39 protein-coding genes (1 of these 39 running past the window's edge) are annotated in these 41,328 nt (G+C 67.7%); 17 read left to right on the forward strand and 22 right to left on the reverse strand.

The genetic code is table 11. From position 1 onward, the window contains the following. From LGM42_RS18165 to LGM42_RS18180, 4 genes are all read right to left on the reverse strand, one after another. Positions 1 to 465 carry the 5' portion of a DHA2 family efflux MFS transporter permease subunit gene (locus tag LGM42_RS18165; protein ID WP_226232810.1) on the reverse strand. The gene continues 1,128 nt to the left of window position 1, outside the view, so 465 of the gene's 1,593 nt are visible here — the first part of the coding sequence; the start codon lies at positions 463 to 465; its stop codon lies beyond the left edge, outside the window. Next, entirely contained in the window at positions 462 to 1,745 is a 1,284-nt protein-coding gene (locus tag LGM42_RS18170) for a glycosyltransferase (RefSeq protein ID WP_226232811.1), read from the reverse strand. The genes LGM42_RS18165 and LGM42_RS18170 overlap by 4 nt, the downstream gene beginning before the upstream one ends. Before the next feature lie 16 nt (positions 1,746 to 1,761). Continuing rightward, complete coding sequence (locus LGM42_RS18175; protein WP_060011980.1) at positions 1,762 to 2,331, reverse strand: methyltransferase family protein; 570 nt, start codon at positions 2,329 to 2,331, stop codon at positions 1,762 to 1,764. A gap of 67 nt (positions 2,332 to 2,398) precedes the next feature. Continuing rightward, entirely contained in the window at positions 2,399 to 3,301 is a 903-nt protein-coding gene (locus LGM42_RS18180) for an alpha/beta fold hydrolase (protein WP_059642388.1), read from the reverse strand. Between the two features lie 656 nt (positions 3,302 to 3,957). Here LGM42_RS18180 and betI point away from each other — a divergent pair. From betI to betA, 3 genes are read left to right on the forward strand one after another with little or no spacing between them, the layout of a single operon-like run. Next, the gene (gene betI / locus LGM42_RS18185) at positions 3,958 to 4,542 is read left to right on the forward strand and encodes a transcriptional regulator BetI (protein WP_059583223.1); all 585 of its coding nucleotides are present in this window, start codon (positions 3,958 to 3,960) and stop codon (positions 4,540 to 4,542) included. 32 nt (positions 4,543 to 4,574) lie between these two features. Next, complete coding sequence (gene betB / locus LGM42_RS18190; RefSeq protein WP_226232812.1) at positions 4,575 to 6,044, forward strand: betaine-aldehyde dehydrogenase; 1,470 nt, start codon at positions 4,575 to 4,577, stop codon at positions 6,042 to 6,044. A gap of 16 nt (positions 6,045 to 6,060) precedes the next feature. Then, the gene (gene betA / locus LGM42_RS18195; protein ID WP_226232813.1) at positions 6,061 to 7,761 is read left to right on the forward strand and encodes a choline dehydrogenase; all 1,701 of its coding nucleotides are present in this window, start codon (positions 6,061 to 6,063) and stop codon (positions 7,759 to 7,761) included. A 74-nt stretch (positions 7,762 to 7,835) separates the two neighbouring features. Here the strand turns inward: betA and LGM42_RS18200 are convergent, their stop codons facing one another. The 6 genes from LGM42_RS18200 to LGM42_RS18225 form a co-directional block, all read right to left on the reverse strand. Beyond that, on the reverse strand, positions 7,836 to 8,951 hold the full coding sequence (locus LGM42_RS18200; RefSeq protein ID WP_226232814.1) for a hypothetical protein: 1,116 nt from the start codon (positions 8,949 to 8,951) through the stop codon (positions 7,836 to 7,838). A gap of 238 nt (positions 8,952 to 9,189) precedes the next feature. Then, positions 9,190 to 9,693: a hypothetical protein gene (locus LGM42_RS18205; RefSeq protein ID WP_060316957.1), complete on the reverse strand. Its 504-nt coding sequence runs from the start codon at positions 9,691 to 9,693 to the stop codon at positions 9,190 to 9,192. Positions 9,694 to 9,814: 121 nt separating this feature from the next. Next, on the reverse strand, positions 9,815 to 10,639 hold the full coding sequence (locus tag LGM42_RS18210) for an OmpW/AlkL family protein (protein WP_059583231.1): 825 nt from the start codon (positions 10,637 to 10,639) through the stop codon (positions 9,815 to 9,817). A gap of 73 nt (positions 10,640 to 10,712) precedes the next feature. Next, entirely contained in the window at positions 10,713 to 11,966 is a 1,254-nt protein-coding gene (locus LGM42_RS18215) for a DUF2957 domain-containing protein (RefSeq protein ID WP_226232815.1), read from the reverse strand. Positions 11,967 to 12,037: 71 nt separating this feature from the next. Continuing rightward, entirely contained in the window at positions 12,038 to 13,648 is a 1,611-nt protein-coding gene (locus LGM42_RS18220; protein ID WP_226232816.1) for a DUF2957 domain-containing protein, read from the reverse strand. A 630-nt stretch (positions 13,649 to 14,278) separates the two neighbouring features. Beyond that, positions 14,279 to 14,575 carry a cupin domain-containing protein gene (locus LGM42_RS18225; protein ID WP_059583237.1) on the reverse strand — a complete coding sequence of 99 codons (297 nt, stop codon included), beginning with the start codon at positions 14,573 to 14,575 and terminating at the stop codon, positions 14,279 to 14,281. Positions 14,576 to 14,998: 423 nt separating this feature from the next. On the opposite strand from LGM42_RS18225, the gene LGM42_RS18230 reads away from it, so the two are divergent. The 3 genes from LGM42_RS18230 (at position 14,999) to LGM42_RS18240 (ending at position 18,293) form a co-directional block, all read left to right on the forward strand. Then, entirely contained in the window at positions 14,999 to 15,943 is a 945-nt protein-coding gene (locus tag LGM42_RS18230; protein WP_059583239.1) for an ABC transporter ATP-binding protein, read from the forward strand. Between the two features lie 3 nt (positions 15,944 to 15,946). Beyond that, on the forward strand, positions 15,947 to 16,708 hold the full coding sequence (locus LGM42_RS18235) for an ABC transporter permease (protein WP_059583240.1): 762 nt from the start codon (positions 15,947 to 15,949) through the stop codon (positions 16,706 to 16,708). Positions 16,709 to 16,868: 160 nt separating this feature from the next. Continuing rightward, a complete protein-coding gene (locus tag LGM42_RS18240; RefSeq protein WP_060316949.1) occupies positions 16,869 to 18,293 on the forward strand; it encodes an MFS transporter in 1,425 nt (474 codons plus the stop codon). A gap of 67 nt (positions 18,294 to 18,360) precedes the next feature. Here the strand turns inward: LGM42_RS18240 and LGM42_RS18245 are convergent, their stop codons facing one another. The 3 genes from LGM42_RS18245 to LGM42_RS18255 form a co-directional block, all read right to left on the reverse strand. After that, a complete protein-coding gene (locus LGM42_RS18245) occupies positions 18,361 to 18,591 on the reverse strand; it encodes a hypothetical protein (RefSeq protein WP_059583243.1) in 231 nt (76 codons plus the stop codon). Positions 18,592 to 18,863: 272 nt separating this feature from the next. Further along, a complete protein-coding gene (locus LGM42_RS18250) occupies positions 18,864 to 19,295 on the reverse strand; it encodes a TA system VapC family ribonuclease toxin (RefSeq protein WP_060316945.1) in 432 nt (143 codons plus the stop codon). Next, complete coding sequence (locus LGM42_RS18255) at positions 19,295 to 19,522, reverse strand: hypothetical protein (protein ID WP_060968405.1); 228 nt, start codon at positions 19,520 to 19,522, stop codon at positions 19,295 to 19,297. The genes LGM42_RS18250 and LGM42_RS18255 overlap by 1 nt, the downstream gene beginning before the upstream one ends. 316 nt (positions 19,523 to 19,838) lie before the next feature. On the opposite strand from LGM42_RS18255, the gene LGM42_RS18260 reads away from it, so the two are divergent. The 4 genes from LGM42_RS18260 to LGM42_RS18275 all read left to right on the forward strand — a co-directional run bounded on the left by LGM42_RS18260 (position 19,839) and on the right by LGM42_RS18275 (position 22,967). Then, on the forward strand, positions 19,839 to 20,228 hold the full coding sequence (locus LGM42_RS18260; RefSeq protein ID WP_059642334.1) for a YciI family protein: 390 nt from the start codon (positions 19,839 to 19,841) through the stop codon (positions 20,226 to 20,228). Between the two features lie 151 nt (positions 20,229 to 20,379). Continuing rightward, complete coding sequence (locus LGM42_RS18265; RefSeq protein WP_060316939.1) at positions 20,380 to 21,186, forward strand: DinB family protein; 807 nt, start codon at positions 20,380 to 20,382, stop codon at positions 21,184 to 21,186. After that, positions 21,183 to 21,923 carry an alpha/beta fold hydrolase gene (locus LGM42_RS18270; protein ID WP_060316935.1) on the forward strand — a complete coding sequence of 247 codons (741 nt, stop codon included), beginning with the start codon at positions 21,183 to 21,185 and terminating at the stop codon, positions 21,921 to 21,923. Before LGM42_RS18265 ends, LGM42_RS18270 begins: the two co-directional genes overlap by 4 nt. A 108-nt stretch (positions 21,924 to 22,031) precedes the next feature. Next, a complete protein-coding gene (locus LGM42_RS18275; RefSeq protein ID WP_226232817.1) occupies positions 22,032 to 22,967 on the forward strand; it encodes an alpha/beta hydrolase in 936 nt (311 codons plus the stop codon). A gap of 106 nt (positions 22,968 to 23,073) precedes the next feature. On the opposite strand, the gene LGM42_RS18280 is transcribed toward LGM42_RS18275, so the two are convergent. Then, the gene (locus tag LGM42_RS18280; RefSeq protein WP_059583251.1) at positions 23,074 to 23,304 is read right to left on the reverse strand and encodes a hypothetical protein; all 231 of its coding nucleotides are present in this window, start codon (positions 23,302 to 23,304) and stop codon (positions 23,074 to 23,076) included. 207 nt (positions 23,305 to 23,511) lie between these two features. Then, positions 23,512 to 24,411 carry a hypothetical protein gene (locus LGM42_RS18285; protein WP_060011993.1) on the reverse strand — a complete coding sequence of 300 codons (900 nt, stop codon included), beginning with the start codon at positions 24,409 to 24,411 and terminating at the stop codon, positions 23,512 to 23,514. Between the two features lie 78 nt (positions 24,412 to 24,489). On the opposite strand from LGM42_RS18285, the gene LGM42_RS18290 reads away from it, so the two are divergent. Next, positions 24,490 to 24,828 (forward strand): helix-turn-helix domain-containing protein, encoded by a 339-nt coding sequence (locus tag LGM42_RS18290; RefSeq protein ID WP_012339501.1) that lies wholly within the window; start codon positions 24,490 to 24,492, stop codon positions 24,826 to 24,828. Positions 24,829 to 24,981: 153 nt separating this feature from the next. On the opposite strand, the gene pqqE is transcribed toward LGM42_RS18290, so the two are convergent. From pqqE to LGM42_RS18320, 6 genes are all read right to left on the reverse strand, one after another. Continuing rightward, a complete protein-coding gene (pqqE, locus tag LGM42_RS18295) occupies positions 24,982 to 26,121 on the reverse strand; it encodes a pyrroloquinoline quinone biosynthesis protein PqqE (RefSeq protein WP_060316929.1) in 1,140 nt (379 codons plus the stop codon). Between the two features lies 1 nt (position 26,122). Next, a complete protein-coding gene (pqqD, locus tag LGM42_RS18300) occupies positions 26,123 to 26,404 on the reverse strand; it encodes a pyrroloquinoline quinone biosynthesis peptide chaperone PqqD (RefSeq protein WP_006480620.1) in 282 nt (93 codons plus the stop codon). After that, positions 26,401 to 27,120 carry a pyrroloquinoline-quinone synthase PqqC gene (gene pqqC, locus LGM42_RS18305; RefSeq protein ID WP_059583257.1) on the reverse strand — a complete coding sequence of 240 codons (720 nt, stop codon included), beginning with the start codon at positions 27,118 to 27,120 and terminating at the stop codon, positions 26,401 to 26,403. Before pqqC ends, pqqD begins: the two co-directional genes overlap by 4 nt. A gap of 2 nt (positions 27,121 to 27,122) precedes the next feature. Beyond that, complete coding sequence (gene pqqB / locus LGM42_RS18310; RefSeq protein ID WP_226232818.1) at positions 27,123 to 28,046, reverse strand: pyrroloquinoline quinone biosynthesis protein PqqB; 924 nt, start codon at positions 28,044 to 28,046, stop codon at positions 27,123 to 27,125. 61 nt (positions 28,047 to 28,107) lie between these two features. Then, positions 28,108 to 28,182 carry a pyrroloquinoline quinone precursor peptide PqqA gene (pqqA, locus tag LGM42_RS18315; protein ID WP_006485436.1) on the reverse strand — a complete coding sequence of 25 codons (75 nt, stop codon included), beginning with the start codon at positions 28,180 to 28,182 and terminating at the stop codon, positions 28,108 to 28,110. Positions 28,183 to 28,522: 340 nt separating this feature from the next. Then, on the reverse strand, positions 28,523 to 30,580 hold the full coding sequence (locus LGM42_RS18320) for a sigma-54-dependent Fis family transcriptional regulator (protein ID WP_226232819.1): 2,058 nt from the start codon (positions 30,578 to 30,580) through the stop codon (positions 28,523 to 28,525). A gap of 347 nt (positions 30,581 to 30,927) precedes the next feature. On the opposite strand from LGM42_RS18320, the gene LGM42_RS18325 reads away from it, so the two are divergent. Next, positions 30,928 to 31,905, forward strand: coding sequence for an alpha/beta fold hydrolase (locus LGM42_RS18325; RefSeq protein ID WP_226232820.1), 978 nt, complete (start codon positions 30,928 to 30,930; stop codon positions 31,903 to 31,905). Positions 31,906 to 31,943: 38 nt separating this feature from the next. On the opposite strand, the gene LGM42_RS18330 is transcribed toward LGM42_RS18325, so the two are convergent. Further along, positions 31,944 to 34,265, reverse strand: a complete 2,322-nt coding sequence (locus LGM42_RS18330) for a TonB-dependent receptor (protein ID WP_226232821.1) — start codon at positions 34,263 to 34,265, stop codon at positions 31,944 to 31,946. 432 nt (positions 34,266 to 34,697) lie between these two features. Between LGM42_RS18330 and LGM42_RS18335 the strand changes: the two genes are divergently transcribed. The 5 genes from LGM42_RS18335 to LGM42_RS18355 form a co-directional block, all read left to right on the forward strand. Then, positions 34,698 to 36,419: a methanol/ethanol family PQQ-dependent dehydrogenase gene (locus tag LGM42_RS18335; protein WP_059583265.1), complete on the forward strand. Its 1,722-nt coding sequence runs from the start codon at positions 34,698 to 34,700 to the stop codon at positions 36,417 to 36,419. Positions 36,420 to 36,499: 80 nt separating this feature from the next. Next, positions 36,500 to 37,702 carry a c-type cytochrome gene (locus LGM42_RS18340; RefSeq protein ID WP_060968396.1) on the forward strand — a complete coding sequence of 401 codons (1,203 nt, stop codon included), beginning with the start codon at positions 36,500 to 36,502 and terminating at the stop codon, positions 37,700 to 37,702. A gap of 98 nt (positions 37,703 to 37,800) precedes the next feature. Beyond that, entirely contained in the window at positions 37,801 to 38,115 is a 315-nt protein-coding gene (locus LGM42_RS18345) for a high-potential iron-sulfur protein (RefSeq protein WP_059583268.1), read from the forward strand. Beyond that, entirely contained in the window at positions 38,099 to 39,979 is a 1,881-nt protein-coding gene (locus LGM42_RS18350; protein WP_226232822.1) for a sigma-70 family RNA polymerase sigma factor, read from the forward strand. Before LGM42_RS18345 ends, LGM42_RS18350 begins: the two co-directional genes overlap by 17 nt. A gap of 250 nt (positions 39,980 to 40,229) precedes the next feature. Continuing rightward, a partial coding sequence (locus LGM42_RS18355; RefSeq protein WP_226232823.1) for an AMP-binding protein occupies positions 40,230 to 41,328 on the forward strand: 1,099 nt, incomplete at its 3' end.

A 41,328-nucleotide genomic window follows, 5' to 3' on the forward strand; every position in this document is an offset into this window, starting at 1 on the left:
GGTCGGAGGAAACGTGCGCAGCAGGATCGTCTGCGACAGCGGCACCATCGGCCCCGAACACAGCCCCTGCAGCGCGCGGCAGATCACGAGCACGTGCAGGTCGCGCGCGAGCCCGCACATCAGCGACGTCAGCGTGAACAGCAGCACCGCGCCGACGAACAGCCGCAGTTCGCCAACGCGGCGTGCGAGCCAGCCGGTGAGCGGCACGGCGATCGCGGCCGCGACCGAATACGAGCTGATCACCCACGTGCCCTGGCTGTTCGATACGCCGAGACTGCCGGAGATCGCCGGCACCGCGACGTTCGTCACGGTCGAGTCGAGCACTTCGATGAACGTCGCGAGCGACAGCGCGAACGTCAGCAGCGCGAGCCGGATGCCGCGCACCGGCTGCGCGGCCGGCGCGGGCGGCACGTCGAACGCCGGCGGCGCGGCGGCCCCGTCGTGAAGCGGCGACGCGGCGCTCATGCGCCGGCCACCGCGACATCGGCCCGCGCGGCCGCTCGTCCGCGCTTCGGCACGAACCGTTCGATGAAATCGGCGGCCGCGCCGCAGCCGTCCGGCGCGGCCGCGAGCAGCGCACGCGTGCGCTCCGCATGCACCGCGAACGCGGGTTCGTCGAGCACGCGCGCGAGCGCCGCGCCGAGCCGCGCGCCGTCGAGCGGGCCGTCGACACGCACGCCGCAGCCGTTCGCGACGACGCGTTGCGCGTTGTCGAACTGATCGTGCGCGAACGGCGTGACGACCTGCACGATGCCGGCTTCGCACGCGAGCGCCGCCGTGCCGATCCCGCCGTGATGCACGAGCGCGCGGCAACGCGGCAGCAGCGTGCGCATCGGCACGAAGCGGCGCACGAGCAGCCGGTCGCCGTCCTGCGCCGCATCGTGCGGTGTCAGCAGGATCCCGCGCGCGCCGGTCGCGCGCAGCGCCTGCGCCACCGCGCGCGCATAGGCCGCATGATCGACGAGCGTCGAACCGGCCGTGAACACGACCGGGGCTTCGCCGGCCGCGAGAAACGCATCGAGTGCCACATCGTCGTCGGGTGTCGCGATATCGTTGAACAGCGGAAAACCGCTTTGCAGATGATTCGACGGCCAGTCGGGCTGCGGCGGCGCGAACCAGCCGGGAAACAGACACAGCACGCCGTCGGTCGAATGCAGCCAGCGGCCGAGCACGCGCCGCGCGGGCGCAAGCCCGAGCCCGCGGCGCACCGCGTCGAGCGCCGGGCCGCACACGCGGTCCAGCACCTGGCGCTCGATCAGCGTCATCAGCGCCGATTTCACCGGCAACGGCCAGCGCGCGGGTATCGTCAGGCGCGGGTGGGTCGGCGGTGCATGCGCGGACAGCAGCGTCGACGGCGACACCTGCACCGACACGTACGGCGTGCCGTGCAGCTCCTGCATGAAGCGCGCGGAGAACGCCCACAGCGTGCCGACCAGTACCGTGTCGGCATCGGTCAGCGCGCGCAGCGTGTCGTAATGCGGGCGCAGCGTCGGCGCGATCACCTGCCACAGCGTGCGGAACGACGTCCGCGGATCCCACAGCGCCGGGTTCGCCATCGCCGCGTCGTAGTCGGCCGCGGTGCCGACCGGCACGAACGCGAAGCCGCAGCGGCGCACGGCCGCCTCGAACGGCGCATGCGTGCAGAACACGACCTCGTGGCCGCGCGCGGCGAGCGTGCGCGCGATGCCGAGCAGCGGATGCACGTCGCCCGCCGAACCGATCGCGGTCACGATCATCTTGGCCATCGCGCGCCTCGCGGGGTCAGTAGAAGCCGGGGATCAGCGCCGCGACCTCGCGGCGGTACTGCGTATAGGCCGGCCCGAAATGCCCGGTCAGCCAGCTCTCCTCGACGCGCACCTTGTACGCGAGCGACGCGAACACCAGCAGCACGCCGATCGCGCCGCGCCATTCGCCGCCGATCAACGCGGCGCCGACCAGCGCGATCAGGCAGCCGGTGTAGATCGGGTGACGCACGAGCGCATACGGCCCCGTACGGACGAGTTCGTGGTTTTCCTTCAGCGTGACCGACACGCTCCAGTTCGTGCCGAGGTGCAGCCGCGCCCACACCGAGAACAGCAGGCCGGCCACCAGCACCGCGAGCCCGCACTGCGCCTGCAGCCCGAAGCGCTGCCAGTCGGGCGTGAGCGCCTGCCACGACGGATCGGGCAGGATGATCAACGCGCCGCCGACGATCAGCGGAATCGACTGCAGCGTGCGCGAGCGCGACGCCTCCTTGCGCACGGTCGTCTTGACGCCCTGCGACGTGGCGATCCAGTACGCGAGCCACGCGGCCCACGGAACGACGATGGCGATGGTCTGAACGATATTCACGGCTGGCCTGCCTCGTTGGGATGGGAATTCGGATGCGCGGGACGCGCCCGCTGCACGACGGATGGCGTCACGACGAAAGCGCATGCATCGGCGCGGGCACGCACGCGTGCGCGGCGGCACGTGCGACGCCGGCCGCGGCAGATGCCTCGCCGCAGAAGAACTCGAGCAGCGCGGTACGGGTGGATTCGCGCTGCGCCCGGCCTTCGATGTCGAGGAAGTGGCCCGCGTCCGGCACCGTCGCGAACCGCGCGCGCGCCACGTGCGCGCCGAGTTGCCGCACGTCGGCCGGCGTCGTGTATTCGTCGCGCTCGCCATTCAGGAACAGCAGCTCGCAGCCGATGTTCGCGAACTCGCTGAAATAGCGCTCGGGCTGCAGCGACAGGATCTGGTCGACGTGGAACGCGACCTGGTCCTGCTCGTCGCGCGGCAGGCGCGTGAGATACCGGTAGTTGTACAGCTTCATGATGCGCGGCAGATAGCGGCCGACGGTGTCGTTCAGCAACTGCGCGGCCTTCAGGTTCTCGCCCGCCGCGATGTGGTCGCGGGCGCGCGTCACGTAGTCCACCATCGCGTCGTTCAGGAACGGCGAGAACGAACAGATCGCCGCGCGCCGCACGCTCGGGCAGCCGCGCGCGAGCGCGAACAGCGACGCGACGCCGCCCCACGACACCGACACGAGGAACGCCGGCGCGAAGCGCTCGACCAGGTACTGGAGGATCGCGGCTTCGTCGTCCTTGGTCAGGATGGAGCAGCCGGGGTTGTGCTGCCGCGACTGCCCCGCATACGGCAAATCGAAGCAGATCGTGTTCATCCGCTCGCCGAGATACTGGACGGTCTGGCCGAACGACGCGGTCGTCGCGAGCGCGCCGTTGACGAGCATCGCCGTGTCGAAGGCCGGGTCGAACACGTTCCGTTCGACGTAGACCTTCAGACCATTCGGCAGCGGGACCACGTGTTTTTCGGTCGGCATCGTCGTTCTCCGGTGAGTGCGGCGTCTCGACGTCGCGGCATGCTGCAGGTGCACAATGGTCGGCGCCATTCATTCCTCGTGGTGCGGCGCCATACTAATACGGTCGACATTGCCCACTCAAGTCATTCCAAAAATCCCTCTACTCGACCATGAAATACGCCGAATTCAAATTGATTTATCGATTTCTATGGTATGCGGAATCCATCCGAGGACGATCGCAATCGTTTGCGGGTAACGCTCCCTAGCGCCGACAAATTGATATTTGTACTTATTTTTCAATTACTTATTTAGTTTAAATCGCCGAATTAAAACGGCTTTCACAAAACCGCGCGCATTCACAATCCGATTTGGCAATTTCACATCGTGAATAATATTACAGACCTCGACATTCTTTCGTCTTGTAATGAAATCGAGCGCAGAAACGGTCCTCCGCATTGCATCATTTTTTCACGGCGCGTTTTAAACAGATTCAAATTTAATTAACCTTCTTTCAATTCGTTTTTCCGCATCCGCACATGGCTCCGGGCGTGACGAGTCGTTCCGTTTGGAACAGGGCCCGCCGTTCAGCCCCGATTTTTTGTTGATTGAACAATCAATAAAAAACCGCTAAGCTCTCGACTTCCATCAACGGCCCGTCCGGGCGAAGGGGAGTCGCGATGCCGAAAGTCGGAATGCGGGAGATACGCCGCGCCCAGTTGATCGATGCCACGCTGCGCTCGATCGACGAAGCGGGCCTGCCCGGCACGACGCTCGCATCGGTCGCGCAACGCGCGAACATCTCGACGGGCATCGTCAGCCATTACTTCGGCGACAAGGACGGCCTGCTCGAAGCGACGATGCGGCACGTGCTGCGCGACCTGTGGTCGGCCACCACGCGCCGCCGCGCCGCCGCACGCAAGGACCCGCGTTCTCGGTTGCGTGCCGTCGTCGCCGCGAACTTCGACGACACGCAGGTCAGCGCGCCGGTGATGAAGACATGGCTCGCGTTCTGGTCGCAGAGCATGCACGACCCGATGCTCAAGCGGCTGCAGCACGTCAACACGCGGCGCCTCCATTCGAACCTGTGCGCCGAATTCGCCAAGGCATTGCCGCGCACGAAAGCGCGCGAAGCCGCCAGCGGCCTCGCCGCGCTGATCGACGGCCTGTGGCTGCGCGGCGCGCTTGCCGGCGGCCCGATCGACACCCGAGCCACGTTGAAGCTCGCCCACGATTACATCGACCTGCTGCTCGCGTCCGACTGACGCGCCACGCAGTCGCCTACCAGGAGATCCTCATGTCCGTATACGGTTTGCAGCGCCTCTACATCGGCGGCGGTTACGTCGACGCCACCAGCGGCAAGACTTTCGACACCTTCGACCCGGCCACCGGCGAGCTGCTCGCGCAGGTGCAGCAGGCGAGCGCGGCCGACGTCGACCGCGCCGTTGCGTCCGCGCGGGAAGGCCAGCGCGAATGGGCGGCGATGACCGCGATGCAGCGCTCGCGCATCCTGCGCCGCGCGGTCGACCTGCTGCGCGAGCGCAACGACGAGCTCGCGGCCATCGAAACGCGCGACACCGGCAAGCCGATCGGCGAGACGCTCGCGGTCGACATCGTCACCGGCGCCGACGTGATCGAGTACTACGCGGGCCTCGCGACCGCGATCGAAGGGCTGCAGGTGCCGCTGCGCGCCGAGTCGTTCGTGTACACGCGCCGCGAACCGCTCGGCGTGTGCGCGGGCATCGGCGCATGGAACTACCCGATCCAGATCGCCTGCTGGAAGACGGCGCCCGCGCTCGCGGCCGGCAACGCGATGGTGTTCAAGCCCAGCGAAGTCACGCCGCTGACCGCGCTGAAGCTCGCGGAAATCTATACGGAAGCCGGCGTGCCGGCCGGCGTGTTCAACGTCGTGCAGGGCGACGGCTCGGTCGGCGCGCTGCTCACCGGCCATCCGGACATCGCGAAGGTGTCGTTCACCGGCGGCGTCGAAACCGGCAAGAAGGTGATGTCGCTCGCCGGCGCATCGTCGCTGAAGGAAGTGACGATGGAGCTCGGCGGCAAGTCGCCGCTGATCGTGTTCGACGATGCGGACCTCGACCGCGCGGCCGACATCGCGGTAACCGCCAACTTCTTCAGCTCGGGCCAGGTCTGCACGAACGGCACGCGCGTGTTCGTGCACCGCTCGGTGAAGGACGCGTTCACGCAGAAGGTGCTCGAACGCGTGAAGCGCATCCGCGTCGGCAAGCCGACCGACGCCGACACCAACTTCGGCCCGCTCGTGTCGGCCGCGCAGCTCGACAAGGTGCTCGGCTTCATCGAAAGCGGCAAGGCAGAAGGCGCGAAGCTGCTCGCGGGCGGCACGCGGCTGACCGACGGCCACTTCGCGAACGGCCAGTACGTCGCGCCGACCGTGTTCGGCGATTGCCGCGACGACATGAAGATCGTGCGCGAAGAGATTTTCGGGCCGGTGATGAGCATCCTCGATTTCGAATCGGAGGACGAAGTGATCGCCCGTGCCAACGACACGCACTATGGCCTCGCGGCCGGTGTCGTGACCGAGAACCTGTCGCGCGCGCACCGCACGATCCATCGCCTCGAAGCGGGCATCTGCTGGATCAACACGTGGGGCGAATCGCCGGCCGAGATGCCGGTTGGCGGATACAAGCAATCCGGTGTCGGACGCGAGAACGGCATCACGACGCTCGAGCACTACACTCGAATCAAGTCGGTGCAGGTCGAGCTCGGCCGCTACAACCCGGTGTTCTAATACAAGGAGAGCCGTCATGACGACACGCGAATACGACTACATCATCTGCGGCGCAGGTTCCGCGGGCAACGTGCTCGCGACGCGCCTGACGGAAGATCCGGACGTCACGGTGCTGCTGCTCGAAGCGGGCGGCCCCGACTACCGCTTCGACTTCCGCACGCAGATGCCGGCCGCCCTCGCCTACCCGCTGCAGGGCCGCCGCTACAACTGGGCATACGAGACCGATCCCGAGCCGCACATGGACAACCGCCGGATGGAATGCGGCCGCGGGAAGGGGCTCGGCGGCTCGTCGCTGATCAACGGGATGTGCTACATCCGCGGCAACGCGCTCGACTACGACAACTGGTCGACGCACAAGGGCCTCGAGAACTGGACGTATCTCGACTGCCTGCCGTACTTCAAGAAAGCCGAGACGCGCGACGTCGGCCCGAACGACTATCACGGCGGCAGCGGCCCCGTGTCGGTCACGACCAGCAAGCCGGGCGTAAACCCGCTGTTCGAAGCGATGGTCGACGCGGGCGTTCAGGCCGGCTATCCGCGCACCGACGACCTGAACGGCTATCAGCAGGAAGGCTTCGGGCCGATGGACCGCACCGTCACGCCGAAGGGCCGCCGCGCGAGCACCGCGCGCGGCTACCTCGACCAGGCGAAGATGCGGCCGAACCTCGAGATCGTCACGCATGCGCTCGCCGACCGCATCCTGTTCGACGGCAAGCGCGCGTCGGGCGTCACGTACCTGCGCGGCACCGAGCGCGCGACCGTGCATGCGCGCCGCGAAGTGCTCGTGTGCAGCGGCGCGATCGCGTCGCCGCAACTGCTGCAGCGCTCGGGCGTCGGCCCCGGCGCATGGCTGAAGGAACTCGACATTCCCGTCGTGCTCGATCTGCCCGGCGTCGGCCAGAATCTGCAGGACCACCTGGAGATGTACATCCAGTACGAGTGCAAGGAGCCGGTCTCGCTGTACCCGGCGCTCAAGTGGTGGAACCAGCCGAAGATCGGCCTCGAATGGATGCTGAACGGCACGGGCCTCGGCGCGAGCAACCACTTCGAGGCGGGCGGCTTCATCCGCACGCGCGACGACGACCCGTGGCCGAACATCCAGTATCACTTCCTGCCGGTGGCGATCAACTACAACGGCTCGAACGCGATCGAGATGCACGGCTTCCAGGCGCACGTCGGCTCGATGCGCTCGCCGAGCCGCGGCCGCGTGAAGCTGCGCTCGCGCGACCCGAACGATCACCCGAGCATCCTGTTCAACTACATGGCCGAAGCGCTCGACTGGCGCGAGTTCCGCGATGCGATCCGCGCGACGCGCGAGATCATGCGGCAGCCCGCGCTCGACCGCTATCGCGGCCGCGAGCTGAACCCGGGCGCCGACTGCAAGAGCGACAAGGAACTCGACGCATTCGTGCGCGCCCGCGCGGAAACCGCGTTCCATCCGTCGTGCTCGTGCAAGATGGGTTACGACGACATGGCGGTGGTCGATGAAGAAGGCCGCGTGCACGGGCTCGACGGGCTGCGCGTCGTCGATGCGTCGATCATGCCGATCATCACGACCGGCAACCTGAACGCCCCGACGATCATGATCGCCGAGAAGATCGCCGACAAGATCCGCGGCCGCACGCCGCTCGCGCGGGTCGACGTGCCGTACTTCGTCGCGAACGGCGCACCGGCGCGCAATGTCGCGAAGGCCGTGCGGCAACCCGAGACCGTCTGATCGATCCAGCGCCCGCACCGGGCGCCGCGATACCCTCCCCCGCGGCTCGCGGCGTTCTCGCCCCGAGCCGCGTTTCATTGCGTCTTCCCGATTGCGCCGCCTGCCCGGGTTACGGAAACGCCTCGCATCCGTTTCGCACGCACGATCGGGTTCCTGCGCGACGTCAGGCTCATCGCGTCGCGCAGGCGCTCGAATGCCGCATCGTCCTTCGGCCAGAAGCGGCTGACCGCCGGCCACGCGAGCACGTGATCAAGCCATTCCCGCCATGCGTCGCCATGGAAGCCGCGGCCGATTTCCCGCACCGTATCCGGCGCGGCGATCATGACGCCCGCCAGCAGGTAGTAGGCCCAGAAACTGCCGGCGCCTGTCAGTCGATCGAGCCGGCACACGGATAGCGCGGCGAACAGCCCGTCCACCGACGCAAGATCGGCGCGGTGCGTGCGGATCGCCCGCGCGACGAGGTTGTGCCGGCCGCCGTACGCCTGAACCGAAACGCCGTTGCCTGCGGCTAGTTCTGCCGAAAACATCGCGAATGCGGCCATCTCGTCGATGCGCGCCGCGTCGTCGCGCGGGCCGCATGCGCGCAGCACGATCGCGTCGATGACGGCGCCGGGACGAGTCGGTGCTTCCGTGCTCGTTGCCACGACCGCGGCGAGCCTGTCTCTCAGGTTCTTCGCATTGGGTGTCTCGCGCTGCCCGTCGGGTTCGCTCGCGAGGCGTGCGCCCGCGTCTTCGCCGCTGCATTCGACGCCATCGGCAATCCGTTCGAGCGCGGCCCAGCCGACGTCCGGATCGTCGAATGCGCAGGCATCGATCAGGCCGTGCGCGGTGTCGAATACGGCACGCGAGCCCGGGCAGCGACGTTCGGCTTCGGCGAGTTGCCGGACGGAAGGCACGTGCGAGCACGCGCCGAACGGATCGGCCGGGTCGCATGCGCAGCCGCCGCCATCGGTCGCGATCCACGGGACGAGCCGGTGCAGGACCGCGGTCGCTTCGCGGGAGAGGCTCGCGCCAGTTCCCGCACGTCGCGCGTGCGACGCGACGACGGCCGGGTCGCCGGCGTCGCTCGCGGTCATCGCGCAGGCCGCCGTGTCGAGATGGTCGATCAGGTACTGCAGCCACGCGGCCGTGCGCAGCCGGTCGGGCGTCGCGCCGTGGGCATCGCCATACTTTGCTGGATCGGTAAGCATGGTTCCGGCCAATTGGAATAGTCTCGTTTCAATCGAATCGGGAGGCGCGATGCGTCACGCCTGCCCTGCAGGTCCGCCCGTGCCGGATCTCGACACGGGCGGCCAACCGGTCGTCACGCGGATAAGCGCGACGACGCGAACACATCGAGGAAGCGAAAGCGACAACCCGCGTGCGAACCGCCCGATCCTCACGCACGGCCCTCCCGCGCGGCGGGTCCCCGCTTCGATCGCGCGCCGCTTACTGCACGTGGAACTTCGGCGACGTCAGGATCGTGCCGCCCACCGTGCAGTCCGGCGTCAGCGTGGCGTTGTTGAACGTCAGCGACGAGTTCGCGTCGCTCCACGCCATCACGACCTTGCTCGGCCCGCACGTGCCGAGCAGCGTGACGTTCACCTTCACGTTGTTGATCGACAGTTGCGTCGTGCTGTCGGCCTGCCCCGTCCACGGCGACGTGCTGCTCGCGCTGCCGCTGATCAGGCCGCACGTCGCGCCGCCCGTGAACGTCGTCGAGGTGATGTTGACGATACCGGTCGACGTGATGGTGCCGTTGAACGTCGCATTGCAGGATGCGGTAATCGATCCCTTGCTGAGGTTCGTGAGCCCCGTCGCCGAGAACGGCTCGCCGTTCGGATTCATCGGTTGGCCGTCGGCGCGCGACACGGCGACGGCGAAAGCAGGCGCGGCCGAAACCGCGGTGAAAGCCACTGCAGCAACAAGCGATACGATTTTGCGAATGCTCATTTGAACTGCCCCCTCTCTTCACAAATGGCGGCACGCCGCCAGGAACGCGACCTTCCGGCCGGAACGATCCGGCCGGTTGGTCACAGGAAGCCGCCGGCACGCGTCATGCGCGCCGCTCGGCTCAGAACTTGTAGGAAATCCCGACGAACGTGATCAACGGGTCGGCCTTCAACCGCGTGCGCGTGGTCGCGAGCGTCGAGCCGTCGGCCGCCTTGATCACGAGCGACGAGTAGGTCTTCAGCGGCATGTACGTCAGCGTCGCCGTGAGTCCCCAGTGCTTGTCGATCGCGTAGCTCGCGCCGACGTTGTAGACCGGCGTGAACGACGACGACGCCTTGCCCTCCACCGACGTCGCGCCCGGCTTGCCGGCGCCGGCCGCGAGCACGCTGCCGAGGTTCTCGTTGATGTCCTTCGCGAAGTTGCCGTTCAGTTCGATGTTGCTGAACCAGCTGTAGGCCACGCCGATCCCGACGAACGGGCGAAACCTCGCCGTCGGCGAATTGAAGTAGTACTGCAGGATGATCGTCGGGCTCCACTGCCGCGCATTCTTCACGGCCGGCTGGTTCGCCGACTTGTCCATGTCGACGTTGCCGAGCGCGCCGGCCGGGCCCGGCGGCTTGATCACGCCGTGGCCCGTCAGCGTGAACTCGGGCGGCACGCCGAGCACCGACGTCACCGCGATGTGGTCGGTGAAGAAGTGCGTGAGCGTGAGGCCGACCGTATCGGCGTTGTTGACCGTCAGGCTCGTCCCCGGCGACGTGAACGAACCGGGCAGACGCAGCGGCCCGTTGATCGGCATGTTCGCGAGATTCGTCGTGAGCCCGTTGGTCGAATCCTGCGGCATGATGTGCAGCCAGCCCAGCGTCGCGACGTTGTCGCCCGCCTGCTGGGCCGATGCGAGCGTCGACGCGCCTGCGACGACACCCGCGACAATCAGCTTCTTCATGAACTCTCCCCCTCGTTCCGTCGGGGCGCCGCGTAGTCGCGCGCGGCGCCGCCATGTCTCCATCCACACGCGGTCACTGCACGAACGCGCCGACCGTGAAGTACGGGTTGCGCGTATCGGCCATGTCGAGGAACCCGAACACGCCGCCGGTGAACACGAACTTGCCGGTCGCCGGCCCCGACGCCGCGTCCGCATGCACGGTCGTCACGACGCCCGGCACCTTCTGCGTGTAGTCGAGGTTCAGCGCGCGCGTGAGCGCGGCCTGCGACGCGTTGAACGGATCGAGCAGCGTCGCCTGCGCACCGACGAGCGCGGTCGCGCGGTAGTTGAACGCGCTGTCCACGCCCGTGTACTCGCCGTCCTGCGAACCCTGCGCGATCGCCGTCCGCGGGCTCAGGAACGAGATGCCCGATTCGTCGTCCGCGCTCGGCGGGCCCTGCGTGAGGTCCGCGTTCGCGGCGCCGGTGCGGATGAAGATCGGCACGAGCTGGTTGCGCAGCTTGCCGACGATCAGGATCCCCTTGCCGGCCTTCGCCGGATCGAGCGCGGCGAGCGTCGGCGGAATCTGCGGCTGGTAGTTCAACGACTGGAACGCCGGCGCATCGGGGCGCAGCGTGAACGGCTGGTTCACGGTCGCGCTCGACGCAAGCGGCTGCCCGCCGTTCTTCTTGCCGAAGTTGTCGGTTTCCGTATAGCTGCCGTCCGCGTCGATCGTCACCGTCTGGTCGAGCGCGACCGGCTGGAAGTTCTGCGACGGCACCTGGTGATAGCCGAGCTGGTTGTACGTGCCGGCGATCTTCGTCAGATCGGTTTCCAGCGACGAGAAGCTGATGAACGGGTAGTACGGGAACGTCGTCTTCGGAATCTTGCCGACGCCGATCACGCCGTCGAACTGGATCGTCGCGCCGGGGATCGCGCCGCCCAGCACGCCTTCGCCGAGGAACAGCCGCGCGGGCCGGCTCGGGTCGAGGCTCGCGTTCTGCATCCGGAACGTGCACTGGTTCAGCTTCACCGTCGGCAGCCCCGTCTCGTCGGCCAGCGTGCCGTCGACCACGTTCGCCGGTGCGGTGTCCCGCGTCGGCTGCACGGTACCCGCGGCGGTCGGCACCGGCGATGCGAGGTAGGTCATCCGGTACGTCATCTTCGTCGTGTCGAGCTGTACTTTCACGAGCTCGCCCGACCCGGAGCCGCCGACGAACACCGTGTTGTAATCGATCGTCTGCGGGCACAGCCGGACCACCGGCGCGGGCGGCGGGTCGCCGTCGCCGCCGCATGCGGCCAGCACGGGCGCGAGCGACGCCGCGGCCATCCACTGTTTCACATTCATAGGAATCCTCTTGAAATTCGACTCGCCGGCGGCGACGCGTGCGCCGCCGGTGCTACGTGTTCAATGCGGGGTTACTGGACGAACGCGCCCACCGTGAAGAACGGATTGACCTTGTTGTTGTTGACGACCATCGCGTAGACGTTGCCGGCCGTCACGAGCCAGCCCGTGTCGCCCTTGCTGAAGATCGCCACGTTGCCGTTCGCGCCCTTCGCGTTGAAGTCCTGCGTGGCGGTCACCTTGATCTTGCCGGGCGTGGCCTGCGCATAGTCCAGCGTGAACTGCGAGGTGACCGACGACGTCTGCGGATCGATGAACGCCGCGGTATTGCCCTGGAACAGCGTGGACGTATAGTTCGCTGCCAGCGTCGACACGGCGGTACCGTCGTTGCAGCTTCCGGCTTCCGACATGAACACGCCGTTGACGAACGCACCAGGAAGGTCCGGGTGCGGGACGGACGGATCGAAGCTCGGCCGCGCCAGCGCGATCGCGTTCGGCTGCCCGTTGGAGGTCACGATGCCGCATGCCGATGCGCTGGTCGCGCCGATGTAGCCGCCTTTCAGCGAATTCGCCGCGATCGCGCTGGCCGACGACAGCATCGAGATCCCGACTTCGGCATCCGCGACCGACGCGAGCAGGTTGGTCGGATCGACGTGCGTGTAGCCGACACGAATCACGATCGGCACGCGTACGCCGTTCAGCTTGCCGACGATCATGATGCCCTTCGCCTGACTCGGCGCAATCACGAGCGATGCGCCCTGCCCCGCGACCGGATACACGAGCGTGCCGAACTGGTCCGGGACCGCGCTGCTCACGAACACGTTGTCGGCCGACCCGTCCGCGTTCTTGCGCAGCACCCACGGCGACCCGGTCGTCTGGCACGAGTAGTCGCTGCCCTGGGTAATCGTGCATGAGCCGTCCGCATTGAGCGTCTGGTTCCAGTTGACGACGTCCGGCTCCCAGCCGACCGGCCCGCTCGAGCTCTGGCCATTGCCGCCGAGCGGCGACAGATGAATGCCGACCTCGTTGTAGTTCCCCGCGACCTTCGAGAAGTCGGTTTCCGTTTCGACGAAGCCGATGAACGGATAGAAGTCGAACGTGCGCGACGGCACGGTGCCGAGGAACAGGCCCGGTACGATCTCGATGCCCGGGAACGCGATCGTCGCCCCCGGAATCCCGCCGCCCACCACGCCGTTGCCCACGAACAGCATCGGCGGATCCGCACGGTTGATCGTCACCGCATACGCGCCGTCGCTCGTCGCGCCGCTGTCGAGCACGAACGCGCAGCGGTTCTGCTCGGCCGTCGGAAGATTGGTCGGATGGTGGAACGCGCCGCTGATCGTCAGGCCCGCGCGCGTGTCGTTGACTTGCCCTGCCGAGGTCGGCACCGACGATTCGATGAACTGCATCTGATACGTGAGCTTCGTCGTGTCGAACTTCACCTTCACGTACTCGCCGCTGCCGGCGCCGCCCGTGTACGTCGTCGTGTAGTCGAGCGCGTCCGGACACAGCTTCGTCACGACGGGCGGCGTCGTGTCGGCGCCGCTCGGCCCGCATGCGCTGCCCGAGCACTGCGGCACGGTGATCGGCCCCGGATCGTCGCCGCCGCCGCAACCGGCGACGAACGGCAGCGCCAGCACCGCCCACGACAGGATCGCCTTCCGCCATTCAGGAATGCAAATCATCAACCCCTCCTTTTCAGGTACGACAAGTCTCGTCCGGCCGGGCTGCATGGCCCGCCGGTTGGTATCGCGCCGCCGCACGGACGCGCGGCGCATGATGGTGCGCGCATCGCCGCCGCGATGCCGTTCACGCACATGCGGCACACGCCGCGGCGGCGGACAAGCGCGCTCCCGCGGCGCCGTCATGCGGCACGGCGCCGTCGGAACGATCGAAACGGAAAGTGGCTTGCCGCTACGGCTTTGCCGCTACACGGCGAGGCGACGATGCAGGCACGCGATCCGCGGCGCGCCTGCATTCGGCGAAAAATCGGGAAACGGCAGTCCGGCTGGCCCGGCGGATAGGCGTCTCATGATGTGGTCTCCATACGTACGCTTGATTCGTTATCGTGATGCGTCGTTCGTCGAGACTATGATCGGACCATTCCCACAAGTAAATGGATGCAGAGTTCCAAACGAATGAACCCGCGCAATCCTAGCGTTTGTACGGTATTTAACAGATTTTCAAACGGCCTTCATTTTATTTGCTCAGACAAATACCCGGCCCGTGGAACGCGCGTTTGAACGGCAGCCGCCAATCCTCGCCGAGCCAAGCCGGCCGGCCCTGGGCGGCACGCACGCATGCTGCGGCGCAACTCACACGTCGATGATCGCGAGCGTGCCGTGGCTGCCGGGCAGCACCGCGTGGCGCGTGCCGGCGTGCGCGAGGTACATCTGCCCGGCCCCGACCACGACCGTTTCTCCGTCGACCTCGAGCATCAGCGTGCCGTCGAGCACCAGCAGCCCCTCGTTGTAGTCGTGCACTTCCGCTTGGTAAGGCTGCGCATCCATGCGCAATACCTTGATCCGGGCCGGCCCCACTTCGCCGACGATCGTGGATTTCCATGCGGCGGCCTGTGCGTCCGCCACGGATTTGAAATCGACCAAGGACATGCGCGCCGCTCCCTATCACGATGAAAGAACGCATTATCGCGAGCGCCGCATGTGCCGTCCCGGTACGGCGCGAGGGCCGGCAGGCAGCACAGTCGGTCGGCATGTCGGGCAGCCACGCCGGGCGCGGCCCGATACACGGAAAGAACCCCGATTGTTCGCATCTTTCAACTAAAACATCGAATCATTGGGAAATCCGCACGTAATCCACGCAAATCCGGCACCGACGCTGCCCGACTTTTCCATCAGAATGCATTTCGATGTGCCGATTGCTAATATGGCGGTCCCGCGATCCCGCACCACCCTGCCGTTCGACATGACGCCCGTTCGCCATGCCGTTCCCGGTCCCGGCCGCTGCGCAGCGGCGGCGGCGCCGGGCACGCGCGGCGCCCGCCGTCGCACCGGGCGGCCGTGCCATCCGTGAGCATGCAACCGATCCTTTCCGTCTCCGACCTCTCCAAGACTTACGCGTCCGGCTTCCAGGCGCTGAAGCACGTGACCCTCGACATCCGCCCCGGCGAGATCTTCGCGCTGCTCGGGCCGAACGGCGCCGGCAAGACGACGCTGATCGGCTCGATCTGCGGCATCGTCACGCCGACCGAAGGCCGCGTGACGGTTGGCGGCCACGACATCCGCGATCAATACCGCGCGGCCCGCGAAATGATCGGCCTCGTGCCGCAGGAGCTGACCACCGACGCGTTCGAAAGCGTCTGGGCCACCGTGTCGTTCAGCCGCGGCCTGTTCGGCAAGGCGCCCGATCCCGCGTACATCGAGAAGACGCTGAAGGCGCTGTCGCTGTGGGACAAGCGCGACAACAAGCTGATGACGCTGTCGGGCGGCATGAAGCGCCGCGTGATGATCGCGAAGGCGCTGTCGCACGAGCCGCGCATCCTGTTCCTCGACGAACCGACGGCCGGCGTCGACGTCGAGCTGCGCCGCGACATGTGGAAGCTCGTCGATTCGCTGCGCGAAAGCGGCGTGACAATCCTGCTGACCACGCACTACATCGAGGAAGCCGAGGAGATGGCCGACCGGATCGGCATCATCCTCGGCGGCGAGCTCGTGCTCGTCGAGGAAAAGCGCGAGCTGATGCGCAAGCTCGGCAAGAAGCAGCTGACCGTGCAACTCGAGCACCCGCTCGCGGAGGTGCCGCCGGCGCTCGCGCCGTTCGGGCTCGAGCGCGCGGAAGACGGCGCCGCGCTCGTCTATACGTACGATTCGCAGCGTGACGACGCGAGCATCGCGAAGCTCATCAACGCGCTCGGCTCGGCCGGCATCGGCTTTCGTGACCTGCATACGACGCAGAGCTCGCTCGAGGACATTTTTGTCAGCCTGATCGACAACCGCCGCAACGGCGTGCAAGGAGCCTGACGCATGAACTGGCATGGAATCCGCGCGATCTACCGCGCAGAAATGGCCCGCACGCGCCGCACGCTGATGCAGAGCATCATCGCGCCGGTGATCTCGACGTCGCTGTATTTCGTCGTGTTCGGCTCCGCGATCGGCTCGCGCATCAGCGACGTGAACGGCATCGGCTACGGGTCGTTCATCGTGCCGGGCCTCGTGATGCTGTCGCTGCTGTCGCAGAGCATCTCGAACGCGTCGTTCGGCATCTACTTCCCGCGCTTCACCGGCACGATCTACGAGATCCTGTCCGCGCCCGTGTCGTACTGGGAGATCGTGATCGCGTACGTCGGCGCGGCCGCGTCGAAGTCGATCCTGCTCGGCGTGATCATCCTCGCCACGGCCGGCCTGTTCGTGCCGCTGCACATCCTGCATCCGGTCTGGATGGTGCTGTTCCTCGTGCTGACGGCCGTCACCTTCAGCCTGTTCGGCTTCGTGATCGGCATCTGGGCCGACAGCTTCGAGAAGCTGCAGCTCGTGCCGCTCCTGATCATCACGCCGCTCACGTTCCTCGGCGGCAGCTTCTACTCGGTCGACATGCTGCCGCCCGCGTGGCGCGTCGTCACGCTGTTCAACCCGATCGTCTACCTGATCAGCGGTTTCCGCTGGTCGTTCTACGGGATCGCCGACGTGCACGTGTGGATCAGCCTCGCCGCGACCGCGCTGTTCCTCGTGATCCTCCTCGCGGTCGTCGCGTGGATGTTCCGCACCGGGTACAAGCTGAAGAACTGACGCACGCGTGCGTCGCGCGCGCCGCCCGCCGATGACGCATTTCGGCAAGCGGGCGGCGCTTTTCCTCTGATGCGGCAGTTTGTGGTCGCGTCTACTGAACGTGAAGCATCGGGGCCTCGAGCATGCGCTGCGCGGCCCCTTTTTCATTTCAGAGGACGCCATGCCCGCCGCCACCGCTCCCGCCTCCGCCGCCGCCCGGCTCGAACGCCTGCCGTTCTCCGGCTATCACAAGCGCATCTTCTTCATCATCGCGATCGCGTTCTTCTTCGACTCGGTCGACCTCGGCACGATGACGTTCGTGCTCGGCTCGATCCGCAAGGAGTTCGGGCTGTCGACGGCCGCCGCCGGCCTCGTCGCGAGCGCGAGCTTCTTCGGGATGGTGCTCGGCGCGGCCGTGGCCGGCCTGCTCGCCGACCGGTTCGGCCGCCGGCCCGTGTTCCAGTGGAGCATGGTGCTGTGGGGCGCCGCGTCGTACCTGTGCTCGACCGCGCAGAGCGTCGACGCGCTGATCGTCTATCGCGTGCTGCTCGGCATCGGGATGGGAATGGAGTTTCCGGTCGCGCAGACGCTGCTGTCCGAATTCGTGCCGACCGAGAAGCGCGGCCGCCTGATCGCGCTGATGGACGGCTTCTGGCCGCTCGGCTTCATCACGGCCGGCATCGTCGCGTACTTCGTGCTGCCGCAGTTCGGCTGGCGCACCGTGTTCGCGCTGCTCGCGATTCCGGCCGTGTTCGTGCTGGTCGTGCGCCGCATCGTGCCGGAATCGCCGCGCTGGCTCGAGCATGCGGGCCGGCACGCGCAAGCCGACGCGGTGATGCAGACGATCGAGGCGAAGGTGATGCGCTCGGCAGGCGTCACGACGCTGCCGCCGCCGTCGCGGCTCGCCGAGCCCGCCGCCGCACGCGGGCGCGGCGCGCTGCGCGAGATCTGGAGCGGCGTGTACCGTCGCCGCACGGTGATGGTGTGGCTGCTGTGGTTCTTCGCGCTGCTCGGCTTCTACGGCCTCACGTCATGGCTCGGCGCGCTGCTGCAGCAGGCCGGCTTCGAAGTCACGAAATCGGTGTTCTACACGGTGCTGATCTCGCTCGGCGGCGTGCCGGGCTTCCTGTGCGCCGCGTGGCTCGTCGAACGCTGGGGACGCAAGCCGACCTGCATCGCGTCGTTGATCGGCGGCGGCGCGATGGCGTATGCGTACGGCCAGAGCGCGCTGTACGGCGGCAGCACGACGCTGCTGATCGGCACGGGCCTCGCGATGCAGTTCTTCCTGTTCGGGATGTGGGCGGCGCTGTACACGTACACGCCCGAGCTGTACGGCACCGGCGCACGCGCGACGGGGTCGGGCTTCGCGTCGGCGATCGGCCGCATCGGCTCGCTGATCGGACCTTACGTGGTCGGTGTCGTGCTGCCGGTGTTCGGCCAGGGCGGTGTGTTCACGCTCGGCGCGCTGTCGTTCGTCGCGGCGGCAATCGCCGTGTGGACGCTCGGGATCGAGACGAAGGGCCTCGCATTGGAACAACTGGCGGCAGGCGACGAAGCCGGCGGCGGCAGCCGGTATCCGGCGGCGGCGGCGGACAAGGCGTCCTGATCGTCGCGCGGGCTCTCGGCCCGTTTCGGGCCGGGCGGGTGTTCGGCGCCGTGCCCGGCCGGGCCGGTCAGGCGCCCGAGACGACGAACTCTTCGGCCGCCTTGCGCTGGACCGCGGCCATCACGGCCAGCTCGCGCTTGCTGCGTGCGTCGCCGGACACGACGCCCGTCGCATGCTTCGCCTTCGCACCGAGCGGGAAAAACACGAACGATGCGCCGGCCGGGGCCGCCGGCTCCGCGCGCAGGCGTTTGTTCAGGATTTTCAGGTACTTCTTCTTCGAAACTTCCTTGACAGCCATGGCGCCCTCCGCATGAACGTGGTGCGGACCAGCATACCAGCTTTGCCGAGGCGCTCCGTGACAGTGGTATGCGCCGCCGCGCGCGCTCGTGCCCGTGCATGCCCGCAACGGGCCTGCACCGGCCTCACTGCCGAACTTTCCAAACAAGGGCACGGGCGAAAGGCGCGCTGTTCCGGACGCCGAGGACAAGACCGTCCCGCTGGAAGGCACCGCGAGAAACCGACAGCAACCCGTTCAAGCGTCGCTGCCACGGCGCCCTTTCCGATCGAGCGTCAAGCAATCAGTTCAAGGTGCTTGGCGCCATTCGGCACGGCGTCGACGACCAGGCGCCGATCAAAAGTCGCCAGTTTGCCTTTGTGCGCGCGAGCCAGCGCCAGCAGGTACGTATCGGTCAATTGCGCGGACGACAGCAAACGGGTGGCGTCGACGTGCTGTTCGTCCAGCAAGCTCACGTCGTCCGGCCAGAAAGTGTGACCGGCATGCGACCGCAGTTGCGCGACGAGCGGAGCAACGGACACCGGCGAGCCCATCGTATTCGGGTATTTCGGATTGCCGATGATCCGAAGCACGCCGTTCTCGGTGAGCGGGCAGGTAGACCATGCCGAATGACCTACCCTTCCAAACCATGCATGTGCGGGCTCGTGCTGAACATGCGCAGGATCCAGCAAGGCGATGAGGACGTTGATGTCGAGCAGGTAGGTCATCAAAGTGAATCGTCGCGAAGTTGATTAACGATGTCGGGCGTGACGGGACGTGCCGTCCCGGAGACCGGCATCAACGGCAAGCCGTTGCGGCTCGACTGGTTCGTCGTCGTCCGCTGCAGTGCCGCGCGGGCGAGATCGGAAATAACCTTGCCGATACTCACGCCCGGCTTCGCGCGCTCCCGTGCGAAGGCGAGGACGTCGTCATCAATGTCCAGAGTGGTGCGCATGTCTCTCTCCTGATAGGCATCAAACATCAAGCATCACTATTATATGGCAGACGCATCAGACATCAAACATCCCGCATCAGTGTTGTTGTAAACCTGACGGCGCGCGGCGCGCTTGCCGACCGGATCCACAGCGTGCCCGGTGCGCATGCCGCCCGCGGGAAGAGCGGCGGCGGCCGGCATCGCCGCTTCCATCGCGGATGAAAACTTTTTCCCGCGATGTCGATTCGCGTCGTCGCCGCGCGTCGTGTTGTCGTAACCCTGCGTTTGCCGCCTCCGGCCGGCAGACACCCTCGTTCCCTTTCAAGGAGATAAGACAATGCGCGTCATGGTCATCGTCAAAGCCACCGCCGATTCCGAATCCGACCGGATGCCCGACACCGAATGCATGGCAGAAATGGGCCGCTTCAACGAGGAACTGATGAAAGCCGGCATCCTGCTCGCCGCCGACGGGTTGCGCCCGAGCAGCCGCGGCAAGCGCGTGCACTTTTCCGGCAAGAACCGCACGGTCATCGACGGCCCGTTCGCCGAAACGAAGGAGCTCGTCGCCGGCTACTGGCTCTGGCGCGTGAAATCGATGGAAGAGGCCGTCGAGTGGGTGAAGCGCTGCCCGAACCCGATGCCCGGCGACTCCGACATCGAGATCCGCCCGCTGTTCGAGGCCGAGGATTTCAGCCCCGCATTCACTCCCGGGCTGCAGAAGCCGTAAGCGGCCATCATCGCGGAAATCGACGCGGCAGAAGCCCTGAACCGGGCATGCGGGCGGTGCGGGCGCCGCCCGCATGCGCCCAAATGAGCCGGTTGACGGAAGCCCGTCTAGTAACGTATCGTTTTGTTACGTTACTAGACGGGCTTCCGACATGCATTCCCGTTTCGACCGTTTCCGCTTGACCGCACTCGGCGCGCAGCTCGAAGCGCTGATCGAGCAGCCCGAACGCTATCTCGAGTTCGCGGCGCTGTCGCGCGTCGGCGTCGCCGCGATCGGCGCGATCCAGGACGAGATCGCGCGCAAATTCCCCGAAGTCGAAGCCGACACGACGGCCCGCCAGTTCTGCGGCGCGATGGTCGCCGACGTCATGCGTCGCCGCGGCCATGAGGTCGTGCAGGCGCGCGGGCGGCTCGGCGGTGCGCTGTTCAGTTATGGCGCGGTGTTCAGCGCGCACCCGCAACGGCTACCGTTCGCCGACGTCGTCGCCGCGCTGGCCCGCATGCCGGCCCGGCTGGCCGCCTGCGCGGCGCATGTGCCGGCGGCGCTGGCCACCCGCCGCCCGGCCGGCACCGGCTTCTCGCTCGTCGAACATGCGTGCCATCTGCGCGATCTCGATGCGGTGTTCGCCGCGCGTATCGACGCCGTACGCACGGCCGAGCTTCCCGTGATCGAATCCGTCGACGGCACCGCGCTGGCCGCGCAACGCGACTATCTCGCGCAGCCGCTCGATCTCGCCGTCGCGGCGTTCCGCAGCGGCCGTGCCGCGCTGTGCGCCGCCGCGGCCGCGCTGGAACCGTCGCAACTCGCGCGCTGCGGGCTGCGCGACGGCATCCGCCGCATGTCGCTCGACGAACTCGTGCGCGAGTTGCTCGACCACGACCGCATGCACATGCTCGAACTCGACGAACTGCTCGCCGAGCTCGAATTGCCGCCCCTGCCTTCAGCACACGGCGCATGATCACGCCTACGCCCGTCGTCTTCATTCACGGCTTCATCGGCACGTTCGACGTGCGCGGCTGGAGCGGCCCGCACCTCTGCCCCGACCTGCTCGGCTACGGCGCGCATCGCACCACGCCGCCCGACGCGATCTCGCTTGCCGCGCAGGTCGAGCACGTGCGGCACACCGTCGATACGCACTTCGGCATGGAGCCGGTCGACGTCGTCGGCCATTCGGTCGGCGGCGCGATCGCCATGCTGTTCGCGCACGCGCACCCCGAACGCGTGCGGCGCATCGTCAACGTCGAAGGCAATTTCACGCTGGACGATGCATTCTGGTCGGCCTCGGTCGGCCGCATGACGCCCGACGAAGCCGATGCGATGCTCGACGGCCTGCGCGCGGCCCCGCTCGACTGGCTGCGCGGCGCGATCGACGACCCGTCGCCGGACCAGCTCGCCGACGCACGCCGCTGGCTTGCGCATCAGCCGGCATCGACGCTGCGCGCGATGGGCCGATCGGTGGTCGAGACGACGGGCGCGGCGGGCTACCTGCCGGCGCTCGCGCAAGTGTTCGAGCGTCATCCCGTCTGGCTGATCGCCGGCGAACGCTCGCGCGCGGGCTGGCATGTGCCCGCCCACGCGCTCGCTCGCTGCGCCGGCTTCGACACCATCGCCGGCTGCGGGCACCTGATCGCGGCCGAGCGGCCTGACGCGTTTCGCGCCACCATCGCACGCATCGTATGCGAGCCGCCCGCCTGACAACCCGTAGGATTCGCCGAAATATGGTTGAAAGGCACGGTTGCTAGAGTCGCCGGAACAGGGTTTTCCCGGCATCCGGCCGGACTGGATCGACACATGCGAGGATCGATGAACCTGGCACGTACCTTCTGGCTGCTCCTGCTGCTCGCCGTCACGAGCCCTGCCTTCGCATTTCATGCGCGGGTCGTCGCGATTCCGAGCGCCGCGATGAGCGAAACGCTGAAGGCCACCATCGTGCTGCCCGACGATTACGCGCGCGACCACCACGGCGAACGCTATCCCGTCGTCTATCTGCTACACGGCTCGGGCGGCGACCATACCGACTGGACGTCGAACACGCACATCGCCGCGCTCGCCGACCGCTACCGCGTGATCCTCGTGATGCCCGACGGCGGACACGAAAGCTGGTACATCGACAGCCCGTTCGATTCGGGCAGCCGCTACGAAACCTTCGTCGGCGACGAAGTCGTGTCCTATGTCGACCTGCATTTCCGCACGATCGCGGCCCAGCACGCACGCGCGATCACCGGGCTCAGCATGGGCGGCTTCGGCGCGCTGCGCATCGCGCTCGACCGGCCCGACACGTTCGGTGCGGTCGGCAGCATCAGCGGCGCGGTCGACCCGCGCTGCTGCGCGAACGAGCCGGGCATCGACCACGTGTTCGGCGATCCCGGCCGCCATCCGTCGTTCTGGAACCGCAACGTGATCGTCGAAAACGCGCGGGCGTTCGTGCGCGCGCATCTCGACCTGACGATCGATTGCGGCCGCGACGATGCCTTCGTCGGCTCGAACCGCACGCTGCACGAACGGCTCGTCGCGCTCGGCGTGCCGCACGACTATGCGGAGCGCCCGGGCGGCCATACGTGGGATTACTGGGCGAATGCGATCCGCTACCAGATGCGGTTCTTCGCAACCTCGTTCCAGCATCGCGGCTACGCGTCGCGCGCCGCGCCATCCGCGCCGTCCGCACCGGACATCACCCGTGCGGGCCGACGCACGGCAACCGCTCAAGGCGACTATCCGGCCGAAGGCCGCAAGGCCTGACGTCGAGAATCGAAACGGGGTGACGAACCGGCATGCCGCGCAACGCGCCCGGCAGGAAGATGAACGCGCGTCGCACGACGCGCGAAAAAGAGAAACGACGAAGCCGTCAGTTGCCGTGCGCGGTATCCGCGCCGACGACGCGATCGAAGAATTCCTGTGCACGCGCCAGCTCGTCGAGCGCGCGATCGAGACGCGACATCGCGCGTGCGTAGTGGGCCGACGAGCCGTCGTCGTCGCTTTCGCCGCGCACGGCGCGAAACGCCTGATCGACGTTGCGCGTCGCTTCGACGAAGCGTTGTGCGGCCCGCGCTTCCCGCGAACGGATATGGGTCGACATCGACACTCCTCCCTCAGGATTGCAGTGTGAAGCACGCCGACGCCCAGTGTGCGTGGTACGCATGTCGGCGGCGTGAACCACGACCCGTCGCATGTCGACGCATCGGCCGCCGCGCCGCGCGCTTCGTGCCGATTGTCGCGCCGCGCTCGCCGATCCGCTACGGCGAGATTGCAACAAATTCTTGCGCGAACGGCTTCGCGTGGGTCGTCACGCGCGCCCGATGCGCGGATGCGCCAGCCCCGCGAACGCGGCCGCCTCGCCCGGCGACAGGTCGAACAGATCGCCGGTGAGATCGCGCGGATGCTCGACCGCCGGCCGGTGGCGCATGCGCGCGACATGCGTGGGCGCCACATACGCGGCCGCCGTTTCGAGCGGTGGCACGTCGAACAGATCGCGCGTGACGCCGCGCACGGCGTCCGTCGGCGAACGGCCGCGCAAGCGCGCGACCAGTTCGACGAAGCGATCGAAATCGCCCGCGCGCGTGGCCTTGTTCACTTCCGCGAGATCGCGCGCCTTCAGCACGCACGGCTGCGCCAGCCGCACGAAATACGGCGCTTCGAGCTCGACCGACAGCGCGAGCGGATAGCTCTTGCCCGTCTGTTCCTTCGCACGCCCGACGCAGTCGACCACGGCCGCACCCTGTGCGGCGCCCAGCGGCTTGCCGGTGCTCACGCTGCGCAGGTGATCGGGAAACACGCGCAACTGCGTGCCGACCGTCAGCGCGGTGGACGACGCGCACACGAGCGCGTAGTGCTGCTCGCGACGCCGGCCGGACGGCAGCGTCGAGCGGCTGGCGATGAACGTATGCGGCGGCAACGGCCGCACCTGCCCGCCTGCGTCGACCCACGCATTCCACAGCAATGCGTCCTTGCGCTCGCCCGCGCGCGGACGCGACGCGACCGGCGAGAACAGCGCGAGCAGCGAACCGGTGCGATGCGCGGCGACTTGCGCGCTGTTGCCGAGCGGCTGGTTGATGCCCCACAGAAAACGCCCGCCTCCGAGCCGGCGCTCCCATTCCTTGCGGAGTACGACGGTCGGCAGCTCCTCGCCGGACTCGGTGCCGATCTTGGTCCAGCAGAACGTGGGAGGGAGGTGTTTCAGTGTCATCAACTTTCTCGGGATACAGCCTCGCTGCTGACAGCAAGCCCATTCAACAGCCGTAACTGTATAGGTATAATGCATCGCATGGAAGCCCCGGACCAAGATTTTCCCGTTCAAGACCTGTTGCGCCGCCTGATGGCGGATACACGCTCGTCCAGCGAAATCGCGCGGCTTTCCGGGGTCAGCCAGCCTACCGTGTCGCGCCTTCGGTTGTCGAACGGGCGCCGGCTGCGCCGCAGCGCGCCATTCAATAAGCTATGCAGTTTCTATGGTGTCGATACGGAGCCGTCGCGCCGCCGGTACAACGATCTGCTGCGCGACGCGATCGTCGACGCGTGGGACGGGTCGGACGAGCACGGGCGCGCGCTGCTGGTCGTGATTCAGGGGCTGAAGGATTTGCAGGCGAAGGCGGATGACGGGTGATGGCGCGCGCGTGCGCGGTCATTCATCGAGATTGAATGCGGTGGGTACGCGCGCCCGCATCGGCGGCGGCGGCGCGCCGTTTTCTCCCCTGCGCGGCGCGGCGGCGCGCGAGCACCGCGTCGCGCGCCGCTGCCTTCGTCCTGACCGCGCGCCTCAGCGCTCGCACGCCGCGTCGCATTGCGCGTGCGAATTCTCCTTGCTGCGAAACACCAACGGCTGTTCGGCGATCGGCGCGCGACGTCGCGCGAACTGCACGGCCTGTTCGACCTGGCCGTGATGGGCGGACTTCGCGCACACCGGATCGGCCTCCTTCGGGTCGCCGGCCAGCAGGTAGGCCTGACACCGGCAGCCGCCGTGATCCGTATGCCGCTCGTCGCACGTGCGGCACGGCTCGCGCATCCAGTCGTCGCCGCGAAACGCGTTGAACGCGTCGCTGTCGTACCAGATTTCCCGCAGCGACCGGTCGCGCACGTTCGGCAACGCGAGCCCCGGCAGCGACCGCGCGGCATGGCACGGCAGCGCGGTGCCGTCCGGCGCGACACCGAGAAACACCGAGCCCCAGCCGTTCATGCACGCTTTCGGGCGGCGCTCGAAATAGTCGGGCACGACGAACAGGATCTTGCAGCGCTCGCCGATCAGCTTGCGATAGCGGTTGACCGTGTCCTCGGCCTCGCGCACCTGCTCGACGGTCGGCATCAGTTGATCGCGATTGAGCATCGCCCAGCCGTAATACTGCGTGTTCGCGAGCTCCAGGTAATCGGCGCCGAGATCGAGCGCCATCTCGATGATCTGCCCCACGTGCGGCAGGTTGTAGCGATGCAGCACGCAGTTGAGCACCATCGGGTAGCCGTGCGCCTTGATCAGGCGCGCCACGTCGCGTTTCAGTTCGAACGTACGCGTGCTGGTCAGGAAATCGTTCAGCTCGCGCGTCGAATCCTGCAGCGACAACTGAATATGATCGAGCCCGGCGGCCTTGAGCCGCTCGATGCGCGCGACGTTCAGCCCGATGCCCGACGTGATCAGGTTCGTATAGAAGCCGAGCCCGCGCGCATGCGCGACGAGCGTCTCGAGGTCGCCGCGCTGCAGCGGCTCGCCGCCCGAGAAGCCGATTTGCGCGGCGCCGAGCGCGCGCGCGTCGCTGATGACCGTGCGCCACGCGTCGGTGTCCAGTTCCGCGCCGTGCGTCGCGAAATCGACCGGGTTGTAGCAGAACGCGCAGTGCAGCGGGCAGCGGTACGTGAGTTCCGCGAGCAGCCACAGTGGCGCGGACGGACGGGAAGTGTCGGGCGCCATGTCAGTCGAGCCAGCCGCGCAGTCGCGCATGATCGAGGAAGCGGTAGACGTCGGTCGCGAGATCGGATTGCATGAACAGGCGCTCGAGCTCGCCGATGATGTCGTCCAGTTCGCGCGTGCCGTCGCAGCGCGCGAGTATCTCCCCCGCGCTCGGATTGAGCTTGACCATGCCCTCCGGATAGAGGAGCACGTACGCATCCTGGGCCGCCTCCCATTGCAGGCGGTACATGCCCCTGAGGCAGGGGCGCAGCGGCACGCCGCTGGCGGCTTCGATCGCGTTCATAGCGGATAGGCCTTTTCGACGGCGTCGAGCATCGACCACAGGATGTCGAGCTTGAATTGCAGGATGCCGAGCGCGCGCTGCTGCGCGTCCGGTGTCGTGAAATGCTCCAACGTGACCGCGAGCCCGTGCTCGACGTCGCGTTGCGCGAGCGGCACGCGGCTGCGGAAATAATGCAGTCCGGCCGGCTCGATCCACGGGTAATGCGACGGCCAGCCCGCGAGCCGGTCGAGATGGATCTGCGGCGCGAACATCTCGGTCAGCGACGAGCACACGGCTTCCTGCCACGGCGCGCGCCGCGCGAAGTTCACGTACGCATCCACCGCGAAACGCACGCCGGGCAGCACGTGTTCGAGCGACCATAGCTCGTCGCGCGTCAGACCGCATGCCTCGCCGAGCCGCACCCACGCCTCGATGCCGCCTTCGTTGTCGCCCTGCCCGTCGTGGTCGATCAGCCGCTGGATCCAGCGGCGCCGCGTCTCGCGGTCGGGACAGTTCGACAGGATCGCCGCATCCTTGAGCGGAATGCAGATCTGGTAATAGAAGCGGTTCGCGACCCAGCCGCGGATCTGCGTGGGCGAACAGGCGCCGCTGTTGAGCCGCCGGTTGAACGGGTGATGGATGTGATAGCGCGATTCGAGCGCACGCAGGCGCGCCTCGAATTCGGTCGCGGTCCAGGGCGTCGCGTGCAACGCCGTAGCGGGGATCGGTGCGTTCATCGTCAGACCTGGAATTGCATGCCGTCGTGCGCGACGTCGATGCCGTGCGCGCGCAGGTGCGCATGCTCGACGGAATGCGGATCGAGAATCGGGTTCGTGTTGTTGATGTGCGTGAGCACCTTGCGCGTGCGCGCGGGCAGCCGGTCGAGCCAGTCGATCATGCCGGGCCGCCCGTGTTCCGCGCACTGCGCGAGATGCCCCATGTCGGCCGCGTGCTTGCCCGACAGGCCGAGATCGATCATCTCGGTCCCGGTCCAGAACGTGCCGTCCACCAGCACCAGATCGGCGCCGTCCATGGCCGCGCGCACGTCGTCGGTGACCGACGCGAGCCCCGGCGCATAGAACGCGCGCCGCCCGCTCGCGACGTCCTCGATCGACAGCGCGATGTTGTCGCCGGGCGCGGCCGACGCACGCCGCGGCGAATAAGGCGGCGGCTTGCTGTCGACGGCGATCGCGGTGAAACGGATCCCGCGCGCCGCGGGCACTTCGAATGGCTCGCCGGGCACGATCGTGTGCGCGGCGACGCCGCAGTAATGGCCGAGCAGCGGCACGAGCGGCAAGCCGGTCGACAGGTCGTCCAGCACCGGCGCGCTCGCGTACAGCGGCAGCGGCGTCGAGCGCTCGCGCAGCATCAGCAGGCCCGTCACGTGATCGATCTGCGCGTCGCACAGCACGACGGCGGCGATGCCGCTGTCGCGAATCGCGCGCGCCGGTTGCAGGTCCGGATCCGCGCGCAACTGCGAAAGAATGTCGGGCGACGCATTGACGAGAACCCAGTCGATGCCGTCTTCGCTGACCGCGATCGACGACTGCGTGCGCGGCAGCACGTGGCCGCTTCCGCTGCGCGCACGGCGGCAGTTCGCGCAATTGCAGTTCCATTGCGGCAGGCCGCCGCCGGCTCCCGAGCCGAGTATCTTGATCTTCATGGGCGTCAGCTCCCGAGGCCGCCCGCGCCGACCACGGCGAAACGGGCGGCACGCGCGGCGATCAGCGGTTGGCGATGTACATCGTGATTTCGAAGCCGAAGCGCAGGTCGGTGTATGACGGTGTCGTCCACTGCATGGTGTGTCTCCTGTTGAGTTGATGAATCGATGAGTCGATGTGTTGCTGCGTGAGTCGAACAACCGCGGTGATCGAGCGGTCGCTTCCTCTTCAGCAAGGAGCGTGCCGATGCGTTGCCTTCACCGCCAGGCAGCGGCATACGGCCGTCATCCGGGCATCGGGACGCAATCCTTACGAATGGCCGACACGATTCGCGCGAATGCGCCCGGCCGTCCGGACGGCGCGAGGCGCTCGGACGGTGACAGGTGTTGAATCGTTGAACACCGGTGTTGCAACTTGACACACCGGCTGTGACACGTTGCGCACCCGGCGCACCGGCCGATGCGCCGTGGCTCGCGTATCAGCTTTCTTCAGACGGGTGCCGCGCCGCGTCGGCCGCGGGCATCTTCCGGTAGATCGTGTTGCGCGACACGCCGAGCGCGCGCGCGGCGGCGGACACATTGCCGCCGTGACGGGCCAGCGCGGCCGCGATCGCGGATGCCGCAACATCCTGCAGACGCGTGTCGGCGGGCGGGAAGGCGTCCACGCCGCAGGGTCCGGCGCCCGCCGCGGCAGGCCGGGCGGGCGCGACGGGCGACGCGCACGCCTCGGAGACGGCCTGCACGATCTGCGCATCGCCGCGCCGCAGGTCGTCGAAGAAGTCGTCCGGCAGGTGCTCGCGGCGGATTTCGCCGTCGTCGTCGACCATCGCGGCCGCCGTGCGCAGCAGGTTGCCGAGCTGGCGGAAGTTGCCTGGCCACGTGCAGCGCACGAACAGCTCCATCACGTCCGGCGCGACCGACAGCGGCGGCCGGCCCGGGCCCGCGAACGCTTCGCGCTGCAGCATCTTCTGCACGACGACCGCGAGATCCGTGCGGTCGCGCAACGGCGGCAGGCGCACCACGAGGCCGTTCAGCCGGTAGTAGAGATCCTCGCGGAAACGGTTCTGCGCGATCATGTCGCGCAAATCGCGATGCGTCGCGCAGATGATCGCGATGTCCACGGCGATCGTCTTCGTCGAGCCGAGCGGGTTGACGAGACGCTCCTGCAGCACGCGCAGCAGCCGCACCTGCAGCGGATACGGCATGTCGCCGATCTCGTCGAGGAACAGCGTGCCGCCGTTCGCCTGCAGCAGCTTGCCGATCGCCCCCTTGCGGCGCGCGCCGGTAAACGCGCCCTCCTCGTAGCCGAACAGTTCGGACTCGATCAGCGTCTCCGGAATCGACGCGCAGTTGACCGCGACGAACGGCGCGTCGCGGCGCGGCGAGTCGTTGTGGATCGCCTGCGCGAGCAGTTCCTTGCCGGTGCCGGTCTCGCCCGTGATCAGGATCGGGATGTCCTTGCCGATCACCTTGCGCACCTTCGCGATCACGCTGGCGACCTGCGCATCGCCGGTGTCGAGATAGTTGAGCCGCGACAGGCCGGCCGACGTGCCCGCCGCCGGCGCGGGCGCCGCGTTCGGGCGCGCCGCCGGCGCCCCCGCATCGTGGACGTCCGTCGGCCGGCTGCCTTCGGCGAGCGTCGCGCGGCGAAAGTGCACGCGCGCGCACACCACCGCGCCGTTGCCGAGATTGAGCATCAGGTGCCGGTCGGTGCTCGCGCGCATGCGGTCGATCAGTTGCGCACTGGTGATGTCGAACAGCGACGACAGCGTGTGCGCGCGCAGCGCGGCGAGCGGCATGCCGAGCTGGAACTGCGCGCTGCGATTGGCCGACAGGAAGCGGCCGTCGGCGGTGAACGCGACGATCCCCTCCATCAGCGTGCCGAGAAATTCGGGGCGGCCATGGAACGACACCTGCAGCGTTTCCTGAAAGGTCGTCGTAAACAGGTGATTCTCGATCATCTGCACCGACATCTTCGCGAGCGCCATCGTGTGCTGGTGATAGCTGCGGTGGTCGCCCGTCACGTCGAGCACGCCAATCGCGTCGCCGTACGGATCGAGGATCGGCACGCTCGAACAGGTCAGGAAGCGGTTCGCGGCCAGGAAGTGCTGGTCGCCGTGGACGACCATCGGGCACAGCTCGGCCAGCGCCGTGCCGATCGCGTTGGTGCCCTGCCGGTTCTCCGCCCAGTTCGCGCCCGGGCGCAGCGCGACCTTCTCCGCGCGGCGCAGGAAATCGTCGTCGCCGATCGAATGCAGGATCAGCCCTTCCGCGTCGGTCAGCACGATCATGCTCTGCGTATTGACGATCTGCTCGTGCAGCGTTTCCATCACCGGCATCGCGTGCACGCACAGCACCCGGCTCTGCTCGCGCTTGAGCACCAGCGCCGCGTTCGACAGCACGTCGTAATCGGGGCGTGCCGATACCTGCAGGCCGAACGTCTCCGAGCGCTCGTGGGCCTTCTGGATCGACGGTGCGGGCCAGCCAGCGGGATGCGCGGCCCGTGACCCGGCCGCCTGCTCTACGTCATCGCGCATTGTCTCCTCCGGGGGATCCTTCCGGTCAACTGCCGGACTCTTTGCCGTCATTGCAAGCAAGCATCGGGCCACGCTGGCGCCGCGCAACCCGATCGAAAGGAGGATGTAATGAATCGCCCGGGCGCGGCGGCGCGTGTCGCGTCGCGCGACGGCCTGTCTGCGTGATACCGCGATTTCCCGGCGCGTGACTACTCGTGCGAATCCGGATCTTCGCGGCTGGCGCGCTTCTCGCTTTGTCGCAGGGCGGGCCGGGCGACCGTCCGGCCGCCGACGATTACGCCTCTCGATTCCGCCCGAACCCTATCGACATGACGCGTCGCCCGATTCGATCCACGCCGCCGCCCGCCATGCGGGTCTTGCCCGACACGCCGGCGTCGCCGCCCACGCCCGTTCGCCGACGCCTGCGCCGCGATGCGCAATCGATCGCCTTCACCGTGGCCGGCGCCGCGCGCGGCCATCCGGTCGTCGTGCTGCACGGCGGCCCCGGCAGCGGCAGCCAGGCCGGCATCCTGCGGCTGTTCGACCTCACCCGCGTGCGCGTCGTGCTCGTCGACCAGCGCGGCGCGGGCGCGTCGACACCGCGCGGCGGCACGCGTCACAACGACACCGCGCGGCTGATCGCGGATCTCGAGGCGGTGCGCGAACAGCTCGGCGTGACACGCTGGGGCGTCGTCGGCGGATCGTGGGGCGCCGCGCTCGCACTCGCGTATGCGGGCACGCATCCGGAACGGGTGACGGGCGTCGTGCTGCGCGGCCTGTTCCTGACGTCGCGCCGCGAAGTCCGCGGGCTCTTCATGACGTCCCGCACGCGTGCCCCGCGCGAATGGCGGCGCCTCAATGCAGCGGCCGGGGGTGGCCGGCCGGATCGCCTGCTGTCGCGCTGCGCGCAGCGATTGCGCCACGGCGCGAGCGCGGCCCGGCAGCGCGCGGTGGCGCTCGCGTGGCACGCATACGAAAGCGCGATCCTCGCATCGGCACGCACGCGCCGCTCGCCCATGCGCGCGATCCGTTCGAACGAGACCGTCCGCCGGCTGATCGACAAATACCGGATCCAGGCGCACTACCTGCAACACGATTGCTGGCTCGGCGAGCGCCGCGTGCTCGCGCTCGCGCGACGGGCCGCACGGGCCCACGTGCCGCTGTTCGCCGCGCACGGGATACACGATCCCGTTTGCCCGGTCGGCAACGTCGAGCGCCTCGCGCGAGCCGTGCCCGAAGCGCGAATCGAATGCGTGAAGGCCGGGCATCTGGCAAGCGACCCGGCGCTGGCGCGCAGCATCGCACGCGCGGTGAACGCACTGTTCGCGACAGCGCCGTTCACGTGACGGCCCGCGCGCGTTGGTGCCATGACGCGGCGACACGCTCAATCCCACGCATAACGCGCGCCGACCCACGCGCCGCGCGGTGCGCCCGGCCCGACGAACGGTTCGTTCACCGGGTTGGCGCCGTCAAACGTGTGGTTCGGTCCGTTGAAGAAATTCTGGCCGAGTACGCCGAAGCTCGCGTAGCGCTTGTCGAGCAGGTTCGTCACGCTCGCGAACACCTCGAACCGCTTCGTGACCCGGTAACGCATGTCGAGATCGACGAGCACGTAGCCCGCGATCCTGCCGTTCACGTCGCCGTTGTTCTCGTCGCCGCGCGCGTACACGCCGCTGCGCCACGTGACGTTCGTGCCGATGTCCCATGCAGACGTTGCCGCGTAGTCGAGCCGCAGCTTCACCGTATGCGCGGGAATGCCGGGGATGCGGTCGCCCGGCTTGACCGTCACGTTGCCGTTCGCGTCGGCCGCCGAATTCGCCGGGCTGTGTTCCGTCCACGACGAACGGTAGGTCGCATCGACATGGCTGTACGACAGCCCGACACCGAGCGGGCCGAGCCGCGTGCGGCCGGCGAGCTCGATACCCTGCCGCCGCGTATCGCCGACGTTGCGGAAATAGCCCTGCGCGCTGGCCGGGCTGCTGATGAACTGGATGTCATCGGTCAATGTCGTGCGATACGCCGCGGCGCTCCAGGTCGTCGCGGCGCCGATGCGCCCGCGCACGCCGGCCTCGAACGTCCTCGAGATCACGGGTTTGAGCGCCGGGTCGGCGATGAAGTCGTTCGGCAGCGAACACGGCGCCGCCGGGTCCGCGCACGCGAGCTCGATCGCGGTCGGCGAACGCATGCCTTCGTTGTACGTCGCATACGCGGTAAAACCCGGAACCGGGTTCCAGTTGAGCCCTACCGCCGGGTTGAAGCGCGAGAACACGTGGTTGCCGTCGAGCAGCGGCTGCACGCCGCTCTCGTCGCCGATCTGCGCTTTCGACCAGTCGTAGCGGCCCGACAGCGTGAGCGTCCAGTGCGGCGTCAGCGACAGCGCGTCGCTCAGGTACACGCCGAAATTCGTGTTGCGCGTCTTGGCGCGCGTCTGCTGCACGAAATCGCCGATGCCGAGCGCCGCGCGCGCATCGGTGAAAGACGCGTCCTGCGACGACGCGACGTAGCTCGAGTTCGCGATATCGGCCGAGACGCCCGCGACCAGCCGGTTCGCGATCCCGCCGAGCTTGCCGAGCAGCGTGAGCTGCACGCTGCCGCCGTAGCTGTCGGTGACGATCGTCGATTGCGCGTTACTGCCCTGCACCGTGTCGACCGTACCGTCCTCGTCCACCGATCCGTAATCCGTATTGTTGTTGCTGCTCGTGTTCGTGTTGCGCAGGTGCCGGTAGTATGCGTTGCCGCTCAATTCGACGTTTTCGCCGAAGAAGCGGTCGCCCGACAGCGTCAGGTAGCCGGCGCTGTTGCGGTTCCGGTCCGGATACGTATACGCCTGCTTGCGGTTGTCGAGGAACGAGCGCGGGATCGTCTGGGAGCCGGACAGCGTGTTGTCCGCGCCGCCCGCCGCGATCGACAGCGTCGTGTCCGCGTCGGTGTAGCGCAGCTTGCCGAACGCCTGCCGCACGCGGCTCGCGTTATGGTCGGCCCAGCCGCCGTCGTTCGCGACGTTCGCGGTCGCGTAGTAGTCGAGGTTCGGGCCGATCGTGCCGCCCTGCTCGACGCTGGCGCTCTTGCGGCCCCACGCACCGCCCGACACCTCCGCTTCGCCGCCCGGATTCGACCTGCCGTCCTTCGTCGTGATCGCGAGCGCACCGCCGAGCGTGTTGAGCCCGTACACCGGATTGGAGCCCGGAATCAATTGCACGCGGTCGATCGCCTGCATGGGCAGAATGTCCCAGTTCACGACGTCGCCGAACGGCTCGTTCACGCGCACGCCGTCGACGAACACCGACAGCCCCTGCGGCGTGCCGAGCAGCGGCGACGCGGTGAAGCCGCGATAGTTGACGTCCGTCTGATACGGGTTGCCCTGCGCATCCGAGATCGTCACGCTCGGCAGGTTCGCCGCGAAGAAATCGGCGAGCGTCGCGCGGTGCTGCGCGTCGAGTTCCGCCGCACGCACCGTCTGCACGTTCGCCGGCACCTTCGACAGCGGCGTGCCGATCCCGAGCAGCGGCGTGGTGCCGACGACGACCACCGCGGGCAGCACGACGTCCGGCTCGAGCGCGGCTCCGTCCGCCTGCGGCTGCGCGCACACGCTGCCGGCCGGCAAGCCGACCAGCGCGAGCGCGCCGAGGGCCGTGCCGACGCATCGCGCACGCCGGCCGCGCCGCGTCGCGGCGTCGCGCGCGGCGGCCTTTGGTCTCCTGATCATCTACGTTGTCTCCGCATTCATGTTCCGCCGGCGCGTGCGAGGCATCGCGCGGCGACGGGTTGTCGCGAAGCCGGCGTGCGAGAACCGTGCCAGCGCCGCGAGTACGCGTGGCGCGCGCTGCGCCGCACATCGCGTCGGTACCCAATGTGGGCGACCGACTCGCCGCTGTTGCGCGGGCTGCGCCACCTGTCATGTTTGGCAACACTTCGCGCGCGACGGTGTACCTGAATGCAACACCTGCGTCGACGCGATGGCGCGAACCGCCCGTGCGTGCTTCCCCTGCGATACGCCGGTATGCCGCGTCATACCGGCATGCGACACCGATGGCATGCGACTTGCGTAACGGACAGTGCACTCGGCCCGGAAACCCCAACCGTGCCGGCGCGACGAATCGTTCGCGGCGGTGCGACCACAATGACTCAGGAGACAACCATGAAGAAACTCTCGGCTTCAGCGAGCCGGCTGGCGACGATCGGCATCGCGGCGGCGGCGGCCGTCGCGCTGAACCCCGGCCTCGTCGAAGCGGCCGCGGACTACCCGGCCGTGACCTACCAGCGCCTGACCGATGCGCACGGCGATCCGGGCTGGCTGACCTACTACCGCACCTACGACGGCCGCTCGCACTCGCCGCTCAAGCAGATCGACACGTCGAACGCGAAGGATCTCAAGCAGGTGTGGGCATACAAGTTCCCCGCCGACCTGAAGCAGGGCTTCGAGGCCACGCCGATCGTCAACGGCAACTATCTGTTCGTGACGACGCCGAAGGACAACGTCTACGCGTTCGATGCGAAGACCGGCAAGCAGCTGTGGAAATACGAGCCGAAGCTCGGCGCGGCGTCGTTCAAGACCGCGTGCTGCGACGTCGTCAACCGCGGCGTCGCGCTGTACGGCAAGAACGTCTACATCGCGATGCTGAACGGCGAAGTCGCGGCGCTCGACGCGCAGACCGGCAATCTCGTGTGGAAGAAGCAGATGTTCGAGCCGGGCCTCGGCTACGCGTTCTCGCTCGCGCCGCTCGCGATCGACGGCGCGATCGTCGTCGGCACGTCCGGCGGCGAATACGGCATTCGCGGCTACATCGCCGCGCTGAATCCGGAGGACGGCTCGCAGGTCTGGAAACGCTACACGATCCCCGCCGCCGGCGAAAAGGGCGCGGAAACCTGGCCCGACGGCATGCAAAGCCATGGCGGCGGCGCCGCGTGGCTCACCGGCACGTACGACGCCGCGTCCCGCACGCTGTACTGGGGCGTCGGCAACCCCGGCCCGTGGCTCGCCGCGCTGCGCCCCGGCGACAACCTGTATTCCGATTCGCTGCTCGCGCTCGATGCGAAGAGCGGCAACCTGAAGTGGCACTACCAGTACACGAACAACGACACCTGGGACTACGACGGCGTGAACGCGGCCGTCCTCGCGGACATCAAGTACAAGGGCAAGGACTACGACGCGATCATCCACGCGGACCGCAACGGCTTCTTCCATGCGATTGACCGCACGACCGGCAAGCTGATCTACGCGACGCCGTTCGTGAAGGCGCTGTCGGTCACCGGCTACACGGCCGACGGCAAGCCGATCCAGGACGCATCGAAGTTCCCGAAGGCCGGCACGACGATCGAGACGTGCCCGAGCTTCCTCGGCGGCAAGAACTGGTGGTCGATCTCGTACGACCAGGAACGCAACATCGCGGTCGTGCCCGCGCTGCATGCGTGCATGAGCCTGACCGGCAAGTCGGTCAGCTACATGGAAGGCCTGCCGTATCTCGGCGAAGGCTTCGAGATCAAGCCCGAACCGGGCAGCGAAGGCTACGGCGAACTGACGGCCATCGACGTGAACACCGGCAAGAAGCTGTGGAGCCACTGGTCGAAGAAGCCGTGGAACGGCGGCGTCGCGACCACGGCGAGCGGCCTCGCGTTCAGCGGCTCGCTCGACGGCCACCTGTACGCGTTCGACACGGCGACCGGCAAGGTGCTGTGGGAAAGCCCGCAACTGGCGAGCGGCATCATTTCCCAACCGTCGGTGTATGAAGTCGACGGCAAGGAATATGTCGCCGTGCTCGCCGGCTATGGCGGCGCGAACCCGATCTGGGGCGGCCCGATGGCCGACATCGCGAAGGACGTTCCGCGCGGCGGCACGCTGTACGTGTTCGCGCTGAACTGAACACGCGCCACGCCCGAGTCGCGCCCGCATGCGCCCGATGCGGGCGCGACGTCCCACCTGCTTCAACCGGACATACGATCATGAATACTCGCCTCACTTCCGTTACCGTCGCCAGTCTGCTCGCCGTGGGCGTGGCGCTGACACCGGCAGCCGCGTCGGCCGGCGTGCGCGTCTGCACGCTGCCCGGCAGCCCGACCACCGCGCTCGACCGCTCCGTTGCGCGCGAAGTGTTCCGCGCCGCGGGCATCGCCGCGACCTTCAACAAACACGGCGTGGACGACAACGGCGACGACGACGGCATCTCCGCCAGCGAGCTGACGAAATCGCTCGAACGCGACTGCGACGTGATCGCCGGCTTCCCGCGTTCGGCGATCGCCGATGCGTCGGGATCCAGGATGACGTTCTCGCAGGGCTATCTGCGCTCCGGCTACGTCAGCGTGTCGCTGCGCGACGCGCCAGCGCCGACCGGCGCCAAGGAAACGATCGCGGCCACGTACGGCAGCCCGTCGCAACTGATCGCCGCGCAGCAGACGAACGCCCGCTTCGACCTCGAGAACACCAGCGAGAAAACGATCGGCGCGCTCGCCGCGGGCCGTGCGCAGCGCGCGATCGTCTGGTATCCGAGCGTCGTCGCGTACGAGCGAGCCCATCCGAAACAACGGTTCCAGGTCGCGGCGACGTCGTCGCCGTACTCCGACTGGCAACTGTCGTTCGCGTTCGGGCCGGGCAAGGACGCACTGCAAAAGCGCATCGACGCCACGCTGTCGCAGATGAGCGGCAACGGTCGTCTCGCGTCGCTCACGCGCGGCTGGACGCTGCCCGACGACATCGCGCAAGCCGCCACACGCGTGCCCGGCCGGTTTCTCGACGGCGCGCTCGCGTCCGCACAGCGGCCGGCAAGGAGCGGCTTCATCAAGGTGTCGACGAGCGAAGGCGGCGGCGTCCCGTCGTTCGATCAGGCACAGGTGCAGCACGGCAAGAAGCTCTACGGCGACGCGTGCGCGAAATGCCACGGCGATCAGCTCGAGGGCAATACCGCGCCCGCGCTGAGCGGAGAATCGTTCGCGCCCGAGGGCAAGTCGCATATCACGGTCGGCGGCATCTTCCTGTACATGTCGAGCAACATGCCCGCCGATCGCCCCGGCAAGATGACCGCACAGGAGTACGAGGACCTGATGGCGTTCCTGCTTTACTCGAACGGCTACGACGCGTCGAAGAGCAAGCTGACCGCCGAGATCGCCAACGCATCGAAGGCGCCGCTCATCGCCGGACCGCGCAAGTAATCCGCCCGCCCACCTTCGTTTCGATCGACCGCCGCGCCGGGCAGTTTGTCCGGCGCGCGAGCCGGACTTTTTCTTTTCATTTCATTCAGGACCCCATCATGATCTCCCGTCATCGCAGAACCTTCTTCGTTCAGGCCGCCGGCCTGTGCGCCGCGCTCGCGGCCGGCCCCCGTGCATTCGCGGCCGCCCCGCCCGTCGACGAAAACGATGCGACGGCGAAGACGCTCGGCTACCGCGCCAAGGCGGCCGCCGTCGACGCAGGCAAGTTCCCGAAGTATCAGGCAGGCCAGACGTGTTCGAACTGCCGCTTCTACAAGGCTGCCGCGGGCGAATCCTTCGGTACGTGCCCGATGTTCGCGGGCAAGACGGTTGCCGCCGAAGGCTGGTGCAACGTCTATGCAAAGCTCGCCTGACGCCGGGCCCGCTCGCGAGCGCGACGGCGCGTCGCGTCGCGGCGCGGCCCCCGATCGCGCCGCGCATCTGCATGCGCTGATCGCGCTGGGCTTCGATCGCGGCTACGTGACGCACGGTGAAATCGCCGACGCGCTGCCCGACGATGCGGCCGACGGCGCGGATTTCGACGCGGCGGCGTCGATGCTGCGCGAGTTCGGCATCGACGTACGCGAGCATGTCGGCGCGCGCACCGCGTGGACGCTCGACGGCCATTTTGCGCAGGTGACGGAAGTCGCGTCGACGCTGGCCGACGCGTCGACGCCGCTCGCGGCCGACGACCTGCTCGCGGGCCGGACCAACGACCCGGTCCGGCTCTATCTGCGGGAAATGAGCGCGACACCGTTGCTCGAACGCGACGAGGAAATCGCGCTCGCGCTTCGTCTGGAAAGCGGCCGCGCCGCATGCGTCGACGCATTGAGCCGCGATCCAGCGGCACTCGCCGTCGTCGCGGCGATCGCGGACGACGTCCGCGCCGGCAAGGTGGCGGCATCGGCTTACGTGACGGGGTTCGCCGGTGAAGCCGAGCCGCCCGCGAATGCGGCGACGATGTCGTCCGACGAGCCGATCATGGCACCGCCCGCGCCCGACGACGACGCCGGTCTTTCCCTCGACAGCCCGGCGTGGCGCGATACGGTCGTCGGGGCGCTCGAGCGTGCCGGTGCATTGGCATCGGCGATGCAGCACGCATTGCGAGCGGACGGTTTCGAGTCGGCGACTTACCGCGCGCTGCTGCGCGACGCTGCCGCGTTGACCGGCAGCATCCGCTTCACCTCGCGCGCGATCGAACGCATCGGACAGACGAACCGCGAGCGCGCGACGCAAGCGCGCACAGTCGAAAAACGGCTCGTCGACACGCTGGCCGCCGCGAGCATACGCGTCGATTCCACGCGCCACGATCTATTCACGCGGTGCGACGACGTACGCGCGTGGCTACACGCATACAGCGCCGCGCATCCCGATTGCGCGACCGCCCTCGCCCGCCACGCGCCGGCGTTGATCGACGCGCGCACCGCGCTCGCGCGCCTGGCCGCCGAGTCTCCGCTGCCGCTCGACATCGCGATTGCGCTCGATGCGCGGCTCTCGCGTATCGAGCGCGCGATGCAACCCGCGAGAACGAAGCTGTTCCAGAGCAATCTACGGCTCGTCGTGTCGGTCGCCAAGCGCTATGCCGATCGCGGCCTGCCGTTCCCCGATCTGATCCAGGAAGGCAATATCGGCCTGATGAAGGCCGTCGATCGCTACGACCACCGGCGCGGCTTCAAATTCTCGACGTATGCGACATGGTGGATCCGGCAGGCGATCACGCATGCGCTCGCCGATCTAGGGCGCACGATACGCGTACCCGCGCATACGGTCGATACGCTCAACAAGCTGTCGCGGCTCGCGCGAATCCACCGGCAACGAACCGGCGACGTCGCCGACGCGCGGGTGCTCTCCACGCAGATGCGGCTGCCGGTCGACAAGGTGCGCGAGCTGATGAGCATCGTGCGCGAGCCGATCTCCGCCGATTTGCCGGTTTCGCCCGATCACGATCTGACGCTGTGCGACGTCACGATCGACCCCGACGCGCCGACACCCGAAGAGGCGGCGAGCGCCGGTCAGTTGCGCACGGCGGTCGCCGCGCTGATCGACCGCCTCCCCGCACGCGAAGCGTGGATTCTCCGGCTGAGGTACGGCATCGATGTCGACAACGAGTATTCGCTGCGCGAGATCGGCCGGCAACTGAACCTGTCGGCCGAGCGCGTCCGCCAGCTCGAGGTAGCGGCGCTCGAACGCATCCGGCAATTCCGGCACGCGCCGGCGCTGCGTTCACTGCTCGCCTGACACGGCCATGCCGGGGCGACCGCCTGCCGGCTCGCCCATCCACTGCTCAGGACTGCAACACGACCTGCTGCATTTCTGAACGCCGCGCCGCCTCGCGCCGTCATTCGCAACACCGCAGGGCCGACCGGATCGGGCGCCACCCGCCCGGCTGCCGCGGTTTTCGCCGCAGTCGCGCCCCGGTCGCGCAACTGGCATGCATGTTGCGTTTTCACGAGCGCAGCAGGAATCACACGAACGCATGGAGACACGCTTGTCCAAGATCGAATCGGTTCTTCACGAAACCCGTCAGTTCGCGCCGCCCGCGGCGCTCGAGAAGACGGCGACCATTTCCGGCATGCCGGCCTATCGCGCGCTCGTCGCCGAGGCCGAGCAGGATTACGAAGGCTTCTGGGCGCGCCTCGCGCGCGAGGGCCTCACGTGGCACAAGCCGTTCACGACCGTGCTCGACGAGCGCAACGCGCCGTTCTACACATGGTTCGACGACGGCGAGCTCAACGCGTCGTACAACTGCCTCGACCGCCACGTCGAAGCCGGCCACGGCGAGCGCGTCGCGGTGATCTTCGAGGCTGATGACGGCACCGTCACCCGCGTCACCTATGCGGATCTCCTCGCACGCGTGTCGCGCTTCGCCAATGCGCTGAAGAAACGCGGGATCGGCAAGGGCGATCGCGTCGTCATCTATATCCCGATGTCGATCGAAGGCATCGTCGCGATGCAGGCCTGCGCGCGCATCGGCGCGACGCACTCGGTCGTGTTCGGCGGCTTCTCCGCGAAATCGCTGAACGAGCGGCTCGTCGACGTCGGCGCCGTGGCACTCATCACCGCCGACGAACAGGCGCGCGGCGGCAAGACGCTGCCGCTCAAGAGCATCGCCGACGAGGCGATCGCGCTGGGCGGCTGCGAAGCGGTCAAGAGCGTGATCGTCTATCGCCGCACCGGCGGCAAGATCGACTGGCATGCGGACCGCGACCTGTGGATGCACGAACTCACGGATGGCGAATCCGACCGCTGCGAGCCGACCTGGGTTGGCGCCGAGCATCCGCTGTTCATCCTGTATACGTCGGGCTCGACCGGCAAGCCGAAGGGCGTGCAGCACAGCACGGGCGGCTACCTGCTGTGGGCCGCGCAGACGATGAAGTGGACCTTCGACTGGAAACCCGACGACGTGTTCTGGTGCACGGCCGACATCGGCTGGGTCACGGGCCACACGTACATCACGTATGGGCCGCTCGCGTGCGGCGGCACGCAGGTCGTGTTCGAGGGCGTGCCGACGTATCCGGACGCCGGGCGCTTCTGGAAGATGATCGGCGATCACAAGGTGACCGTGTTCTACACCGCGCCGACCGCGA

Source organism: Burkholderia sp. AU39826 (assembly GCF_020419965.1).
Taxonomy (GTDB): Bacteria; Pseudomonadota; Gammaproteobacteria; order Burkholderiales; family Burkholderiaceae; genus Burkholderia; species Burkholderia semiarida.

What these genes read in the sequence shown, in the direction of transcription:
- LGM42_RS18225 (WP_059583237.1), bottom strand. Translation starts at nt 14,575, where the DNA reads ATGTCCTTGGTCGATTTCAAATCCGTGGCGGACGCACAGGCCGCCGCA.
- LGM42_RS18230 (WP_059583239.1), top strand. Translation starts at nt 14,999, where the DNA reads ATGCAACCGATCCTTTCCGTCTCCGACCTCTCCAAGACTTACGCGTCC.
- LGM42_RS18340 (WP_060968396.1), top strand. Translation starts at nt 36,500, where the DNA reads ATGAATACTCGCCTCACTTCCGTTACCGTCGCCAGTCTGCTCGCCGTG.
- LGM42_RS18320 (WP_226232819.1), bottom strand. Translation starts at nt 30,580, where the DNA reads ATGCGCGATGACGTAGAGCAGGCGGCCGGGTCACGGGCCGCGCATCCC.
- pqqD (WP_006480620.1), bottom strand. Translation starts at nt 26,404, where the DNA reads ATGAACGCGATCGAAGCCGCCAGCGGCGTGCCGCTGCGCCCCTGCCTC.
- LGM42_RS18245 (WP_059583243.1), bottom strand. Translation starts at nt 18,591, where the DNA reads ATGGCTGTCAAGGAAGTTTCGAAGAAGAAGTACCTGAAAATCCTGAAC.
- LGM42_RS18285 (WP_060011993.1), bottom strand. Translation starts at nt 24,411, where the DNA reads ATGACACTGAAACACCTCCCTCCCACGTTCTGCTGGACCAAGATCGGC.
- LGM42_RS18345 (WP_059583268.1), top strand. Translation starts at nt 37,801, where the DNA reads ATGATCTCCCGTCATCGCAGAACCTTCTTCGTTCAGGCCGCCGGCCTG.
- betA (WP_226232813.1), top strand. Translation starts at nt 6,061, where the DNA reads ATGACGACACGCGAATACGACTACATCATCTGCGGCGCAGGTTCCGCG.
- LGM42_RS18290 (WP_012339501.1), top strand. Translation starts at nt 24,490, where the DNA reads ATGGAAGCCCCGGACCAAGATTTTCCCGTTCAAGACCTGTTGCGCCGC.
- pqqE (WP_060316929.1), bottom strand. Translation starts at nt 26,121, where the DNA reads ATGGCGCCCGACACTTCCCGTCCGTCCGCGCCACTGTGGCTGCTCGCG.
- LGM42_RS18260 (WP_059642334.1), top strand. Translation starts at nt 19,839, where the DNA reads ATGCGCGTCATGGTCATCGTCAAAGCCACCGCCGATTCCGAATCCGAC.
- LGM42_RS18350 (WP_226232822.1), top strand. Translation starts at nt 38,099, where the DNA reads ATGCAAAGCTCGCCTGACGCCGGGCCCGCTCGCGAGCGCGACGGCGCG.
- LGM42_RS18250 (WP_060316945.1), bottom strand. Translation starts at nt 19,295, where the DNA reads ATGACCTACCTGCTCGACATCAACGTCCTCATCGCCTTGCTGGATCCT.
- pqqC (WP_059583257.1), bottom strand. Translation starts at nt 27,120, where the DNA reads ATGAACGCACCGATCCCCGCTACGGCGTTGCACGCGACGCCCTGGACC.
- LGM42_RS18170 (WP_226232811.1), bottom strand. Translation starts at nt 1,745, where the DNA reads ATGGCCAAGATGATCGTGACCGCGATCGGTTCGGCGGGCGACGTGCAT.
- LGM42_RS18280 (WP_059583251.1), bottom strand. Translation starts at nt 23,304, where the DNA reads ATGTCGACCCATATCCGTTCGCGGGAAGCGCGGGCCGCACAACGCTTC.
- betI (WP_059583223.1), top strand. Translation starts at nt 3,958, where the DNA reads ATGCCGAAAGTCGGAATGCGGGAGATACGCCGCGCCCAGTTGATCGAT.
- LGM42_RS18330 (WP_226232821.1), bottom strand. Translation starts at nt 34,265, where the DNA reads ATGATCAGGAGACCAAAGGCCGCCGCGCGCGACGCCGCGACGCGGCGC.
- LGM42_RS18335 (WP_059583265.1), top strand. Translation starts at nt 34,698, where the DNA reads ATGAAGAAACTCTCGGCTTCAGCGAGCCGGCTGGCGACGATCGGCATC.
- LGM42_RS18180 (WP_059642388.1), bottom strand. Translation starts at nt 3,301, where the DNA reads ATGCCGACCGAAAAACACGTGGTCCCGCTGCCGAATGGTCTGAAGGTC.
- LGM42_RS18220 (WP_226232816.1), bottom strand. Translation starts at nt 13,648, where the DNA reads ATGATTTGCATTCCTGAATGGCGGAAGGCGATCCTGTCGTGGGCGGTG.
- LGM42_RS18325 (WP_226232820.1), top strand. Translation starts at nt 30,928, where the DNA reads ATGCGGGTCTTGCCCGACACGCCGGCGTCGCCGCCCACGCCCGTTCGC.
- pqqB (WP_226232818.1), bottom strand. Translation starts at nt 28,046, where the DNA reads ATGAAGATCAAGATACTCGGCTCGGGAGCCGGCGGCGGCCTGCCGCAA.
- LGM42_RS18235 (WP_059583240.1), top strand. Translation starts at nt 15,947, where the DNA reads ATGAACTGGCATGGAATCCGCGCGATCTACCGCGCAGAAATGGCCCGC.
- LGM42_RS18210 (WP_059583231.1), bottom strand. Translation starts at nt 10,639, where the DNA reads ATGAAGAAGCTGATTGTCGCGGGTGTCGTCGCAGGCGCGTCGACGCTC.
- LGM42_RS18205 (WP_060316957.1), bottom strand. Translation starts at nt 9,693, where the DNA reads ATGAGCATTCGCAAAATCGTATCGCTTGTTGCTGCAGTGGCTTTCACC.
- LGM42_RS18265 (WP_060316939.1), top strand. Translation starts at nt 20,380, where the DNA reads ATGCATTCCCGTTTCGACCGTTTCCGCTTGACCGCACTCGGCGCGCAG.
- LGM42_RS18215 (WP_226232815.1), bottom strand. Translation starts at nt 11,966, where the DNA reads ATGAATGTGAAACAGTGGATGGCCGCGGCGTCGCTCGCGCCCGTGCTG.
- betB (WP_226232812.1), top strand. Translation starts at nt 4,575, where the DNA reads ATGTCCGTATACGGTTTGCAGCGCCTCTACATCGGCGGCGGTTACGTC.
- LGM42_RS18255 (WP_060968405.1), bottom strand. Translation starts at nt 19,522, where the DNA reads ATGCGCACCACTCTGGACATTGATGACGACGTCCTCGCCTTCGCACGG.
- LGM42_RS18240 (WP_060316949.1), top strand. Translation starts at nt 16,869, where the DNA reads ATGCCCGCCGCCACCGCTCCCGCCTCCGCCGCCGCCCGGCTCGAACGC.
- LGM42_RS18200 (WP_226232814.1), bottom strand. Translation starts at nt 8,951, where the DNA reads ATGCTTACCGATCCAGCAAAGTATGGCGATGCCCACGGCGCGACGCCC.
- LGM42_RS18270 (WP_060316935.1), top strand. Translation starts at nt 21,183, where the DNA reads ATGATCACGCCTACGCCCGTCGTCTTCATTCACGGCTTCATCGGCACG.
- LGM42_RS18275 (WP_226232817.1), top strand. Translation starts at nt 22,032, where the DNA reads ATGAACCTGGCACGTACCTTCTGGCTGCTCCTGCTGCTCGCCGTCACG.